A 56516-nucleotide genomic window follows, 5' to 3' on the forward strand; every position below is an offset into this window, starting at 1 on the left:
GCCGGCCATATGACCCGCCCGACGGATCACCGGCAGCCACGGTTCGACGAAAACCGGGGTGGCATGCGATTATCGTTGCCGTGCCTGGGCACAGCGGCGGGTGACCGATGATCCACCGGTGTGACAGTCCGCCGTGGTGTAATGGCAGCACCTCTGATTTTGGTTCAGATAGTTCAGGTTCGAGTCCTGGCGGCGGAGCAAATACGGGTTCGACCGGGGAAACAACTATTTCCTGACGCACACCGGCGCTCCCGGATCCCGTCAAAATCCCTGCATTCGCAGAAGCTGGTCGATGGCGTCGCGTGTCGAGTGGCCCTCCGCCGGGCGATAGGTGCATATTCATGTCCGCCGACAACCTGCGATCGTGGACGAGGAGTATCGGCCTCGCCGCAACGCCACCGTCTTCCGCCTAGGAATGCCATGTCCAAGACATCGAAGGCACTTCCCTTGATCGCCGCCGCCCTCACCACTGCCGCCCTCGCCACCGGACAGGCCTCGGCACAGTCCGCTGTGGACCCGGGCTCTGCCGGGTCGGGCTCTGCCGGGTCGGGCTCTGCCGGGTCGGGCTCTGCGGAGTCGGGCTCCGCGTGGCCGGGCTCTGCGGGTTCGGGCTCATCACTGGTGGCCGTGGGGCCGGGCTCGACACTCGGTCTGTGTTCGATCACCGCGACCGGGTACGCGGACGGACAGCCTGTCGCACTCACCGCCGGTCACTGCACACTCGGGCTGTTCGGGGTGATCCGGCTGCCCGACGTCGACTGGGCCATGATCCCCCTGCTTCCTGGTACCCCGACCCACAACACCCTCCCGAGTGGTGAGCGGCTGACCGGCCTCGGCGCACCCGACGGGGTCCTGTGCAGGTGGGGGCAGCGGAGCGGGACGCGCTGTGACGGATACACAGGTATCCGAGTGGGCGACTCCGGCGGACCGGTGTACCGGCCGAACAGCGACGGCACCGCAACCCTCGTCGGGATCACCAGTTCGAACATCCAGTACTCCAGCCTGCCACCGGGGTTTTCTCTGTCGTGACCGCACGCGTGCGCCCGAACTCTGCGGCGTCGTGATCGTCGGGCCCGGCCCCCGGCAAGGCTGATACGCTCAGCACCCGTGCAGCGCGACAAGGGGCCGTCATCGAGTGGGTAGTCCTTACCCATGGCGGCCTCTTCGTATGCCCGGGAATCCCTCGCTCGGTCCCGATCCGATCTGGGCAGGTTCGGGTCCTGGCAACGGAGCAGCTCGCGTGCACGACGACCATCGTCGGCCCGAGGGAGATTCATGCAGGAGCAGACCGCCGTCATCGTGCTAGCCGCAGGTGCCGGTACGAGAATGCGGTCGAAGAAGCCCAAGGTGCTGCATCCGCTGGCCGGGCGCAGCATGCTGGCGCACGCGCTGTACGCGGCGCACACCATCGACCCGCACCATCTGGTGACCGTTGTGGGGCACGACCGGGAACAGGTCGGCGCCGAGGCCGCGGGTGTGGCAAGCGAACTGGGCCGCACCGTCGTCCCGGTCGTCCAGGAACAGCAGCTCGGCACCGGCCACGCGGTACAGGTGGGTCTCACCGGGCTGCCCGCCGACTTCAGCGGTGATGTGATCGTCACCTCCGGAGATGTTCCGCTGCTGGACGGCCACACCCTTTCCGCGCTGCTCGACGAGCATCGCAGCTATCCCGACCGGCCCGCGGTCACCGTCCTCACCTTCGTCCCGGACGACCCGAACGGTTACGGGCGGATCGTGCGCGATGCCGACGGCGAGGTCGCCGAGATCGTCGAGCACGCCGATGCGACGCCCGAACAGGCCGCCATCACGGAGGTGAACTCCGGTGTGTACGCCTTCGATGTCGCGGTCCTGCGCACCATGCTCGGCCGGTTGTCCACCGCCAATGCGCAGCACGAGCTGTATCTGACCGATGTCCTGAAACTCGCCCGCGAAGCCGGCTACCCCGTACAGGGCGCCCGGCTGGTGGATTCGGCCAAGGTCACCGGTGTCAACGACCGGGTTCAACTGGCCGCCGCGGCGCGCACCCTCAATCGCTACATCGCGGAACGCCATATGCGCGCGGGTGTGACAATCGTCGACCCGGCGACCACCTGGATCGATACCGATGTCCGGATCGGCCGCGATACCGTCATCCGCCCCGGGGTCCAATTGCTGGGTACGACAGTGATCGGCGAGGACGCGGAAATCGGCCCGGACACCACGCTCACCAATTCGGACATCGGCGACGGCGCCCGGGTGATTCGCACGCACGGTGAAGGCGCAAAAGTCGACGCATATGCGACAGTCGGGCCGTTCAGTTATCTGCGGCCGGGCACCGTTCTGGGCGAATCGGGCAAAATCGGCGCCTTCGTCGAGACCAAGAATGTGGATATCGGCAGGCATACCAAGGTTCCGCATCTCACCTATATCGGTGACGCCACCGTCGGTGAGCACAGCAACATCGGAGCATCCAGCGTTTTCGTGAACTACGACGGGGTGGACAAGCACCGCACGGTCGTCGGGTCCCATGTGCGCACCGGCAGCGATACGATGTTCGTCGCACCGGTGACCGTGGGTGACGGTGCATATACCGGGGCAGGTACTGTGCTGCGGGAAGACGTCCCGCCGGGCGCGCTCGCCGTGTCCGGGGGTACGCAGCGCAATATCGAGAACTGGGTGCAGCGGAAACGTCCAGGTACCGCTGCAGCGAATGCGGCGGCGAAGGCACTCGCGGCCGATGAATTACCGGATCGGGCAACAGAGCTTAAGGATGGCAACCAGTAGTGACCGCGTCATGGATCGACAACCAGAAGAACCTGATGCTCTTCGCCGGACGGTCGCACCCAGAACTGGCCGAGCAGGTGGCCAAGGAATTGGACGTCGAGGTCACCCCGCAGACCGCGCGTGATTTCGCGAACGGGGAAATCTTCGTCCGTTTCGAAGAGTCGGTACGCGGTTCCGACGCCTTCGTATTGCAGAGCTTCCCGGCGCCGCTGAACCAGTGGCTGATGGAACAGCTGATCATGATCGACGCGCTCAAGCGCGGTTCGGCCAAGCGGATCACCGCCATCCTGCCGTTCTACCCCTACGCCCGCCAGGACAAGAAGCACCGCGGCCGCGAACCGATCTCCGCCCGGCTCGTCGCCGATCTGCTGAAAACCGCCGGCGCCGACCGCATCGTGACGGTCGATCTGCACACCGATCAGATCCAGGGCTTCTTCGACGGCCCGGTCGACCATATGCACGCCCAGCTGCAGCTCGCGGAGTACATCCGCAACAACTACAGCCTGGACAACATCAGCGTCGTCTCCCCCGATTCCGGCCGTGTCCGGGTAGCGGAGAAATGGGCGGATTCGCTGGGCGGGTCGCCGCTGGCGTTCATCCACAAGACCCGTGACCCGCTGGTTCCGAACCAGGTGAAGTCCAACCGGGTGGTCGGTGAGGTCGAGGGCCGCACCTGCATTCTGATCGACGATATGATCGACACCGGTGGCACCATTGCCGGCGCGGTGAACGTACTGAAGGAAGCCGGTGCCGGTGATGTGGTGATCGCCGCGACGCACGGCGTGCTGAGTGCGCCCGCCGCCGAGCGGCTGGCCTCCTGCGGCGCCAAAGAGGTCGTGGTGACCAATACGCTGCCGATCACCGAGGACAAGAAGTTCCCGCAGCTCACGGTGCTGTCCATCGCGCCGCTGCTGGCCCGCACGATCCGCGAGGTGTTCGAGAACGGTTCGGTGACCGGGCTGTTCAACGGCAACGCCTGAACACATTCGGCGGTAACCCTTCATATCTGTCGCATCAGCCCCGGACTTTCGGTCCGGGGCTGATGCATCTCCGGGACTGTGCGTCTCCGAGCCGTGCGGGATCAGGGCCGTGGAGGTGAGCGGCCGGCAAGCCACCTCGAGCCGGGGCCGGGCAGCCGTGCCCCGGAACAGTCGCTGTCATATCTCCTTCGGAACCGCCCCGGCCTTTCGGGGCGGGAACCACTCATGTGGCCACGGATCGGCTCGCGCCGAGCTCTACAGGATGGCTCGCCATAACTGGTCGCGGTCTCTCGACGTACCCCCGCAGCGGCGCATACTGGGTGGTATGGATCGCGAACCACGAGAGCCCGATATGGGCGACGACGACCAGTTGGACGAGGTCCGCGCCTATGAACGCACTATCGAGGACCCGCCGGACGACCTGCGAATCCGCAACCGGGAAAGCGACGACGACCGGCTGGGTATAACCGAAGAACTGGCCGAGGAATCGGACCGCCGCGACCGTTCCGGCGAGGACAACCGCCCCGCCGAGGCCGCCGCCATCCATATCGAGGACGAGCCCGAAAGCTGACCCTCCCCACCGCGGTACCCGACTACGAGCCCTCGACGATCCGACCGAGGAGACGTGATGAGCACACCGCAGGACCCACGCAACCCCGACGAGACGCCGCGCGACGCCGGCGAGACGCCGCAACAGCACAACCGGCCACCACAGTCCGAGGGCGGGCCGGCACAACATCACGCTGAGCCACCGGTGGACAGGGACTCCGGGACCGGCGGTCACCGTCCCGGCGAGCAAGCGTCGGGCGGTCGGACCCGCGAAACTCCGGACGAACCGTTCGTCACACCCGCTGCCCCGCAACCGCCGGACCATACGCAGACCCCCGGGCACAGCCCTCAGCCACCGGACGAACCTGCCGCCGCGGCCGGCGCCCCGCAGCCCCCTTCGCAGTCCGGTGATCAGCCCGGCTCAGGTACTGAACCGGGCCGTGCCGGAGAGGATCGGCCGGTCGGTGGCGAGACGCCGAGATCTTCCGAGGACCCACCCACCGAATACCTCCCGAAGATCCTGCACCGTGAGTCGTCCGGTTCGAGCCGGGCCGCCGCCGGACCGGAGAGCCACGAGCCCGGCGTGAGCAGCCCCGCGGACGACCATCCGACACAAATGTTGCCCAAACAGTCCGAGCAACCGGGTGCACCCGGCGCCGAGGCGCCGCGAATGGACAAGGGGACCGCGGCCTACACCCACGGGTGGCAGCCGGGTTCGTCCGAACAACAGCCGGGGCAACAGCCGATGGGCGAGGTCCCACCGCAGGCGTGGTCCGCGCGGCCGGAGGAGCAGGAACCGGGGCAGGCCTGGCAACCCCAGTCACCCGGTCAGCCCGGCTACTCCCAGTCCGGTGGCACTCCGTATCCGCCGCCCGGCGCATACGGCAGTCGACCCGGACAGCCCGGAGATCAATCCGGTTGGGGCGCCGACCAGCCAGGACAGCAGGGCTGGGGTGGTGGGCAGCCCGGATGGGGAGCCGATCGACCCGGGCAACAGGGCTGGGGTAATGAACAACCCGGACAGCAGGGCTGGGGTCACGAACAACCCGGGCAGCCCGGATGGGGCGGGCAGCAAGGGTGGAGCGGCGCCCAGCCCCCGCAGCAAGGCTGGGGCGGCGGCCGACAACCCGGCGGCTATCCCGCCTACCCGCAGCAGCCGTACCAGCCCTATGGCGCCACCCAGGAACCGGAACGCTCCGGACCACAGGTCCTGTCGATCATCGGTTTCGTCTGCGCCGCAGTCTCACTGCTGTTCTGCCCACTCCTGTTCGGTATCGCCGGTATCGCACTCGGCGTCATCGGGCATATCCGCGGCGAATCCCTCGGAAAATGGGCAGCCATCGCGGCCGGCGTATGCCTGATCATCGGAGTGATCCTGGCCTTGGCGCTCTCCGGAATGGACATGGTCCCCATCGAGTCAGTGAGTTAGGGCCCGGGCCGACCGGCGCTCCCCGGTTCCGGTGGGTGCATCGCCGGGCGGTTTCTCGAGCAACATCGAGACGCCGCGTCGAACGAGCTCGGTCCTACTCACTCCCGTGGCCGCGGCCTCCTGATCCAACCGGATCAGCAACTCCGCCGGCGGGCACACCCTGGTCTTGTGCATGCCGTAAAAGGTATCGGTGCCTGAGCTGTGGGCCGGATAGGGTCCACCTATGCCTATCAAGGACCATCACCGGCCGGCGACCGGGAAGCGGAGCGCGTAGATGTCGCAGCGGGAGCTGGTGGTTCTGGGTACCGCCAGTCAAGTGCCGACCGCGCACCGTAACCACAACGGGTATGTGCTGCGGTGGGGCGGCGAGGCGGTCCTGTTCGACCCCGGTGAGGGCACGCAGCGGCAGATGATCCACGCCGGGATTTCCGCGACCGGCCTGACCCGGATAGCGATAACCCACTTCCACGGCGACCACAGTCTCGGGCTGGCCGGGGTGATGCAGCGCATCAATCTGGACCGTGTCCCGCACCCGATCGACGCCTACTATCCGGCGTCGGGTCAGCGGTATTTCGACAACCTGTGCGATGCCACCGCCTACCATCGCACCGTCGAACTGCGGTCGCACCCGATCAACGAACCGGGCCTACTATCGGCTCCCGGTGCGCCTTTCCACCTCACAGCCGCCCGGCTCGACCATCCGGTGGAGGCCTTCGGCTACCGGATCACCGAACCCGATTACCACGCCATCCTGCCCGACCGGCTCGCCGAGCTCGGTCTGTCCGGTCCGCTCGTCGGCCGGTTGCAGCGGGAGGGCACGATCACCTGGCAGGGCCGCACGGTTCAGCTGACGGAGGTCAGTACGATCCGGCGCGGTCAGAGCTTCGCGTTCGTCATGGACACCCGGATCTGCCCGGCGGCCCGCGAACTCGCCGCCGATGTCGACATGCTGGTCATCGAGGCAACTTTCCGCGACGCCGATGCCCACCTCGCTGCCGAGCACGGCCATCTCACCGCGGGCCAGGCGGCCCGCATCGCGGCCGAAGCCGGGGCACGAACCCTGGTGCTGACCCATTTCTCCCAGCGCTACCGCACGCTGGACGACCACCTCGTCGAAGCGCGCCGGGAATTCGCCGGGGAAATCGTGATCGCCACCGACCTCACCCGCATCCCCCTGCCACCTCGCCGCTGACCAACCGCCGACGGGCCGGCCATCGAGGATCCACCGGAACCGGCCTGGGATCCCGATGCGGAGACCGAGGAATCGGAGATCCACGCGACCATCTGCCGAGCCCTGCGGGAGCTGCACCCGCCCCGGTAACGACCCCGCGACGGGCGGTGGCTCCACAGCCGCCCAGCCAGATGCGACAGCTATAGCTATCGCAGTGCTGTGGCGACAAGGCGGCGCGGCCGATGCACGCTACACCGCCGCGTCTGCGAGTTCGGTGGATTCGCTGTCGAACCGCGTGCGGTGGTCTTGGACTTCGTCCATGTGGGCTTGGGCCCAGACCTTGATACCGCGGATCACTTCGTGCAGGGACAGGCCCAGGTCGGTCAGTTCGTAGGTGACCGTGACGGGCACGGTAGGGGTGACCGTGCGGGTGACCAGGCCGTCGCGTTCGAGGGAGCGCAATGTCTGGGTGAGCATCTTCTGGCTGACTCCGGCCAGCCGCCGGGCCAGTTCGGAGTAGCGCATGGCCCGAGGTTCGCCGGCGCACTGTCCTGCCGGGTGGGGACCGTCGCTGCCGAGTGCCGCGAGCACCAGCGCCACCCATTTGCCGGAGATCCGTTCGAGCAGCTGCCGGCTGGGGCAGTCCGCGAAGAACGCGTCGTAATCGGCCTTTTGCTGGGCCCGCTGCTGCGCCGCCGTCATCGTCGCCATGACCGCACCTTCCTACTTTCGGGTGAGTTACGCACTTCTGAGTGCCTACTTCCCGTTGGAGAGTTACCTATCCATTCTGGAGTAACAACACCGATTACTCCAGAGGAGACGCAATGTCCACCACATTCCGTACCGCAGTCATCCGCATCCCGGGAGGTCCCGATTCGATCGAGTTCATCGATGTGCCGGTCGTAGAACCCGGACCCGGCCAGGTCCGGGTCGCGATCGCCGGTACCTCCGTCAACCCCGTCGACCTGGCTCTCACCGCCGGTGTCTTCCATCAGATGGGGGTGATCAACCAGCCCGACCACACCGGCCTGGGCACCGATTTCGCGGGCATCGTCGAGGCCGTCGGCCCGGATGTGGATATAGCGGTCGGCAGCCGGGTCGCGGGTACGGTCGACGGATTCGATCGCGATTTCGGTACCTACGCCGAGCAACTCGTCGTACCGGCAAGCGATATCGCGGTGGTGCCCGACGAGCTCGAATTGACCGCGGCGGCCACGGTCCCGCTCAACGGCCTGACCGCGGCGCAGCTGGTGGATCTGCTCGGCGAAGGCGGCGGGCGCAGCCTGCTGGTGACCGGGGCGGCGGGTGCGGTCGGCGGGTATGTCGTCACGCTGGCCCAGGACCGGGGTTGGAAGGTCACCGGACTGGCCCGGACGCAGGATGAGGAGTTCGTCCGCAGTCTCGGAGCCGATTTCACGACCGCGGCGATATCGGGCTGGGACGCGGTGGCCGATACCGCTGTTTTCCAGGAGAAAGCCCTTCCGCTGGTCCGCGACGGCGGTGTGTTGGTCGGTGTCCGGCCGGGCGGCGAACCACCCGCCGAACGCGGTATCACCGTGCGCGCAGTGTCGGTACGTCCCGACGGCGACCGGTTGGCCGCGTTGTTGAAGGACACGGTGACCGGCCGGCTCCCGGCGCGGGTCCATGCTGTCGTCCCGCTGGACCGAGTCGCCGAGGCCCACCGGACGGTCGCGGAGGGCGGTATTCGCGGTAGGTACGTCCTTCAGCCCTGAGCTGGGTACCGGTCCCGGCACCACGCCGGGACCGACCGGCCCACTCGACTGTCAGGTGGTGAAGGTCGCGAAGGACGACCACAGCAGCGGTGAGTGTTCGACGGCACCGGTCGAGCGCCAGCGATCCAACCGTTCGCGCTGCCAGGCGGTGAGCGTGGGGACCGGGTCGTCTGTGTCGTGGGCGGCGTCCACGGCACAGATCGTGTCCTGGAGCGGGGCAGCATCGGGAGCGGCGCCGAAGCGCTGGAAGGCGAGGTCGGTCGGGAGGGGCCAGCGGGTGGCGGTGACCAGTTCCGCACCGCCGGTGACCATGGCGGCGATCAACCCGAGCGCTTCGGTGAATCGCAGATCGCCGCCACTTTCGCAGGCGATCAGCGCGACCCGGGCGGGTATCGGCCAGAGTTCGTTACCGGCAACGGGTTCCGATTCCAGAGTGTAGGTGCCGAGCAGGAGGTCTTTCGCGGAAAGCGGGCGGTGGTCGCGTTGCGGTTCGGCGAACCCCACGGTGTCCGCGGTGCAGGCCAGATGCAGTTCGGTGTTCTCGCTCTGCCCCGATTCCGGGGAGGCCGCGGTGACATGCCCGACATAGATCAACCGGGACGCGCCGGCGCGCAGGGTTTCGGAAAGCCAGTGGCGATCGAGGTCGGTGCGGCGGAAAACAGCCTGCGGCTCCGGGACAACGGGGCGCAGCCGACCGGCGGCGAGGTGGCCGGCCATGCGCGCGGTAAGCGGTGTCGGCCGGTCCATCCGGCCCAGGACCGAACCGAGCGCGGAATCGGCACGGAATCCGGGCACCCGGGGGTCGAGGACCGCGACCACCGGCAGGTCACGCGAGGCGGGCCACGAGCGCGGAACCCGCACCGGTGCGTGCACGATCCCGGCCGGAACCAGCAGGCTGATATCGGCGATATCGATCAGGCGTACGTCGGGGGCCGGGGCGAGGATCTCCCACGGCACCTGCGCGACCCGCGGCGAGGGCTGCAACCGGATATGCGGGCGCACACCACGCTGATACAGCTCGTACAACTGGCCGGCCAGGTCGTAGGGCAGTAGCGCGCGGGACAGGTCGCGGGCGAGCTCGTATTCGGTGCCGGGCGCGGCGAATGCCCCGGTGGTGAGCGCTTTCTCGAGGCCACCGGCCACTTCCGGGACGGGTAGCGCCGCGGACAGGTTGCCGATGACCGCGTCGATATCGTCGCCGGGCAACACGGTCACACCCGGCAGCGCGGACCCGTCGGTCCACTGCCAGGACATGTAGAGATCGCCGGCATCGGCCATCCGGACCACTACGGTCGGCCGGTCACCCATCAGCCCCTCCGCCGGTCGAGCGGTCATCTCGGCCGCCACCCCGCTGTAGTGCATCACCGCGATCGCCGTGCTGTGCTCGGCAATCGCCGCCGCGGGGCTCATAGTGCCGGCCGTGTCCTCGTTTCATGCCGGGATCACCCGATCCTCCCGGAATTTTCCGCCGTAGCGGTGTTCGGCCGCCTCGATGTAATCGGCGAGCGCGATCCGGGCGCCGGGTTCGACCGCGAGACGCGGCGGCGGCGCGACGGGCAGACCTGCGGAGGCAGCGACCTGGGCCAGTGCGGCGCCCAACTGCAGGGGTCCGGGCAGCTCGGTGACGGCGGGCGGATTCGGGGTGTCCAGCGGGAACTGCGGACGTTCGGGCGGTTGCACGCGGTCGATATCCAAGGTGGTTCCCGCGCACCGGGTTTCGATCAGATCGGCGAGCAACGCACCGTCCTGGCAGAGATGGGCGAAACGGAACGCCAGACGCATCGCGGGTTCCGCTATTTCCCGGTGCCATTGTTCGCGCCGGCTCCCGCTCGGCATGGTGTAGCGGACGGCGTCGATGGCGATCGTGGCCGTAACCGACAGTGCCCGCCCGAGAGCCACCAGTTCCGGGGCGGGCTCTTCCAGATCATCGATGACCATCTCCAGCAGCACCGCATGCCAGTAGTCGAGTTTGGCGCATTCGGTACCCAGTCCGCGCTCCGCATAGATGATGAACGAACCGTCCAGGAGCTGCTGGCCGGCACCGACCCTGCCGTACGCGAATTCGATGGTCGCAAGCCGGCATTGCAGCGCCGCAACGTCGAGCAGCGCACCGGAAGCCTGGAAATGGTCGAGGCTGCGCCGATACCATTCCTGCGCGCGATCGAGGTCACCTCGGCGTTCGGCGAGAAAACCGCGGATCTTCCAGCCGATTCCGGTCCGGTGGGAGAGCCCGGCCGGCTCGTGATACAGCTGGGCTGCCTCGACGAGTTCCTCGGCCTCGTCGAGCCGGTCCAGGCGCATGAATATCTGGGCCAGGTTCTGCTGGGTGTCGGCGAGGGCGCTGTGGTTGCCGGCCTCGGTGAACGCCGTCAGCGCCTGCCGCGCGAAATCCACGCCGAGGTCGCGGCGGCCGGTTTCGAAGTAGGCGACGGCCAGATTCATCAACGAATAGCCGGCCAGTTCCGGGGCGAACCGCAGTGCGGTGTTCAGGGATTCGGTGGCGATCTCGATCGCGCGGTTCCACTGCGCGCGATAGCTCGCGACGGCGGTCAGCGAGAGCAGGCACGATACGCGCAGGACACCGAGCTCGTCGGCGTCGGCGAGCAGCGCGCGGGCCTGTTCCAGCGCGTCCTGCGCCTCGTCCAGCGCACCGAGGTGCTGCAGGGCCTGCGAATAGTTGATCAGGGCGGAAGCCCGTTTTTCGACGGCATCGCCGGGGATCTCGCCGAGCACGGCCCGGTACCGGGTCACGGCGCCCTCGTGATCGCCGAGTTCGTCGTACACACTGGCGGCGTTGACGAGGGCACTGGTCCGGACACCGTCGGTGGTGGTCTCCGCGGCGTGCTCGAAAATACGCAGCGCCTCGGTGAGATCGCCACGGTTGTGCGCGGCGGCGCCCTCGTGCAGGAGTTCCACGCCGGGCGGTTGATTCTCGGTTCGGCTCATCTCAGAAATCCGAGTCCTCCATCGCCGCAGTTACCTCCGACCGAAGTGGTGCGATATCGGCAAGTGAGTTGCCGGCGGAGTCCGCGAACTCGCCGGTTCCGAAAGGTTCGGCGGGGTTGACCTCAGCAGACCGGGCCGCGGCCAGTCGGAGCCTGTTCCGCGCCAGTTCGCGTACCGCCCGCCGCCGCTCGGCATCGACCGATGTACCCGTAATCCCCTGTGCAACAGTATTATCGATTTCCTCATCCACGCCAGAGGTCGGTCGCTCGACAGCCGAGGAGGGTTGCGGCGGCTCGACCGGATCAACGCCGTGCGGGCGACCCACCGGCTCCGGCTGCGCGTCGGGATCGGCCACATTCCGGGCGACCCGCGAGTCCGCATGCGCGCCCGAATCGGCGGCGTCAGGACGGTCGTCGGCTGACGCCCTGGGCGACGAACCAGGTGGGCGATTGGACGCCCGGGAGTGGCCCAGCGGCGTACCCGTCCCCGCCGGTGCGCTGCGTCCCACACCCGGCACATAGATCTCCACACCCAGCACCGCGTCCGTCGGTTCCGCGGTCTCGCCCGTCCAGGCGTCACCGTTCAGTTCCAAGGCGACGTCTAAGAATCCGTCCCGAGTGCGGATCAGGGCGTGTGGCCGCAGATAGCCGGGCAGTTCCGCGGGGACTCCGGGGGCGGCGACCGCATGTACCCGGGCAACCGTGCGGCCCGCTGCCCGGAACAACTCCCACGACACGGCACGCTCGGAAGCATCGACAACGCCGGCCGGACAGTACCGCCAATCCCAGCCGGCGGTACCGCGACCGAGCACCAGATCCGCGCCCCGCGATGGGTTCGGCCCTGCGGCGAGTGCGTACTCGTCGGCACGCGCGGTGGTCCACTCGCGTGCTCCCGTGTCCCGGCCGATGTCTCGATCGCCGGTGGGTCCGGCCGAGACCTCGTCGACGCCGGCGGCAGGCGGCGAATCCGCACCGTCGACCACGCTTTCGCAGAACTCCGTCAGCTCGCCGATTTCGCTGTCCAGCAGTTCCGGGTCCAGCGCGGCGATATCGTCGATGGTCGAGGCGGGCCACCAGCGCGCCGCCCAGTGGGCGTAGGCGAGACGACGGACCGCTGTCGCGAGATCGGGGTTGCCGGGCCGGACGGGGAGGTCCACCGGCTCGGTGTACGCGTCGGCAGCGAGTGCGACGTCGGCGCCGTAGAGCGCCCACAGCCATTCCTGTGCGGTCTCGAGATCGTGCAGGGCTGCCGCCGCGACTCGCTGCCCGGCCGTCAGACTCCAGGTGAGATAGCCACCCGACACTTCGAGGACTGCCGTATCCACGCCCGGGTCGGGGTCGGCCGCGGTCGGAGCACCGGGTGGGCCGATGAGCCACAGATCCGGTCGTAATCGCCGGATACGCACCGTATCGGCCATCAGACCGCCCTCGATTCGGCCATCGCCGAGCCGGGTCCGGACGCCTGCGTGCTCAAAACCTTGCGGACGCGGGTGCGGTGATCGAGGACCACCGACCGGGCGATTCCATCCAGCAGGTCCCAGAGTTCGTCCGGTTCGGCGACCGGCACTTCGCGCACATCGCGCCCGTGTAACCGCACCCACAACCTGCGCAGATACGGCCGCCACGGGGTACGCAGTTCGGCCGCGATCCCGGCGAGCGGATTACCGTCGCCGGAGACGGGATGGATCGCCAGCCGCCGCGCCTGCAGAACGTAGGCCTCCCGCTGCCACCGGCTGTTGACCAGGCGGTGGGCAGCCGTTTCCGGTACACCGTCCGCAGCGGTTTCCGAACGTGCCGATGTCGTGATCGGTACCAGCCCGAGCGCCAACTCCACGCCCGCCGCGGCGGTGACCCGCAGCGATTCGTCGAGTAGTGCCCAGGGGGCGCAGCTTCGGGTGATCTCGGTGGTCACCAAATCCGGGATCGGTGGCAGGTCGGCGCGTTCGGTGGACACCTGGAGGACGGTGAAAACCCGTTCGTAAACGGTGCGGTCGAACGGCAGGCCCAGAGCCGCGGTCGACGCCGACGCACCCAGCGCAGGCCGGCGCGGAGCGGGCTTTTCGGTGAGACCGAGCAGATTCGCGTCGTACCGCGCACAGGACCCGATCGCCGACCGGCGCCCCCGCACCGCCCGGCCCGACTCACGCACGCCCGACTCACGCACGCCCGACTCACGCAGGCCGACGCGCTGCACGGGCGCAGCGGCTGGCTCGGCAGCGGGGCCGGTCCGAACGTGTTCGCAGGTTGCGACCGTGACAGCCGCCGGGCGATCACCGCTGTCCGCCCACAGCGCGATACCCGTATGCATCCCGATGTTCGCGTCGATCAACCGCCGCAACAGCTGCCGGCCGGGTGCCGTATCCGCCTCCGACCGGGTCGCGACAGCAAGCTCCAGCAGTTGCCGTAGTTCGCCGCTACATTCGGGCGCGACCGGAGGCGGCGACGGCCTGCCCGCCCAGGTCGCTTCCAGCAGCCGTTCCAGTTCGGCGGCCCGCGCGGGATCGGTGAGATGGTCCTTCAATGCCTGGGTGGTCCGGCCGGCGGCGAATCCGTGGATCTCGCGCAGCACGGCCTCGGCACGTAACCGGTCGCGCTGCGGATCGGGGTGGCCGCGGGTGGCAGCCAGTTCGAAACAGCGCTGGAAGTACAGGTCCTGAGCGTTGCCCTCGGTGATCCGCAGCTCACGCCGGACCTGTTTGAGAAGCGTGAACCAGGCGGCGGTCGCCCGTAGTGCCTCGGCGTGGTCGTGGATCCGGGCCGCCAGCAGGGTCGCTCCGTCGGCGGAAAGGACCGCGCCCGCGCAGCTCGGATACTGGACCGGCCGGATGACCAGCGGGTCGAGGATCAGTTTCACGGTCCGGCGCAGCGGCCCGCCTTGGGGCCCGCTCAACGCCTGCACACCCTCGAGACCGCGCCACACCTCATCGAGCACCATGGCCCGCGGTCGTCGCATGAGCCCAGGTTATCGGAGTTCAGGACGGTTCGCGGCGGCGAAAGTTGGGATCGGTAGGTGCGCGCGAGTTCCTAACTTTCTTCTCAACGGCCGATCGAGCCGCGACACCGAGAGAACAGGATCCACCATGAACACCACGCTCTTCCGTATCGGCGCCGCCGTCCTCGCCGCCTCCACCATCGCCCTGACCTCGGCCTGCGGTGACGATGCCGCGAGCAGCACGGCCACCCCGGCCGCCGACGCCCCGGCCACGGAGTCCGCCGCCCCGGCAGGCGAAGCCGGCGGAGATTCGAAGGTTCTGGTCGACGGGAAAGAACTCACCGCCGACTTCGACACCACCTGCGCGAAAGAAGGCAACACGCTGGCGCTGGCGCTCACCGATCTCGCCCACGAGCAGTACGGCCAGTTGAGTGTCAGTGCCAGCATCGTCGACGACAACACAGTGCAGGCAGTGGCGATCGCCGGCAGCCAGGGCGGATCCGACGGGATGCCGTACGCGGTCGGCTACGGCAACGGTCAGCCGGGCGGTTCCGCGCAGGTCAGCAAGGATGGCGACACCTACACCGTCACCGGTGAAGGGATCGGCGCGCCCGATATGAGCAACCCGATGGCCGGCCCCGCGACCGCGAAATTCGACATCACCTTCGCGTGCTCCGAGATCATCGGCTGACATGGTCCGGACACCCGGCTCCCCGTCGCCCCCGCACCCACAGGGTGTCCGGGCGCGACGGGGTGGCCCGGTTTCCGGACCACGCTCTGGCTCGTTCCAACCCAGAACTCCCCGTACGCCCATTGCTCGGGGCTCCCCGGGCGCACATCAGGGACACATCAACCACTATTTGCATATAGGATTGATCCTATATAAGATCGATGCTATTCGCTTTATGCGGTCGAGATCGAGCCGGAAGTCGCCGACTGGCTCCGCTCCTACCGGACCGGGATTTCGGTCGCGTCGATGCATATGTCGGCATGCTGGCAGAGCGAGCGGAAACTCTCGGCGAACCTTGGTCACGAAACCTTGGCGACAAACTGCGGGAACTGCGCTTCCACCTGCACCCACTCGAAATGCGTGTGACATATTGGCTTGCGCCGGGCCGCCGAGTGATCTTGCTGACGGTGTTTCGCAAAACCAGAATGCGAGAGACAGCCGAGGTCGACAGGGCGAAGCTGCTCCGCAAAGTATGCGAAGCGGAACATACCGACGCCCGATCCAGTTTCGACAGAGAGGTGAACGGCGATGGCTGAACACGAATCCATGGACGATATTCGGCGGGAGCGGTTCGCTCGCCGGGATTTCAACGCTGCGGAGTACGAGGCAGGTCGAGAAGAAGCCCGGCTCGCCATTGAGTTCGCAAACGCGATACGTGAGCGACGCCTGGAACTCGGATTGACCCAGAATGACGTCGCCGAGCGCGCGGGACTGCGCCAACCGGACGTCTCACGCCTCGAATCCGGCGGCGGCACCCCGACCATCGGCATGCTCGAGCGTTTGGCACATGCCCTGGAGCTACGCTTCGTCGCACGGTTCGAAAAACCGGACGCGGCCTGACCGAATTGGCACTCATCACTGGGTCCGAGCCCGGGCTCGGTGGGCGGCCTGCAGCCGGGTGCGGAGTTGCTGCAGGATTTCCTCGGACGGGCCCGGGGTAACGGTGAAATCGTCGGCGCTGTGGTTGTGGAGTAGATAGCGGCCGTCGTCCGGGTAGTCGAGCCAGACGAAGGCGTAGCCGTCGTCGGTGGGCCGGGTGTCGACGGCGTATCCGGGGTAGACCGTGATTTCGCCGGTGCCGGCGCGGGGGCGGCGGAAGAAACGCTGCATATCCTCGACGGGTGAAAGCTGCGTCGGGTGACGGGAGTACACGGGGGCGTTCAGGTCGGCGCGGCGGGCACGGATCGGCTGGTGCCGCCCGGCCGCGACCCGCGGCAGACCGGCCACCAGGCGTGGGGCCAACTCGTTGCTGCGGACCTGGGTGAGGACGATGTCGCCGCCGGACTTCGGTTCCGCTCCGGGAAACTGCGTGGCCAGCACAGCGGTTCGGCCGACGACACCGGCATGCATCCGTATCGCGGTGTTCTGCCGCGGGCCGTGCACTCCGTAGACCTCTACCCGGATCTCCGGTTCGATGAGCACGGTGAGCGCTTGGTAGAGCGGCTCGCCGAACACCGGCTGCAAGCGGCGTGCGCACTGCTGCCGGAAACGCTGGAAATCGTCGTCGTGCTCCATCCGGGGCGGCAGGTATTCCAGCGGATACGGCAACCGGTCGCGACCCATCGCCTCGAGTGCGAGCGTGAACTCGTAACCGCCCAGCTGCCAGCGTGATTCGCTCATGTGGCACCCATTGCGTATGACAGCGACCCGTGGTCGCGCTGCGCTCCCAGCCTCGGCCGTGACTCGCTCATCCGCCGATGACCCCGCCCGGCGGAAGCACCCGGGGCTGATCACCGAGCAGTTCGGAGGAGCGATCCTGGACGAGATAATCGGGGATCTTGTGATCGTCGTCGTCTTCCCCGCGACCACGTTGCCCACCGGCACCCATCATGCCCGGCATCCCGGACATTCCACGAGTGGCTCCGGCCGGGCTACCGGCACGGCCCGCGGGCCCTCCGGCTTGATTCGGGGTGCCGGGTGAACCACTTACCGTGCGGCCCGGGACTCCCGGAGGCTGTTGCCCACCCGGGGCGCCGAGCATCGGGGCGCCGGAGGTGGTACTCGGTGATCCGGGCGTGGTGCTCGGGCGGCCCACCGGCTCTTCGAGCGGCACAGTGTTCGCCGGGGTCGTGGAGGTGGACGGGGTGGTCGATGCCGGAGTTTCGGTACCGGCGGGGCTGGTCTCCTGCGGTGTCTCCTGGCCGGGAGCAGCCGGTTCCTGCGGATTCGTTCCGGGCGGGTTCGTCCCGGCCGGGTCGGTGCCATTCGGGTTGGTACCGGCGGGGTTCTGCGTTCCCCCGGGCCCGACCGGCTGCTGTGTTCCGGGGCCCCCACCGATTGGACTTTTCGTCACAGGCAGCACAGGGGTTTTGGTGTCGACCGCCGTGACACCGGGCTGATAGAACTCGATCATCAGATCCTGGGCCTGCGCCTGCGCTTCGTTGGCGCGATGTTTGGCGGCCTTGAGCAGACCGTTGCCCGGGACATGGCCCACGAATTCATCGAACCCGGACACCTCGACCGGCGGGACGATCGACATCTTCGCCTGCGCGAGATAGCCCTGCATCAGGTCGATACCGTTGGCGACCATTTCGAAGCTCCGGACCAGCCTCTGCGCGTCGGTGACAAAAGCGCGAGTGCCCTCCATGGCGACGTTCGCTGCCTGTCCACCCCAGAGGTTTGCGATATCGGATTCGACACCTTTCCCGAAGCCGTCCAGGGCCAGAGATAGGTCTTCGGTGGCTCGTCGCCAGCCGTCAGCCCCTGCATTGATATCGCCAGATGCCACTGCCGGATGCTGAGCACTACCGTTGAGCGCTTCCCAGATCTGCTGATGCGTCCACGTTTTGAACGCTTCCTTGGTAGCCGTAGCCGGTGCGTACTCGCCGTCGAAGCCCTGACTCACCCGGGCCAGTTCGTTGTTGATATGGGTCCGGTCGCCGCTCCACTCCTGCTCGGCGGTACCGGCGGCATCGGATGCGTTATTCCGGTTACCCTCAGATTCGTCGTAGTTGCCGGTGACTTCATCGACTACGTATTTGACAGAGCCAACGGCAGCGACGGCGACGGCAGCGATCGCAAATGGGAACGGCATCAGCGAAGTCCTTCTCCGGCGGCGGTGGTTTGGGAGGAGTTCTGCTGATCGGTCTCCTGTAGCTGGCCGATCGCAGCGGCGTAGGTGTCGCGCATGAGAGTCACAACCTGGATCATCTCGTCGAGCCGTGATTCCGCCGAATCACCGTTCTCCGCACCGCTGGCTTTGAGTTCGAACTTCTTCTTGATGTCCAGCGCAGATGGCAAGCCACCGTAACCGGCGAGGTGGGCAAGCCCCTTGGTTTCCTTCCGGATCTGGTCGAGCTGAGTACGCAACGTGTCGCAGCGGCCTCGCAGCGCTTCACCGATCCCTGTATCCATCCGCAGTTCGCCGTCGATCGCTTGCTGCTTCAGGTTCTGCCAATGCTGTAATTGGTCGCTCATGCTCTGGATCTTCCTGGGAGGGACCTGGGTGCCTGCGACAGTTGTTCCTGCGGATACTCAGTCCGGAAGGTGTGGTTCGAGCGCTGTGGCGTATTGGATGGCCACTTCACAGATGTCACGGTTACGCTCAGCGTCGATTGTCCATGCGGCATTGATTTCGAACATGCCTTGCGCAGCAGGAATGGCCGCATAACATGATTCTCCGTCGGCATCTGTCTTATCCATGAATGTCAGGCCATGCCGGCCTGCAATGGGCGTCTCGGAGATATTGACCAACTCTTGGTTCGCGCGCGCCTCGTCCAGTGTGTGGGATGTGGAGAATATCGAAACGAAGAATTCGTTGCCGTCCGAGCGCCAGAGGCATACACGCCACGTCGATGGCCCGCTCGGTGGGTCGACCGTTACATCTTTCGACTCAGGGTCCAGTCCCGCCGCCGTAACTGCACTCTCAGGCAATTGTGTGCACGGATTAAACACTTCGACTGGAGCAGCGGTTTTCGGCGCCGCCGTTTCGGTCGCTACCCCCTCAGTGCTCGATGTGCACCCAGTGGCCAGGACCGCTGTAGCCGCCGTGGCGAGTAGGACACGGACAAAGTCGGCGGTTCGCATGGATCTCCCCTGTGTTGGTGCGGTGGGTTACCCCGTCTTTACTATAGGACGCACCCGCGGGCTCGGCGGTTCCACCCGATTCCGGCGACCTCGTCGCGATCCTGGCAACGCCCCGACCATGGAGCAGCCGACCGCCCGACTACGTCAATGGGCTTACGCCTCGGCCGTTGCGCTGACCCGCTGCGCTGTCACCAGAAGATCCGGTTTTATGTCCGGCCCCCGCCAGCGGAGGGCCGGACCGATCACGGTCGGCCGATCCGCACCGAGGCCAGGAACTCATCCCACGCGGTGGCATCAAAAAGCAACGCCGCCCCGCCCCGGAATTTGCTGTCCCGGACACCGACAACTCCACCGGCAAAGTGAGCAACCTCGACGCAGTCTCTATCCGGCCCACTGTACGAACTCTTGAACCACAGGTCTTGGGCCGGATCGATGCTCACCCCGCGAACTCCTTCACCACACCCGAGACCAACTCCCTGGTCTCGTCTTCGTTCAAAGCTACACGTTCGATCTCACGGAGAGCACCCTGATACAGCGAGATCTCTCCTGCACGTTCGAGGTAGAGACTGCCAGCGAATCCCTCCACATACACGACCGGTGGCTCCGCGATCTTCGTATTCGAAGGAACCGGGAATCGGAAGAGTACGAATGATCGGGCAATCAGACCCATCAGGCTACGCGCCATAAAGGGCACGACGCGGAGGGAAAAGGCCGGCAATTCGGTCATCGCCCGCAGATGCAGAAGTTGCTCTGCCATGATTCCGGCGCCTCCGACACCGTGGCGCAGCACAGCCTCCGAGAGCAGCACTGTCATCCGACATCCGGTGCCTACCAACTGCTCCTGGCGCGCGGCCGCAAGTTCGATCCTGCGCTCGACATCATCAGTGGACCAGTCGGGATGAGCCGCCCAGAGCAGTGCGCGACGGTACCCGGGGGTCTGCAACAAGCCTGGGAGAAGCGTCACCTGCCATGAAGTGATGTGGCAGGCTGCGGATTCCAGCGCAAGGTAGTGGTTGAAATCCGCAGGGATCTGGTCGGCGTAAGCCCTCCACCAGCCGGCTCCGCTCTGCTTCGCCGTCCGCGAATCCTGCAGCAAATCCAGCAGGAACCGGCGTTCTTCGTCCGAGGCACCGTACCGGTCGCACAGCCCGTTGATCTGCAGCGTTGTCGGCCGGGATGCGTGCCCGTCCTCCAGGCGGCCGATCGTCTGCGGACTCACCTCGATCGCGCGGGCCGCGGCGGCCTGGTTGGTGCCGCTGCGTTCGCGCAGCCGGCGCAGTTCGCGGCCGAGTGCTCGTTTCGGGAGTGTGGATCCACCCGCCATCTTATTACCTTTCCTAATTATCGAATTCCCCTGTGGAACACTCCGGCCCGGAACACAATGCCGGAAGCGGCCCGGCACGGTCGCCGGGCTTATCTGGGCAGGAATCTCCACCGAGGCGGTTCCACATAGCGCACTGTTCCGGTCTACTGATTTCGCGCCCGGCGCAGGAAATCCCCCGAAACCCATTGGGTAACACCGGTTCCACAACCTGGAGCGTTGTGAAACCGGTGGTCCGATCGCGGCCGCTACTCCCCATCGGACCCTGCGCCGGGCTGCATCCCATCGCCTCTTCATCGAAAGGCGGAGCCATGCCCGTCGCGATCGTATACCTGAACAAAAGCCTTTGTGGCGCAATACAACAGCATCTCGAAACCGAATGCCGTGATTTCGCCCGCGCCCACGGATACGCCGTCGCCCGGGTGGTGCTGGAATCCGGCGTGGATGTGCTGCCGTGGACATTAAGCAAATCGGATTTACTCGGCGGCGACGCAATTGTGACACCGACCGTGGAACATATCGGCTTCCGCGCTCCGGTCGTGCTCGAACGATGCGGGCTGATGATCGTCCATCCCTATGGGTGGTACCGCCGCGGCGACGTGGACGGGTGGATACCGGAGACGCCCGAGGTGTACCGGTGAACGACCAGGCACCCACCTCGCATCCGGGCGTCACGCTGCCCGCAAAACAGCCGACGGCCATCGGGTACCTGCGCACCGACCTGTGCGCACACACCGGTTTCGCCACCGCCCGCCTGCGGTTGGCCGCCATCGCCCACGGCTACCGGCTCCGCCGGCTGGTCGAACTCCCGGCCGACCCGGACCATCTCACGAGCCTGCGCACCACCCTGGCCCGGACCGGCGCCGACGCGGTGATCATCGTATCGGCGGCACACCTACCCGGCAGGCAGCTTCCCGCTCTGCGGGCCCTGACACCGGTGATCGTGGACACCACCGTGCTCCCGAAGATCTCCGGCTTCTCCGCACGCCTGCACCTTCTCTTCGACAGAGCCGCGACAACGCTCGGACGACGACATCGATGAGCCGTTGACCTCGCCGCGGCAGGTCGTCAGATGAGCGTCTCTTCGATGGAGGTCGCGGTCAGGACCCGTGTCGCCCACACATTGATCCGGTCGGCGTCGGCCGACCGGACACGGCGCAGTACCGCCTCGGGCAACGGTCCGAACTTGACCGTCATCTGTCCGATCAGCACCTCGGCACGACCACGGGCCTCGCCTCGGGCTTCACCTCGGGCTTCACCTCGGGCCTCACCTCGGGCCTCACCACGGGCTTCGATGGCTTCTGCTGTTGTCACGAAAGCCTCCTTGGCTCGGGGGTCGATCTGCTCGGCGACTGCGGCCAAGTCGGCCTCGGTGGTTTCACCCACCTTCAGCAGGTAGTGAAAACCATTCGGTAGACACCTACCGGGTCCGGGCCTTCGCCGAGGGCGCGCAGGTCGTCGAGCCAATCAAGCATAGCGCGGTCCAGGCCGGTATTGCCGGTGGCGATTTTCTGCAGCACCAGCAGCAGCCGGGCGGCCGAGGTCAGCTCGCGGCGGCGCAGTGCGTCGAGATCTATCGTCGAGACGTCGTCGAGCAGGAATCGCAGGCTCGGTAGGTAGGGCCCCAGAGCGGTGCGGGTGTCGGGGTCGACATCGATGAGTTCGGCCAGCTCGGTGGGTGCGGTCCAGCGGCGGCCGCGCGGGCTGTTGTGGACCACCAGCGGGATGATCGGCGGGAGCCGACCGCCGTGCTCGTGGGCGTGCTTGTTGTCGGCAAGGTATTGCCGCCAGATACCGACCATGTAGTCCAGGACCCGGAACGCCATGAACGTATCCGAGGACGACTGATGCTCCATCAGGACATAGATGAAGGCCGGGTGGTTGTCGAGGCGGGTGCGGTAGAGCAGGTCGCTGTAGCGGTCGCGTAGATCGGGGTGGATGTAATCGGTGGGCATCCGCTCCAGCTCCTGCCAGTGGATGCGGGCGCTGAACTGTTCGCCGATCTCCTCGGTGAACTTCACGCGGATCTCGCTGGCGGCGTTGTCTCGATTTGCCATGATCCCCCGGAAGAACGCGTCGTGCGGGCCACCCCGCTGCTCGCTCATGACCGGCGACGGTACTCCGCGCCATCAGCAAAATCCCAATCGGACAACCACACTCGCGCACCCACCTCGGAAGGAGCAGCGCGCCCGGAGCGGTCGCGTGATACGTCGAGTTCTACCTCGTCGGCCTCGGCGGCCAGCACGTCGTAGAGGGTGGTGGGCGGTCCATTCGGGTGCGGTGGCGCCACTACAACGCCGAGACGACGGCGAGGAAACGGTCCAGCTCCGGACGGTCGACGAAGCAGTGCGGGGAGGCTCGGACCACCGAACCCAGACCGCGAGACGACATATCGAGCAGTGTCGAACTCGCATGACTGACCGTCACAGTGATGTCGGCGTCCAGCAGCCGGTCCCGGACCTCCACCGGTTCCACACCGGCAACCGTGAACGACACGATTCCGCTGTGCTCGACACCCAGATCCCGCACCATCACCCCCGGCAACTCGCCGAGCGCGCCCCTCAGATAATCGGCGCGCTCGGCGATCGCGGCATAGACCTGATCGGGTCCGAGATCGAGAAGGTAGCGCACGGCTGCGCCCAGCCCGAGCCGGGCCGCCACATCGTGCTCCCAGAACTCGAAACGGGAAGCGTCGGGCGCCATCCGGTAGTCGTCCGGGCCGATCCAAGCGGCGCTGTGCAGGTCGAGACGGCCGGGTTCCAGCGAGGCCGCCAATTCCGGTCGCAGATAGAGGAATCCGGTGCCGCGCGGGCCACGCAACCATTTCCGGCCCGTAGCGGACAGAGCATCTACGCCCAGTTCGGCGACATCCAGCGGGAGCTGCCCGGCGGACTGACAGGCGTCGAGTACGACCAGTGCGCCACCGGCTCGCGCGATCCGCGCGGCCGCGGCCACCGGATTCACCAGGCCACCGTTGGTGGGGACATGCAGCAGCGAGACCAGCCGGACCCGTTCGTCCATCATCGCGTCGAGGGCATCGATATCGATCCGGCCTTCGGCGTCGTCGGGGATCTGTTCCACCCGCGCGCCGGTGGCGCGTGCCCGTTGGAGCGCGGCGATGGCGTTACTGGCGTAGTCGGCGCCCGAGATGAGGATCCGGTCGCCGGGACGCAAGGGCACGGCGTAGAAGAAATCGGTCCAGGCGCGGGTGGCGCTGTCGCTGAGGGCGATCGTATCGGGGGTCGCGTTGATCAGCTCGGCGATTGCCGCCTTGACGCCGGCAAGGTCGTCGAGCCGCTCGTTGGCCGCCCGATAGCCGCCTATCTCCGCCTCCCGGCGCAGATGACCGATCACGGTTTCGGTGACCACCCGCGGCGGAAGCGAGGACCCCGCGCTGTCCAGGAAAACGGCGCCGTTCCCGACGCCGGGCGTATCGGCGCGTACTCGCTGCTCATCGACCATATCCCCGACATTAGTGCCGTTCCCGTGACAATTTCGCGCCGAAAACGTGTCTGTCCCCCTCGCTACGCTGGATTCCACGCAAGAGCCGCACCACCGAGAAGCCGCATGGAGGTTGGTATGGCGGTCACCCTCGAACATCCGGAATCGACCAGCGACTCATCCCCGCACCCGGCCCTCAGCAGCCGCGCGGCAGCCGAAGCATATCTGGGCGGCGTGTGTTTCAAACTGGGCCCGCCGGTACTCATCGGCGCCGAACTCGAATGGTTCACCGTCCACCGGCCCGGCACCGCGACAGGCCACCACTCCGCGCACGGTTCGTTCACCGGCCGCCGCCCCACCCCCGCTCTCCTCGCGCAGGCCCTCGGCCCGCACGCACCCCACTCCATCGCCCCCGATTCCCCTGCCGAGCCGCTGTCCGGCGGCAGCCGGGTCACCGTCGAACCCGGCGGGCAGATCGAACTCTCCAGCATCGCCGTCGGCGACCCTGCCGACCTGTGCGCGCGCCTCAGCGCCGACCACCGGCGCCTGCACGAACTGCTCTCCTCCCGGTCGATCGGGATGGTCTCCGCCGCCGCCGACCCCGCCCGCGCACCCCGCTGCCAGTTACGGCAGCCGCGTTATCAGGCCATGGAGGACTATTTCGGCCGGATCGGCCCGTTCGGCCGGCTGATGATGAGCAATACCGCGGCCGTGCAGATCAGCGTGGATATCGGCGCCGACCGCGAGGAACTCACCGCCCGCTGGACAGCCCTGCACGCCCTGGGCCCGGCGCTGGTGGCCGCTTTCGCGTGCTCGCCCGTTCTGCGCGGTGCCCCCTCCGGCGAGTGGGCCTCGCAACGTATGCGCACCTGGTTGCATCTGGACCCCGCCCGCGCCTGCCCCCCGATCGCCGAATGGACCGATCCCGTCACCGGCTACGCCCGCTGGGCGCTGGACGCGCCGCTGCTGTGCGTGCGCCGCTCCGAGGAAGGTCCGGCCCGGCCCGGGGTCGCTTGGCGCGCGCCCGATGGGGCCACGTTCGACGATTGGCTCTCGGGCGGCCTGGACGCCGAAATCGGCCGCCGGCCGGATATCGACGATCTGCGATACCACCTCACCACCCTGTTCCCACCGGTCCGCCCGGCCGGGTACTTCGAGGTTCGCTACCTCGACGCCCAACCCGGTGAGAGCTGGAAGGTACCGATCGCGGTGCTGCACGCCCTGCTGTCCACCCCGGCCGCCGTCGCCGATGCCACCACCGCCGCAGCGGATACCGCGGACCGCTGGCTGGATGCCGCGCGTTACGGTCTCGCCGATCCGCAACTCCGTGCGGCCGCGGTCGCGCTCCTGGAAGCAGCGCTAGCGCACAGCCGGGCACCTGCGCCGGAGCTGCAGGAAGCGCTACGCCGTTGCTCCGCCGGCACACAACCGGCGGAAGTCTCATGAACCGCAGTGGACCGGTCCGTGCGGTTCCACCGCCGCGGTCGCCGGATCCGCGCAGCAAATCCGCACACGGCCGCTGCCCTGCTACCGACACCGGAGCGGCGCGGCAGCGTGGGCACCGCACCGGTTGCGGTCGGCGACTGTTCAGCCGGTCCGCCACCGAGAGCCGCGGGCCGGGCCCTGCCGTCCCCGCACCGGGTACACCTCGGGCGTGCGGGTCAGGGGTTCGATTCCCCCCGGCCCCCACGGGTACTCGGCGCGGTACCGCCCAACTGTTGCCGCACCTGCGGCTGTCGAGCAGGGCGTCTACCGGTATCCCCGGGAGGCGCCGATCCATGCTGTCGAGCGGAGTGATCACGTGACCATCCAGCACACCGACCGATCCGGAACCGAGCGCTTGCGCGAACATATCGCGTCGACACTGCAGCGGGCCCGGCAGCGGACAGCCGCGCTCACCGACTGTGTGGACGAGGCCGAACTCGTCGCCCAGCATTCCCGGTTGATGAGCCCACTGGTGTGGGATCTGGCCCATATCGGCAATCAGGAGGAGTTGTGGCTGGTCCGCGATGTCGGCGGCCGTGACCCGGTACGTGCCGATATCGACGAACTGTACGACGCGTTCAAACATGCCCGGCCCGACCGTCCGCAACTGCCGCTGCTGAATCCCGGCGAGGCCCGCGGGTATGTCGGCACCGTGCGGGAAAAAGTGTGGGATGTGCTCGAACGCAGCCCCTTGCAGGGCGGCGAGCTGGTCGACGGCGGGTTCGCGTTCGGCATGATCGCCCAGCACGAACAGCAGCACGACGAAACCATGCTGGCCACTCATCAGCTGCGCGCCGGCACCCCGGTACTGTCCGCCCCCGCACCACCGGCCGCCGGCACCGCGGTCCGCGGAGAGATCGTGATACCGGCGGGCGAATTCACCATGGGCACGTCCACCGACCCGTGGGCCCTCGACAACGAGCGCCCGGCCCATCCCGTGCACGTACCCGCGTACGCGATCGATGCCGCCCCGATCAGCAACGGGCAGTATCTCGAATTCGTCGCCGACGGCGGGTACGACCGGCGGGAACTGTGGTCCGAACGCGGCTGGGAACACCGGCAGCAGGCCGGGCTCACGGCGCCCCGATTCTGGGAACGGGATTCCGCGGGGCAATGGTGGCGACGCATATTCGGGGTACGCCGCCCGCTGCGGCCGCAACAGCCGGTGGTGCACGTGTGCTGGTTCGAAGCACAGGCCTACGCCACCTGGGCAGGTAAACGCCTGCCGACCGAAGCGGAATGGGAGAAGGCCGCCCGCTACGACCCCGCCACCGGCCGCACCCGCGCCTACCCGTGGGGCGATACCGAGCCCGGTCCGGCCACCGCCAACCTGGCGCAGCGTCATCTGGAACCGGCCGATATCGGCGCCTATCCGGCGGGTGCGTCGGCGGCGGGTGTGCATCAGCTCATCGGCGATGTCTGGGAATGGACCTCCTCGGGATTCCACCCGTATCCCGGCTTCCGGGCATTCCCCTACCGCGAGTACTCGGAGGTCTTCTTCGGCGGCGACTACCGGGTGCTGCGAGGGGGTTCGTTCGGCACCGACCCCGTCGCCTGCCGCGGCACCTTCCGCAACTGGGATCATCCGATCCGCCGGCAGATCTTCTCCGGATTCCGGCTGGCCCGCACCCTCGACCCGCGGGAGGCATGATGTGCCGTCATCTGGGTTATGTGGGCCCACCGGCGTCGGTGGGCGAACTCCTGCTGCGCGGGCCGCATTCGCTGCGCACCCAGTCGTGGGCGCCGCGGGATATGCGCGGCGGCGGCACCATCAATGCCGACGGGTTCGGGGTCGCCTGGTGGGGTCCGGACCCGGCGGCGGTGACCCGCTACCGCAACCCCGACCCGATCTGGACCGACCCCGCAGTGGAGGAAGTACTGCCGCAACTCACCTCCCGTGCGGTCCTCGGAAGTGTCCGTTCGGCCACCGTCGGAATGCCGGTGCAGCGTTCGTCGTGCGCGCCGTTCCTGTGGGATCGCTGGGCGTTCAGCCATAACGGGGTGATTCCGCAGTGGCGGACGGCGCTCACCGCCGTCCTGTCCGATCTCGATGTGGCCGCCACCCGCGCGGGAATGACCCGCCGCTACGAGACGAGCCACCTACTCGAAGCCGAAGCGCTCACCGATTCCGCCGCACTGTGGGTACTACTGCGCCGCCTGCTCGACCCCGATACCCCGGCCGGTCTCGCCGAAGACCCCGGCACCGCGCTGCGCCTGCTGGTGACCACGGTGCTGCACCATGCGCCCGACGCCCGGTTGAACCTGCTGATCGGCGACGGCCGGGCGCTCTGGGCGAGTACGTGCTACCACTCGCTGTCCGCGCTGGTCACCGATGATTTCGCGATCCTGTCCTCCGAACCGTACGACGACGATCCGCGGTGGCAGTCGCTACCCGACCGGGTGGTCGTCCATGCCGAACCCGGCCGGCTGAACGTCGAACCACTGGAACCCGCCGTATCCACCACAGGAGGTCGAGATGCGTAAACACACTGCGCCCGCGGCGCACACGGTTTCCGTCCCCCGGGACCGACAGGGCATCCCGGCAGGGGTCGGCCGGTGAACGAACCCACAGTCGAAGTCCACCTCACCGACGCCGACCTGACGACCGCCCTACGCGCCGACGCCCGTCGCGGTCTCACCGACAGCCCGAAATGGCTGCCCCCCAAATGGTTCTACGATGCCCACGGAAGTGAACTGTTCGAGCAGATCACCGCCCTGCCCGAGTACTATCCCACCCGCACCGAAAGAGCACTGCTGGCGACCGTCGCGGGGGCGATCGCACGGACGGCGCAGGCGGAGGTACTGGTCGAACTGGGATCGGGTTCGGCCAGTAAGACCCGCCTGCTACTCACCGCCCTCACCACCGAGGGACCGTTGAAGACCTATGTCCCGCAGGATGTTTCGGAATCCGCACTGCGGGCTTCCGCGGCCGAGATTGCGCTGGAGTTCCCCGGACTGGCCGTACACGGGGTGGTCAGCGATTTCACCGACACCCTGGCAACCCTGCCGCGCGGCGGGCGGCGGATGATCGCTTTCCTCGGCGGCACACTCGGCAATATGGTGCCGACGGAACGCGCCGAATTCCTCGGCGGTATCCACGATGTGCTCGAACCCGGCGAACAACTGCTGCTCGGTACGGGATCGGTGGTGGACCCGTCGATCCTGATCCCCGCCTACGACGACGCCGCCGGTATCACCGCCGAATTCAACCGGAATGTCCTGCGCGTCCTCAACACCCGGCTGGGAGCCGATTTCGTCCCCGAGGCGTTCGACCATATCGCGCATTGGGACGCGGACAACGAGTGGATCGAAATGCGGTTGGCGGCCACCGCGGATATGGAAGTCACCGTCGCCGATCTGGACCTCACAGTGCACTTCGCCCGCGGTGAACAGCTACGCACCGAGATCTCCGCGAAATTCCGCCCCACCGGCCTGGACACCGAACTCCGCGCCGCGGGCTTCGTATCGGAGCACACCTGGACCGACCCCGACAATCGTTTCGCCCTGACCCTCGCTGCCCGCGTCTGAACGTCAGTGCAGCTGGTTCTGCGCGGTTTCCAGACCCACCCGAAGCAGCAGCTCTACTGCGTCGGCCGCCTGCTCGACGACCACCGGCAGCTCTTTACGCTCGGCCGACGCGAACGGTTTGAGAACGAAATCGGCGGGATCCTGGCGGCCGGGTGGGCGGCCGATACCGATCCGGGTGCGCAGATAGTCCTTGGTGGTCAAGGCGCCGGAAATCGAGCGCAACCCGTTGTGTCCGCCCTCACCGCCACCGCGCTTCAACCGGACCGCGCCGAACGGCAGATCCAGTTCGTCGTGGACGACGATCACCTCGGTGGGCGGTACGGAGAAGAAACGGGCCAGCGCCGCCACCGGCCGCCCGGACAGGTTCATATACGACCGCGGTTTCGCGACCAGGATCTGCCGCCCGTCCAGCCGGGCCTGCAACAGATCGGTACCCGACTTCTTGTGGACGGTGAAACGGCCGCCGATCCGCTCGGCGAGCGAATCGGCGACCAGAAAGCCCACGTTGTGCCGGGTGCGTTCGTACTCGGGACCCGGATTGCCCAGACCGACGACGAGCGCCGGTGCGGTATCGGCCATCGCGGAAGGTGACCCGTCCTATTCGGCGGTTTCGCCCTCGGCGCCTTCGCCCTCGGCAGCCGGCTCGGCGGCGGCGCGGGCCTCGACGATGTTGACCAGCAGCGACTCGGGATCGCCGACCAGGCTGACACCCTTGGGCAGCTCGATCGCACCGGCGGTGATCTGGGTGCCCGCCTCGGCATTGAAGATCGAGACGTCGATCGACTCAGGAATGTTCAGGGCGTCGGCGGAGACGGAAACAGTAGTGGCCTCCTGGGTCACCAGGGTGCCCGCGGCGGCCTCACCGGTCAGGTTGATCGGCACATCGGCGGTGACCGCTTCACCGCGCTGCACGATCAGCAGGTCGGCGTGTTCGATGTAGCGGTGGATCGGGTGCACGACGACCGACTTCGTCAGCGCCAGCTGCTTCTTACCCTCGATCTCCAGGTTGAGCACCGCGTTGGTGCCGTGCTGGCGCAGGATGGCGGCGAACGACAGGGCATCCAGCGAAAGATGCTGCGGATCGGACTGGTGTCCGTACAGGACCGCCGGAACGTTGCCCGCGCGGCGGGTGCGGCGCGCGGCACCCTTGCCGAACTCGGTGCGGATCTTCGCTTCGAGAAGGTTGACGTCGGACATGACTGGATAACTCCTACGGCTCTACCGGGCTTATGGGCGGTTGCCAGGGATATCGCGCCCCTGGTCAGGTGGTCTGCTCGTCAGGCGAAGACCGAACGCCAGCGGCCGGAAGCCGCGCCGCGTCGATCACGGTGCCGCAAATTTGCGAACCCTCGCCGAGACAACCCGAATACTGTAACCCAGCAGCCCTGAAAGTCCGGAATCGGGAGGTGCTGTGCTTATTGGCGCGCCTTCGGCGCGCGGGTTTCGGCCCCCCTTGGCGTGGTCGTTCAGCCCTCGACACTCGCGGCTGCGCCGCATCGCATCGAGGGCTGAACGACCACGCGGGCCGAAACCTCACAGGGCCTCGCTGAACTCGGCACCGGGCAGTGCTTACGTGCGGTTCGAATCGGACCCGCGCTTCGAATCGAACCCCGGAGGGTAGTACCGAGCCGGCGCCGGTCCAGGTACGGCGGTCACGTAGCCTGAACGGTTGTTCCCGATCTCACCGCCGAAAGGTTTTCTCCGTTGACCGCCTCCACCGAGGGCACCGCGCCCGCCGCGCGCGGACTGGCCGGCGAGGTGTCGCGGCGCCGCACCTTCGCCGTGATCTCGCATCCCGACGCAGGTAAATCGACGCTCACCGAAGCGCTCGCGCTGCATGCCCGCAAGATCTCCGAGGCCGGTGCCATCCACGGCAAGGCGGGCCGCAAATCCACCGTCTCGGACTGGATGGAGATGGAGAAGGCGCGCGGTATCTCGGTGAGCTCCACCGCGTTGCAGTTCAACTACCGGGCCGCGGGCTCCGATATCGACAATGTGATCAATCTCGTCGATACTCCGGGCCACTCCGATTTCTCCGAGGACACCTACCGGGTGCTCACGGCGGTGGATGCCGCGGTGATGCTGATCGACGCCGCGAAGGGTCTCGAACCGCAGACCTTGAAACTGTTCCAGGTATGCCGTCACCGGGGTATCCCGGTGATCACCGTCATCAACAAATGGGACCGTCCCGGGCGGGCCCCGCTGGAGCTGCTCGACGAGATCGAGGAACGGATCGGCCTCACCCCGACCCCGCTGTTCCTGCCGGTCGGTATCGCGGGTGATTTCCGTGGTCTGCTGCGCCGCGGCCCCGAGGGCGCGGCTGCCGAGTACATCCATTTCACCCGGACCGCCGGCGGCGCCACCATCGCGCCCGAAGAAGCGCTCACGGCGGAATCCGCCGAGGCCCGGGAGGGCGCGGCGTGGACCACCGCGGCGGAGGAGAGCGAACTGCTGTCGGCCACCGGGCAGGACCACGACCAGGAGATGTTCCTGGCCGGGCAGACCTCCCCGGTGATCTACGCCTCGGCCATGCTCAACTTCGGTGTCCGGCAACTGCTGGAAACACTGGTCGAGCTGGCCCCCGCGCCGGGTTCGCGCGCCGATATCGGCGGTAGCCCGCGTAACCCGCAGGACCCGTTCAGCGCGGTCGTGTTCAAGGTGCAGGCGGGTATGGACACCGCCCACCGCGACCGGCTCGCGTTCATGCGCATCGTTTCGGGCGAGTTCGAACGCGGCATGGTGGTCACCCACGCGCAGACCGGCCGGCCGTTCGCGACCAAATACGCGTTGACCATCTTCGGCCGGGAACGCGAAACCGTCGATACCGCCTACCCCGGCGATGTGGTGGGCCTGGTCAACGCGACCGCGCTCGCACCCGGGCACACCCTGTTCGTCGACAAGAAGGTCGAATTCCCGCCGATTCCGTCGTTCGCCCCGGAACATTTCGCCGCCCTGCGAGCCCGCAGCGCCGGCAAGTACAAGCAGTTCCGGAAGGCGATCGATCAGCTCGATTCCGAGGGCGTGGTGCAGGTGCTGCGCAACGATGCCCGCGGTGACGCCTCCCCGGTGCTCGCCGCGGTGGGCCCGATGCAGTTCGAGGTGGTGACTGCGCGGATGCAAGGCGAATTCGGGGTGGAGACCCAGCTCGACAATCTCGCCTACACGATTGCCCGCCGCACCGACGCGGCCTCGGCCCCTGAACTGGACCGTCAGCGCGGGGTGGAGGTGTTCACGCGCAGCGACGGCGCGATCCTCGCGGTGTTCAGCGATAAATGGCGGCTGCAGTACATCCAGAAGGAAATGCCGAAACTCACCTTGGAACCGCTGGTCGCCGCCGCCGACTGAGGCCGGCGGCGGTGCGCGGGGTGACCGATCAGCCCGCTGCCCGGTGCTCGGGACCCGGATATTCCTGGTCGCTGCCGCCGATGGCCTGCTCCGGCGGCTCGTCGCGCGTCGCGGTCTCCCGGGGGTCGCGTTCGACGGATTCGACGCCGTCCGAATGCTGGGTCAGCCCCCACCGGTTGGCGGTCAGCCGCAGACTGGGCAGATCGCTGAGCGATAGCACCACCTCGTAGGTGCGTTCGTAGCCCGTATGCGCGATCCGCCAGCGGCTGTCGTCGCAGCGGACGTACTCGTCGGTGTAGAAGGCGGCGCCGCGCAGCAGCATATTGTTCTCGGGAATCAGCACCGTATCGGAGAGGTACCAGATTCCGGTGGCCCGATCACCGTTCACATCGATCTCCGGGTGGTCGCAGCGGTGCTCGGTGATGACATGCGGGCCCAGGGTGTTGCGCAGGAAAGTCAAATAGGCTTCCCGGGACTCGAACTGCAGGTATTCGCTGTAGGTGGCCGTCGCTTCCGGGATCATCGTTTCGGCGAAGTCATCCCAGAGTTTGCTGTCCAAGGTCCGGACATAGCGGAATTTGAGGCGATGGATCTCCAGGACATCCTCCGATGCGGCGGATGCAGGCGGGCGTGACGGGTTCGGTCGTGCGGGTCCCATGGTCAGCGGCACATCCGTTTCGGGTTCGAGCCGCGGCGGGAGCGATATATCGAGTCCGGCGCCCAGCGCCGCCGCGAGCGCGGCGCCGGAGAAGGCCATGGTTTCACTGCTCTGACCCGGCCGCCGGGAAAAACCACCCGGGTGCGGCCCCGGATCGTTGCGCTCCTCGCCCTGGTCCATAACTCCACCATCCCACCTGAAATGGACAAATTGGGAGGCTATTCAGATCTGTATCGGATTGCTATCCAGCGTCGGCGTTATTACGGGAGTCGAATCCGGGCCGGTCAGCGGGGCTTTCCGGCCGGGTGCGCGTGGCGTTCCGTGACCCTGGCGGGGCGGTTGTCAGGGCCGCTGACCGTTGCCGATGGTGAAACAGGTACGGCAGAAATCCTCGCCGAACTCCGTCAGGCGCAGACTTTTGCGCACGATTTTCGGGGCCCGGCCCGCCTTTTTCAAAGCGTCCTCCACGATCGGCTGGACCTCGAGCACCATATAGCGGCTCAGCACCACGGGATCGTCGGAATTATGGGTCAAGCCCAGCCGGCTGAGGTTGATCAGATACGACCGGGCCCGGTCGATGTAGCGCACACCGGCCTGCTCCGGTACCGAGGTCAGCCCACCGGAGATCAACTCGGAGCCGATACCCAGCGGGCGGTTGGTGCGGACGTCGACCGTCGGCTGCGGGCCGTTGAGGGCCATATAGCGCAGGATGCGGGCCTCGTCGGGGGCCAGTTCGTCGAGAATCCGGTCGTAGGCGGGATGCACCTCTTCGGTGAAGTAGACATCGGCCGAACGGGCCAGCAGCGCATCCCCGCGTTTACGGAGTTCGGCGACGGTGGCCGAACGCATATACGAGCCCACCGCCACCGTCTGCGGACCGGAGGCCTGCCCGGTCGGCACATAGCTGACGATTTCGCGCACCGAACCCTCGGTGACCCCGAGCGCACTGCGCGCGATCGACCGTAGCGCGTTACCGGTGCGCTCGGCGATCTCGGCCGAGGACTCCCCGTCCAAGGCCGCCTGGGTGATCTCCCGGGTGACCTCGAAGGACGTGTTCGCCGCCCACTGGCCACCGCGCACCACACTGCCCGCCGCGACCCCGGCAGCACGGAAAACGCCGCGGATGAGACGGGCCTCGTTGCTGATCTGCCGCTGCTCGACATCGGCGCTGCGTTCGACACTCGACGGCGGACGCCGGACGACATCGGCCGGGTCGGGACTCGTCTTCGGCGCCGGACCCGGGCCGTTACCGGCCGGTGGACTCCATTGCACGGGCCGGGAACCGGTCCGGGTGAACTCCTGTCCGGTCCTGTCGTCTGCCACGTCTACTCCGATATCGCCAGATGAACGAATCCCGCTCACCGATTATTGCCCATCGACGGTGATAGCCCCGCGCCGGACCATGGATCCGGCTCACGTCTGAGACACTAATGTGTCGCGGCCGGTCGCGCTGCCGGTGGGATGGCCGCCGCAGCGCGGTTACGGTCCGGTTGTGGTGCTAATTTGAAATCCCGGTGAGGCGGCGATCACCGGGAGCAGGAGGGTGTGTCGTGTTGGAGAGTGTGTTCGGGGTGCACCCGACGATCCTCCTGGAATTACTGACCATTCCGCTGTTCACCGGCGTCATCGGTTACATCACCAACTGGACCGGCGTGCTGATGCTGTTCCGGCCGATCGCCTTTCACGGTATCCGGATCCCGGGCCTGCGGTACCTGTACCCGTATCTGCCCAAGCGGATCCAGATACTGCCGCTGCTGAGCCACGACGGCCGCTTCGGCTGGCAGGGCATCGTGCCGTCACGGGCCGACAAAATGGCCAGTATCGCGGTGGACAAAGGACTTTCGAAACTCGGCAGCGTCGCCGATTTCTATCGCGAACTGGAACCCGACGCGCTCGCCGAGCATCTCGCGCTCACCGCCGAAACCCAGATCCGCGATATCGTCGAGAACATCCTGCGCCGCGACCATCCGCAGCTCTGGTACAACCTGCCGTCCCAGCTCCGGGAGATGGTGCATGCGCGGGTCCGCCAGCAACTACCGGATATTCTGCGCGAACTCACCGACGAACTCGGCGCGAACATCGATCAGCTGCTCGACGTCAAACAAATGGTGATCCGGTATTTCCAGGCCCGGCCGCAACTGCTCAACCAGCTGTTCCAGGTGCTGGGCGCCAAAGAATTACGGTTCATGCAGAATTTCGGTCTCTATTTCGGCGCCCCCATGGGTGTGGTGCTGGTGGCGATCCTGCACACGACCGGATGGCCGACCTTGGCGGTCCTGCCGATCGGCGGGGTGATCATCGGCTGGGTGGTCAACTGGGTGGGCCTGAATATGATCTTCGCGCCCGCCGAGCCGAAATGGTGGTGCCCGTGGCGGCAGGGTCTGCTGATCAAACGGCAGAACGAAATCACCGACGGTTACGCCGAACTCGTCTCCACCCAGGTGATGACGGTCGCCAATATCGGTGACGAACTGCTCAACGGACCCAAATCGGATCGCACCCTGCAGATGCTGGAGGACACCCTGCGACCGGCCGCCGATCGTGCCCTCGGCCCGGCGCGCGGCGCGGTGAAACTGGTCCTCGGCAACCGCGACTACGAGACACTGACCCAGACCCTGACCTCCGAGGCGATGGCCATCGCGCCACTGGCGTTCGCCGACGCCGACTTCAACGAACGCCAGGGCAAACAGATCGGCGCCTATATCGCCAAGCAGATGTCGGAGCTCTCACCGAACGATTTCGTCGATATGTTGCGTTCGGCCATCAAACAGGACGAATGGCTGCTGTTCGTGCACGGCGGCGTTCTCGGGCTGTTCGCGGGATACGCGCATATCCTGGTGTTCGGAACGGGGGTGGCGACCACATGGCTGTGAACGAGGAATCCCGGGACACCGGTGAGCCGGGCCGGACAGGTCCCGGCGAACACCGCGATCCGGCGGGGCCCATCGGTCCCGTCGCGGCGGTGCGCGCCGTGAGCGGGGTCGCGCGGGTCGCAGCGTCGGTGGTGTCCGGTACCGCGCGGTGGGGAGTGCATACCGCGCTGGATGTCACCGAGACCGTGGTACGCGGCAGTATGGCCGGGCAGCCGCCCGCCGAGATCCGCACCGATGCGACCCGGCAGATCCGGGAGGCGCTGCGCCTGGCGCTCGGGGTCACCGCCACGGAATCGTCGGCCACCACCTCCCCGACCGAACGATCGCTGCGGGAACAGGGCGCGGCACTGCTACGCCTGGCCGCCAGCACGCGGGCACCCGACGAGGGACATCCGGCGTTCGCCCGGATCCTGGCCGAACTCACCTCCGACGAAGCCCGCATCCTGCGGCTGCTGCGCCTCGAGGGACCACAGCCGACCGTGACCGTCCGCGGCGGCCGGGCGTCACGGCGCGCCCGCCGATCCGGGGAAGCACGATCCGGAGCGGACGATCTCGGTGTGAGCATGATCGGTGAGCACGCCGGGCTCCGGCATCCGGAACGGATCCAGCGTTATTTGAACAACCTGCGGCGGGTGGGCCTGATCGACACACTGCCCGAACCGGTCGGCACCCCCGAGCGCTACCAGCTCCTGGAAGCCCAGACAGCGGTGGCCGACCTGCTGAAACAGGCCGGCGGCCGAGGGAAGCTCCAGCACCGGGGCATCGCCCTCACCACCTTCGGCGCCGAATTCGTGCAGACCAGCCTGCCCATTGCCGGTGAGGAAGGTCCTGCCACCGGCACACCCTGATACGGCAGCACCTGGTGCGGCGGTGCCGGGCGGGCGCAGGCGGTTCATCGGCCGATCGGCAACGGTGGCCCCCGGTATGCTGAGCTGCGCCACTCGCCGCCGGTTCACGAGGACCCGTGGCGGCGCAGACAGCTGTTCCGGGCGGGTCCCTGCCGGGGCGCGGGGTCGTCCGCGGTCATTGCCGACGCGGCGCTGCGCCCGGCGCGATGTACCGACCGGCCGGTGGCCCGTGACCGCTCAGACCTGGTCGGCGAGCTCCATCCAGCGTTCCTCGGCGGTTTCCTTCTCCGCCTGCACCTCTTTGAGCTCGGCGCCGAGGGTGACCAGTTTCTCGGGCTCCGTCGCCGCGGCGGCGAGCGCGGTATGCAGCTTCGCCTCGCGTTCGCCGAGTTTGTCGATGGCGCGTTCCAGGCGGGAGAGTTCCTTACGGGCCGCGCGGTAGGCCGCCGAATCGGTTTGCGACGCCTCCGCCCGGCTCGCGGACGCGGACGCCGCCTGCCGGGCCGTATCCCCGGCCTCGAGTTCGGCCCGCCGGGCCAGATACTGAGTGATCCCGCCGGGCAGGTTGGTGAGCTTACCGTCGCCGAACAGCGCCCAGGTGCTGTCGCAGATCCGCTCGATCAGGTAGCGGTCGTGGCTGATCACCACCAGCGTTCCGGCCCAGTTGTCGAGCAGATCCTCCAACTGCTGCAAGGTGTCGATATCGAGGTCGTTGGTGGGTTCGTCGAGCAGCAGCACATTCGGCTCCGCCATGAGGATGCGGGTGAGCTGCAGCCGGCGGCGTTCACCACCCGACAGATCCCGGACCGGAGTGCGCTGCCGGGCCGGAGTGAACCCGAGTCGTTCTGCCAGCTGACCGGCGGACAGTTCCAGCGCCTTGCTGCCCTCGCCGAGCGTGATCCGCATGGCGATCTCCTGGACCGCCTCGAGCACCCGCATCTCGGTCGGGAGATCGTCGAGTTCCTGCCGCAGCCAGCCGATCCGCACGGTCTGCCCCTGCACCCGTTTCCCCGCGACCGGTTCGACATCGCCGGCCAGTGCCCGCAGCAGAGTGGTCTTACCCGAACCGTTCACCCCCACCAGGCCGACCCGCTCGCCGGGAGCCAGCCGCCAGGTCAGGTCCCGGACCAGTTCGCGGCCGTCGGGTGTGGTGAGGGTGGTGTCCTCGAGCTCCACCACCACCCGGCCCAGCCGCTTCTTGGCGAACGAAGCCAGCGACACACTGTCCCGCGGCGGCGGGACATCGGCGATCAGCGCCTCGGCGGCCTCCACCCGGTAGCGCGGTTTGGAAGTACGGGCCTGCGGGCCCCGCCGCAACCAGGCCAGTTCCTTACGCGCCAGGTTCCGCCGCCGGGCCTCGGTGGCATCGGCCTGCCGGGCGCGTTCGGCGCGCGCGAAGATCCAGTCGCCGTATCCACCCTCGTAGGTTTCGACCCGGCCACCCACTACTTCCCAGGTTCGGGTCGCGACGGTGTCGAGGAACCAGCGATCGTGTGTGACCACGACCAGCGCGCTGCGCCGGGCCAGCAGATGTTCGGCCAGCCACTGCACACCCTCGACGTCGAGATGGTTGGTCGGTTCGTCGAGCACCAGCAGGTCCAGGTCGCGCACCAGGGCGGCGGCCAGCGCGACCCGGCGGCGTTCCCCGCCGGACAGATTCGTGACGGTGGTGTCCAGGCCCAGCCCGGCGATCCCGATGCCGTCGAGCACCGACCGGATCCGCGGATCCGCGGCCCATTCGTGTTCGGCGATATCGCCCGTCGGCGCGTCGTCGGCCAACCCGGCGAGCACGACCTCGCCGATGGTCGCGCCCTCGGGTAGCACCCCACGCTGGGTGACCACGGCCATCCGCAGTCCACCGAGCCGGCTGACCCGGCCGCCGTCGGGCTCCTCGATCCCGGTCAGCACCTCGAGCAGCGTGGTCTTACCGCCGCCGTTGAGACCGACCACCCCGATCCGCTCGCCCGCATGCACACCGAGCGAGACCCCGTCGAGCAGTGGTTTGATCCCGAAACTCTTGCTGACCTGTTCGAGATTGATCAGGTTGGCCATGAATCCTTCCGCCTCCGCTGCCGGCCACGCCGATACGCGACCCCGGCCAGCCTATCGAGGCCTCCGCACCGGTCGACCGCCGCCGGGGTCGAGCACCACCCGGCCGACGGAACCGTGGCTACCGAGGCGCGCGGCGAGCTCCGGAATCAGGCCGGCTCGATGCCGAACCGGCAGGGATCACCCCCGGCGCAGGCTGCGGCTGGGGCTCCCGCCCCCGAGCAGCCCGGGCATCCGCCCGGATTCGAACTGGATTCGAAGCCGGTGGCGGTCGATGCGCTCGATGCCGGGACGACCGAACGAGTTACGCCCGCCAGGGGCCGGGGGGCGGCGGTTCCGGGGACGGGTAATGCGGTTCTTCCTGGCCGGTTATCCGCGCCCCGGGTACCGGACCGGTCGCCGTCCGCACACTGCGGGCCACTCCGGCACCGGAGAGTTCTGCTGCCACGGCGACGGCGGATTCGGTGGTTTCACAGAGGAAAGCACAGGTCGGGCCGGAACCGGAGACGAGACCGGCCAGTGCTCCGGCCTCCACCCCGGCACGGAGTGTGCGGCGCAGGTCAGGGCGCAGGGAGACCGCCGCGGCCTGTAGATCGTTGCCGAGCAGCGGGGCGAGCTGGTGTGCGTCTCCGGAGGCCAGGGCCTGCATGAGGGCCTGGGGTTCGCCGAGGCGCGGTGGCTTGCCCTGGACGCGGAGCCGATCGAGCTCGGTGAAGACCTCCGGGGTGGACAGCCCGCCCTTCGCCAGGGCGAGCACCCAGTGGAATGAATTGCGCGAGAGCACCGGGAGCAACCGTTCCCCGCGTCCGGTGCCGAGCGCGGTCCCGCCGTGCAGGGCGAAAGGCACATCGCTGCCCAGTTCGGCGCCCACCGCGGCGAGTTCGTCCCGATGCAGGCCCAGTTCCCAGAGCTCGTTCAGGCCCACCAGGGTGGCGGCCGCGTCGGCGCTGCCGCCGGCCATTCCGCCGGCTACCGGAATACCTTTGTCGATGGTGATTTCCACCAGCGGTGCGCGGCCCGCCAGCTGGGCGAGCCGGACTGCTGCCTTCCAGACGAGATTGGTGCGGTCGGTGGGGACTTCCGCGGCGCCTTCCCCGGTGACCCGCAGGGTGAGCGAGTTGGCGGGGGCGATCTCCAGATCGTCGGCGAGGGACAGGGCCTGGAAAACGGTGGTGAGCTCGTGGTAGCCGTCGGCGCGCAGGTCACCTACTCCCAGATGGAGGTTGACCTTCGAGGGTGCCCGCACGGTGACGGGACTGGGCACAACGGACAGCACGGTGCCCAAGCCTAATAGGTGCTGTTGGGCGGGGACCATCCGAAGACCGTGCAGGGACCCGGACCACACCACCCTTGCGCCTATTACCCCCCGGGGGTATATTCGTGGCGTCCCGGCAGAGGACCGAGCACGAAGGAGACACCATGTCCACCACCAGCACTTACACCGTCAGCGGTATGACCTGCGACCACTGCGTCCAGGCGGTGAAAACGGAAATCGGCAAAATCGACGGCGTCACCAGCGTGGACGTCGATCTCGCCTCGGGCCGGGTCGTGGTCGACGCAGCCGCCGGAATCGCCGATACCGATATCGCGGCCGCAGTGGACGAAGCGGGCTACGAACTGGCGAGCTGATCGCCGGCCTGCGCGGCGAGGCGAACGAAGGCCGCGGTGTCGAGGGTTTCCCCGCGTGCGGTCGGCGCGATTCCCGCGGCGACCAGCCTTCGTTCCGCCTCCACCGGGCTACCCGCCCAGCCCGCCAGTGCGGCCCGCAATGTTTTCCGGCGCTGCGCGAATGCGAGATCGATCACCTCGAACACCCGCAACCGGTGCGATTCGTCCACCGGCCAGGGTGGTTCGGCGAACCGATCCACCCGCACCAGCCCCGATTCCACCTGCGGCACCGGCCAGAACACCTGCCGGCCCACCGCACCCGCCTTCGATACGGTGCCGTAGAAACCGGCCTTCACACTCGGTACGCCGTACACCCGGCCACCCGGCGGCGCGGCCAGCCGGTCCGCGACCTCGGCCTGCACCATCACCAAAGCCGTAGTGATACTCGGGAATTCGGCCAGCAGATGCAGGAGCACCGGAACAGCCACGTTGTAGGGAAGATTCGCCACCAAGGCGGTCGGCGCGGCCGGCAGCATTCCCGCACGGACCCGCAGTGCGTCACCGGGCACCACGGTCAGCCTGTCGGCCAGGGTTGCGGCCCGTTCCCGCACCGTATCGGGCAACTGCTCCGCCAGCACCGGGTCGATCTCGACGGCGAGCACCGAATCCACGACATCCAGCAGAGCCAGCGTCAGCGACCCCAGACCCGGCCCCACCTCGAGCACCGTATCCGCACGCCCGACACCGGCCGCGGTCACGATCCGCCGGACCGTATTACCGTCGTGCACGAAGTTCTGCCCGAGCTGTTTGGTCGGGCGGACACCGAGCCGCTCAGCCAGCTCCCGCACCTGTGCGGGCCCCAGCAGAGCCACCTCACCACGCGCCATCATCTCGGCATCCGACACCGGGCGAACTTACCAACTGGGGTTTCGGCGCCGTTTCCGGTGGTGCCGGCCGGCGTTTATGGTGCCGCCGCGGGCGGTGCGGATCGGAGTCCATGGCGATACCTCCGACAGCGGTGCCGGCCGGCGGTTACGGCAATACCTCCGGCGGTGTCGATCGGAGTCCATCGCGAAACCTCCGGCAGCGCCGCCGACCAGCGTTCACGGCGATAGCTCCCGGCGACGCGGATCGGCGGATGAACAGAATCGGGGTCGGGAGTGGACCGTCCGCGAAGGGGCGGGCTGTGATTTTGGAGACGCTCCGCGTCTCGAGGGGTGGGGCCCTTATGGGCCCGGTTCTTCACTCCTCCGCTCCTCCGCTTCGCTCCCCCGCTCCGTCGCTCCAGAACCGGGCGGGCCCCACCCCGGGGTCCGCCAAGGGGAGCGATCACGGTCGAATCGGAGGGTCGGTCGAGCTTCACGCTTACCGGTCGGCAGTCGCGGTGTGTACTGCTAGACGAGTGCGGGTTGGGGCACCGGCAGTTCGATGGCGTGACCGGCGGGGGCCGAATGCGCCCGGTCGCTGTGGGAACCGTTGGCGACGATGGCCGCGCCCGCACCGATGATCAAAGTCAGCAGTACGGCGGCGATCGCCACGTAGAGCATGAGCGAGCGTGAGGAGTTGATCCTCGCAAAGGGTGACACGGTCACGGGACGATAACGAAGGTCGGTGGTCCCGACAACCGCAACGAACCGACCCGCCGGTCCGGCGACACCATCCGCCCGCCGAGACCCTGCTAGACGAAACGACGCGGGAAAAACTGTGTCGTAAATCACTTTCCCGCCGACGGCGGTTTCAGGCAGTGAGTCCGTACACACGGCGCGCATTCGCCGTACTGATCTCCGCCAACTCCACCGGATCCTGCGCCCGCAATTCCGCCACCGACCGCACGGTGTACGGCAGGCAATACGGCTCGTTCGGCGCGCCCCGATACGGATGCGGAGTCAGATACGGCGCATCGGTTTCGACCAGCAACTGATCGTCCGGCACCACCTTCACCGCCTCACGCAGTTCGTGCGCGTTCTTGAAACTCGCGGTCCCCGAGAAACTCAAGATATAGCCCTCGGCCACGCAGGACAGCGCCATATTCGCGTCCGAGGAGAAACAGTGGAAGATCACCGTCTCCGGGGCGCCTTCGTCGAGCAGCACGGTCAGCAGATCGTGATCGGCTTCCCGGTTGTGGATCATCAGCGGTTTACCGATCCGTTTGGCCAGATCGATATGCCAGCGGAAACCCTCGATCTGCGTTTCGATATCGGCGCAGCCGTCGAGTTTGCCCGGCCAGTAGTAGTCGAGCCCCGTCTCCCCGACTGCCACCACGCGCGGATCGGCCGCCAGCTTCTCCAGCTCCGCCCGCGCCGCATCGTCGAGGGCGTTCGCCCGCGTCGGATGCAGGGCGACCGCCGCATACACCCGGTCGTCCCAATGCGCGGCCTGCACGGCCCAGCGGGCGGCGGCCAGATCGTCGGCGACGGTCACCACCCGGCCGACCCCCACTCCGGCCGCCCGGTCGACCATCTCCGCGACCGAAGCCGCATCGGTGGCCCCGCACGCGTCGAGATGGGTGTGGGCATCCACGAGCGGCGCCAGCGGTTCGGGCAGCGGCGGGGCGGGACGCCGGGCGCTCATCGGCGGGCCACCGATCGCCGGCCGGCCGAGTTCACAGCCGGGTGAGACTTTCGCACGGATTCACGAAGGGGCACGGTCCTCACAGTAGAGTCCGCCACCACCGGGCCGGACACCTGCCGGTGCGGATGCCACACACCTGCCGGTGCGATGCCACTGCGCCGACGCCCGGCAGCGGCGCGGACCACCGACGTCGCAGAGCCGGGGGCCGGAATGGATTCCCGCCCGCGCACCGGGACCAGTAACCTCTGATGCCATGAACACGCAGTCGAGTCGGGTTCACACCGGTCCGCATGATGGAATCAAGGCACCATGAGCGCAGCCGAACGCCCCGCCTTCTATATCACCACGGCCATCGCGTACCCGAACGGTGCGCCGCATATCGGGCATGCCTACGAGTACATCTCCACCGATGCACTCGCCCGGTTCAAGCGGCTCGACGGGTACAACGTGTTCTTCCTGACCGGCACCGATGAGCACGGCCAGAAGATGCAGCAGACCGCCGCCGCGGAGAACGTCGCGGTGGAAGAGCTGGCCGCGCGTAACTCCGATGTGTTCGAGCGGATGGACAAATCGCTCGATATCTCCTTCGACCGGTTCATCCGCACCACCGACGCCGACCATCAGCGTGCCAGTATCGCGATCTGGCAGCGGATGCTCGACAACGGCGATATCTACCTCGACAACTACTCCGGCTGGTACTCGGTACGCGACGAGGCGTTCTACACCGAGGAGGAGACGACGCTGCTCGACGACGGCAGCCGCATCTCCACCGAAACCAACACCCCGGTGACCTGGACCGAGGAATCCAATTTCTTCTTCCGGCTCTCGGCCTACCAGGACAAACTGCTGGCGCTCTACGCCGAGCATCCGGAATTCATCGCCCCGGCGACCCGGCGCAACGAGATCGTCAGCTACGTCAAGGCCGGCCTCAAGGATCTGTCGATCTCCCGGACCACCTTCGACTGGGGTATTCCGGTGCCCGGCCACCCCGATCACGTCATGTACGTATGGGTGGACGCGCTCACCAACTACCTCACCGGTATCGGCTTCCCGGAAACCGATTCCGCCGCGTTCGGCACGTTCTGGCCGGCCGATGTACACATCATCGGCAAGGACATCACCCGCTTCCACACCGTGTACTGGCCCGCCTTCCTGATGTCGGCCGGTGTCGAACTGCCGAAGCGCGTCTTCGTGCACGGGTTCCTGTACAACAAGGGCGAGAAGATGTCGAAATCGGTCGGCAATGTGGTCGACCCGCTGGAACTCGTCGACACCTACGGCCTCGATGCCGTCCGTTTCTTCCTGCTGCGCGAAATCTCCTACGGCCAGGACGGCAGCTACAGCCACGACGCCATCGTCTCCCGGATCAACGCCGATCTGGCCAACGAGTTCGGCAACCTGGTGCAGCGCAGCCTGACCATGGTCGCCAAGAACTGCGGCGCGGCGATACCCACTCCGGGTGAGTTCACCGCCGACGATCGCGTTCTGCTCGACCGCGCGAACGGCCTGCTGGAACGCTGCCGGGCCGAATTCGATGCGCAGCAGATGCACCTGGCGCTGGAACAGATCTGGCTCACCCTCGGTGAAACCAACCGCTACTTCACCGCCCAGGCGCCCTGGACGCTACGCAAATCCGGGACCGAGGAAGACCTCGCCCGGATGGCGACGGTCCTCTACGTCACCCTCGAGGTGATCCGGATCGTGGCGATCCTGGCCCAGCCGGCCATGCCGGGTTCGTCGGCCAAGATCCTGGACCTCCTCGCCCAGCCGGGCCGCGATTTCGCCGATATCGCGACACCGCTGGTCCCGGGCGTCCCGCTGCCCGCACCGGCACCGGTGTTCCCGCGCTACGTGGAACCCAAAACCGACGAGTGATCTCCGAGGCCGCCCTACTGTGGCCGGGGCCGGCCGGACTTCGAGTAGGTGGGTCGAATGCCGCATTCACCCGACCTGTCCCATGGGCGGCGTGAGACCGCGCCGTTTCACTCGACAGCGGCGCGGCGGGCGGCCAGGACGGCGTCGTAGAGTTCGCGGCGCGAAACTCCGGCTATCTCGGCGATCTCCGCGCTGGCATCCTTGAGTCGCAGCCCCGCGGCGGCGCGTTCCTCGACCTGCGCGACGAGGTCCTCCGGTTCGGCGACGGTCGCGCTCGCCCCCTCGAGGACCACCGTGATCTCCCCGCGCACACCGCCGGCCGCCCACTCCGCGAGCTCGGCCAGCGTGCCGCGTACCACCTCTTCGTAGGTCTTGGTGAGTTCCCGGCACACCGCGGCCCGGCGGTCGCCGCCCAGCACCTCGACAGCGTCGGCCAGGCATTCGGCCAAACGGTGCGGGGCCTCGAAGAACACACAGGCCCGCCGCTCGGAGACCAGGGTGCCCAGCCACTCCTTGCGCCGCCCCGATTTGCGCGGCGCGAACCCGTCGAAACAGAACCGGTCGACCGGCAACGCGGACAGCGCCAGCGCCGTCGTCACCGCCGAGGGGCCGGGGAGGCAGGTCACCGGCAGATCCCGTTCGGCGCAGGCCGCCACCAGCCGGTACCCGGGATCGCTCACCGAGGGCATCCCGGCATCGGTGACCAGCAGTACGGTCCGGCCGCCGGCGATCTCCTCCAGCAGTGCGGGAACCTTCGCCGACTCCACATGGTCGTAGAAGCTCATCACCCGGCCACGGATCTCGACACCCAGCGCGTCCGCCAGCGACCGGGTCCGCCTGGTGTCCTCCGCCGCGACGATATCGGCGGACCCCAGCGCTTCCCGCAATCGCGCGGAAGCATCCCCGATCTGCCCCAGCGGTGTCGCCGCCAGAACCAGTCCGCCCGTTGTCACCACAACTCCTTGTCTTTTGGCGCCGACTCCGTCGGCGCGGGTTTTGGCCCCCCTTGGTCCCTGCTGTCAGCACTCGATGCTCGCGGCTGCGCCGCATCGCATCGAGCACTGACAGCAGGGACGGGCCAAAACCTTTCAGGGCCTCGTAAGACTCGGCTCCACCGTTGGTTACGTCGGTCTTGCTGTGGGCTGCGGCCGCGATCTCGTGTGCACAGTCCGCTTCAGGCACCCCTGTTCCGTGGTTGTGCGCACCTTGTTCCGTGGTCGTGCGGCAGCCTGGTGCATCTCCGGGGCCACCGCGGGCCCCTGGTTTCGGCGGTCCGCAACTACCTGGAACGTATCAGGTGAGTGGTACGAGTTCCGCCTGCTACCGCCCAGCACGTCCCGGGCGGCGATGACCTGGGCGAAGTGCAGCAGATCGCAGCGCAGTTCGGCGGCGCGGGGCGAGCAAGATCAGCACACCGCAGATACCGGCGACACCCCAGCGCAGTTCGGCGGCGCGAGGTGGGCGGATTTGCTCCGGTCGACCGATATGTCCGCCTCGCCGCGTACCCGGCCGCGACCGGTTCGGGCGTGTGGCGTCACGCGGTGGGCACACCCATAGACTCGGTGCCGTGAATCAGCTGACCGACTCGCGCCCGAGCGCGTCCTGGCGGCCGCCGCGTACTTGGTCGAGCCCGGCACCGCTGCGGCCCGCACCGGATTTCGGTCCGACCGATACCGTGCGCGGCTGGGTGGTCAGCCTGTTCTTGACGGCGATCGCGGCCGTCACGCGGTTCACCATGCTCAGCTACCCCACCGACGCGGGTACCCCGGTTTTCGACGAGAAGCACTACGCCCCGCAGGGGTGGCAGATCCTGACCGGCCGTATCGAGGACAACCCCGGTTACGGACTGGTGGTGCATCCACCGGTGGGTAAGCAGATGATCGCGCTCGGTGAAGCGTTGTTCGGTTACAACGGCTGGGGGTGGCGGTTCACCGCGGCGCTGGCCGGCACCCTGCTGGTACTGCTGGTCATCCGGATCGTCCGGCGGATGACCCGGTCCACGCTGCTCGGCGCATTCGCCGGAATCCTGCTGATCGCCGACGGGGCGAGTTTCGTCTCGTCGCGCATCGGCATGCTCGACATCTTCATCACCTTCTTCGTCACCGCCGCCTTCGGTTGCCTGATCGTCGACCGCGACCAGGTCCGGGCGCGCCTGGCCCGCGCCGACGCCGAGGGCCGGATCGCGGAGACGCCGTGGGGTCCGCGGCTGGGTGTGCGCTGGTGGCGGTTCGGCGCCGGGGTCCTGCTCGGGCTCGCGTGCGGAACCAAATGGTCGGGCCTGTATTTCATCGCGGCATTCGGCCTGATGAGTGTGCTGTTCGATCTGTCCGCGCGCCGCGCCTACGGTGTGCGCAAACCCCTGTTCGGCACCGCGATCCGCGATATCGGCCCGGCACTGTACGCGCTGGTCGTGATACCGCTGGGCGTCTACCTGGCCTCTTATGCCGCGTGGTTCCGCGAAGAAACCGCGGTCTACCGCTATATGGCCGGTAACCCGTCGGCTCCCGAGGACGGTATCGGCACGGGTGGTTTCTGGTCGCACCTGTTCCCCGACGCTCTGCGTTCCCTGTGGTACTTCCACTCCCGCACCCTCGGCTTCCACTCCGAGCTCACCAACTCGGCCGGCAACCATCACCCGTGGGAATCCAAACCGTGGACGTGGCCGATGGGCCTGCGCCCGATGCTCTACTACTACGCCGACGACGGGGTCACCGGCTGCGGGCAGAGCGAATGCGTGAAAGCCGTCATGCTGATCGGCACCCCGGCGCTGTGGTGGGTCGCACTACCGGTGCTGGCCTGGGGGCTGTGGCGCTGGGTGGTGCGCCGCGACTGGCGTTACGCGGCCGTACTCACCGGATACGGCGCGGCGCTGCTGCCCTGGTTCCTCACGCTGGACCGGCAGATGTACTACTTCTACGCGGTCGCGCTGGCCCCGTTCCTGGTGATGGCGCTGGCTTTGGTCTTCGGCGATATCCTCGGCACCGCACGACGAGCAGCGGCCCGGAGTCCGGGCGGCGGCACCGCTCCCTTCCTCCCGCCCGAACCGAGCGAACGGCGCAGTCTGGGACTGCTCGCGGTATGCCTGTATCTCGCCCTGGTGATCGCGAATTTCATCTGGTTGTGGCCGATCCTGACGGCCCTGCCCATCACCACCGGCAGCTGGCAGGACCACCTCTGGCTACCCAGCTGGCGATGAGCAAGGGCGCCCGGGTCAAGCGATCAGGGCGGTTTCGACGTAGTGGAGGGCGGCTGTGCCGTCGAGCCCGAGCCGGCGGATCGTCGCTACGTATTCGGCGGCGGCTCGGCCGGCGGCATCGGCGGTGGGGTCGCCGGAGGAGGCGATGAAGGTGCCCCGCCGGCCGCGGGTTTCCAGGACGCCGTCCTGTTCCAGTTCCCGGTAGGCCCGGGCCACGGTATTGGGCGCCAGACCCAGTTGCGCCGCAAGCGCACGCACCGTCGGAATCTTGGTTCCCGCGAGGAGTTCACCTGCCCGCACGCGGGCGATAACGGCCAGACGTAGTTGTTCGTAGGGTGGGACGCCCGAATCGTGCGACACCGTGATCTCGAACATGCGTCCGTTCTTACCGCATCCGGCCGCTTCTCATACGCTATCCCGGGCAAGTGGGCAGGAAAGACAACGTGGACCGCCGCGGCCCGAGCCCAACTCCGAGCCGGGTATGCGCAGCACCTCGATACCGGAATCTTCGAGGCGGGCATTGGTCATCTCGTTACGTTCGTAGGCGACCACGACTCCGGGGCCCAGGGCGAGCGTGTTGTTCCCGTCGTCCCACTGTTCGCGTTCGGCGGTGACCCCGTCCGTTCCGGTATCGATCACCCGGAGTTTGCCGATCCCCATCGCTGCCGCGGCGGCGGGCAGGAACGGGTCGGGCCCGGTGACCACGCAGCTGTCGGTATCGGTGCGGCGGATCGTGTACGCGGTGAGGGTTTCGCGCACGCCCGGATACATCACCACCGCATCCGTATCGACCATGGTGCAGACGGTGTCGAGGTGCATGGTGGCACGGTTCTGCGCGATCGGTGCCACCAGCACGGTGTGTGCGAGCCCGTCGTCGAACAGGCTGCGGGCCAGGGCTTCCGCACCGGCCGGGGTGGTGCGTTCACCGACGCCCACGGCCACCACCCCGGGGGCCAGCAGCAGCACATCACCGCCTTCGATGGGCGCGGTATGCGATTCGTAGGCCCGCCGGACGCCGAGGAATCTCGGGTGGAAGGCGTAGATCAGATCGGTCAGCGAGGTTTCGCGCGCGCGGGCGGGCAGCGCCAGTGCGGTGATCGCGACCTTGGGGCCGACCCAGAACGAAGAGTCGCGGGTGAACAGGAGATTCGGCAGCGGGTCGATGACGAAATCGCCGCCGTGGTGCATACGGCGGACGAGGGAGGTGTCGTCGGCGGCGAAGGGCAGTTCGTCGAAGGTCATCCCCGCCATCAGGATTCGGGCGAGCTCCGGTGCGGGGACGCCACGCAGCTGGGCGGCCAGTTCGGCGGCGAGCGAATGGCCGAGGCGGCGTGCGTGCACGGCCGCGGAGATGCCCTGGATACGGGCGGCGCCGCTGACTGCGAGGGTTTCGGCGAGCAGGTCGGCGAGTAGCAGTACCTCTACCCCGCGGTCGCGCAGGGCCGTCGCGAAGGTGTCGTGTTCCTGCTGGGCGCGTTCCACCCAGGGAATGGCGTCGAAGAGCAGTTGATCGTTGTTGCGCGGGGTGAGCCGGCGCAGTTCGTCGCCGGGCCGGTGCAGCAGTACGGCGCGCAGGTTGCCGACTTCACTGGTCACCCCGTAGGTGGGGGCCGGGTGGGCGGTGTCCCGTTGCCGGGTATCGGATGCGGCATCTGATCCCATGTCCCGACAGTAATGCGCGCGGCGGCCGGCGGCATCCGTGCGGGCGCCGGGTTCGCGGCATATTTGCCCCGGATTCGGCCCACAACGCCAGCAACCCTGAAGTATGGTTGAGGATGACGGAGGAGGGCGGATGCCGACAACGGATTGGAAAACCAGAGAGCTGACCCCGGGTCAGCTCTCCGAGCGTAGCGGAGTCGCAGTGTCCGCGTTGCACTTCTACGAACGCGAAGGCCTTATCTCCAGCCGCCGGACCAGCGGGAATCAACGCCGCTACACCCGGGAGACGCTGCGCCGGGTCGCCTTCATCCGCATCTCCCAGCGGGTCGGAATCCCACTGAGCGAAATCCGCGACGCACTGGACCGTTTGCCGGAAGGTCGCACACCCACCCGGCGCGATTGGGAAACCCTGTCCACCGCCTGGCAGGCGGATCTGGACGAGCGGATAACTCAGCTGGTCCGGCTACGGGACAACCTCACCGGATGCATCGGCTGCGGCTGCCTGTCGCTGGGTAGCTGCAAACTGGTCAACGAACACGACCGGCTCGGCGCCGAAGGTCCCGGCGCCCGCGTCCTCGACGTTCACCTGAACTGCCCGGAGCCGGGCCTGTGCGACGACCCCGGCGACCCGCTCAGTGCGCTGCCGGAGAATCCGGATCCGGTGTGCTCGCTACCGCCCGATCCCGATTCACCGACTGTTTCAGCGTGCTGAACTGCCGGTTGGCCTGCCGCATCAGCAGTTCGTAGGGGAAGGCGAACTTCCGCTTCCACCAGTAACCGAAGCGGATATCGAAGGAGCTGTACACCAGGAAGCGGTTGCGTTCGATCCCCTTCAGGATCGCCGCGGCGACCTTCTCCGGCGGTACGGCGTGGCGGGTGAACAGCGAGGTCACCCGCTGCACTCGCGGATTCTCCTTGTCCACGCCGACCAGGTCGAAGGTCCGCACCAGCGGCGTCGCCACCGCGCCCGGCGTCACCAGATGCACCGTGATCCCGTGCTCGGCGAGCTCGAACCGCAGCACCTCCGACAAACCCCGGAGGCCGTATTTGCTCGCGCTGTAGGCGGCATGCCACGGCAGGGCCAGTAACCCCGCCGCCGAGGAGACATTCACCAGCGCGCCCGGCTGCCCGGACCGCACCATCGGCGGAACGAAACGTTCGATGACATTGATCGGCCCGAGCAGATTGATATCGACCATCCGGCGCCAATGCCGGATCTCCAGACTGTCGACGGTTCCCCAGACGGAAGTCCCGGCCACATTCATCACCACGTCCAGGCTGCCGAAAGCCTCGTGCACGGCGGCGGAGAACTCGGCGACGGCGTCGTAGTCGGAGATATCGAGCACCCGCGAGATGAGCACCGTCCCACCGGCGCGTTCGATCTCGGCGACCGTGGCGGCCAGCCCGTCGGCGTCGATATCGGTGAGTACCAGCCGCGCACCACGGGCCGCGGCCGCCAGCGCGGTCGCCTTCCCGATACCGCTGGCGGCGCCTGTGACCAGCGTTTTCGCGCCCTGTACCGATTTCCTGCGGTTGACCCGCCCCATGCCGACTCCCGATCTACGACTGCGCTGTCGGCAGCAGCGTACCGAGCCGAGGCCCCGGTGGCACGGTGGCACGGTGGATGGGCGGGCACCGGCTTCGGCAGCAGTCCGGGCGGCTACAGATCCCAGGGGTCGAGTCCGAGTTCGGGCAACGTGTGATCCAGATTGGTCAGTCGCTTCAGCGTGGCCGAGAGCTGGGCGAGATGCACGGCATTAGGCGCGTCGGAGTAGCTGCGGGCCTGGGCCAGATAATCGGTGGCCAGTTGGTGAGCGATGGCAGTACGTGTGTTCCGGCCGACCGTGTTCCATTCGTCCGGAGCGATATTCGCGCGCAATGCCCGGTCGGAATCCCAGTGTTGGCGGACGCGGGCGATGAATGCGTGGTCGAGCTGGGCACGGGGGTCGGGGGCGAGGGTGTGGCGGGCGAGGCTGTCGGCATCGCTGACGGCCTGAGCGGCGAATGCCATTTCGGCGTCCGTCCCGAGGTGGTTGAGCACCGCGTGGCCCGAGGCAACGGCCTTCTGCAACGGCGGGAACCCGTACGGGTTGCGGAAGCGTGTCTCGTTACGGGTCTGCCGTGCCCGCATATGGTGGTGGATCCGCTCGTGACTCGCCCCGGCATCCCGCAGTACCGCCGGCAGCATCTCGGCCGGCACCCGGTTGTTCTCGAGATACTTCAGCGCCCGGTTCAGACCGAGTTCGGTTTCGATACCGCCCCATGGCTCGGCTTCCTGCCGCGCCAGCAGGCGCCAGTTCTGCCGGCCCAGGGCGCGCCAACGATGTAATTCGAGCCGGTTTGCCGCCGTAGCGGCATTCACCCGCTCGTTGCGCATTTTGGCGGCAGCCAGCGGTTGCAGCGGACTCAGCGTGCGACCGAGCAGCCATGCAGTCAACGGTGAGGCGTTGACTGTGTTCAGTGCCGCCAGGCTCGCGATCACCCCCATCCCGGAACCGCCACCCGAACCCTTACCCCCACCGGCGCCGCCCATCCCGAGTGCGGACCCACCCGAGCCCGCGGGCGCACCCTGGACCGCGAGCGCAAACCGGTTGGCAGCCCACGCCGAACCACGTGTGAGGCTCTTCGACAAACGGCCCATCTGGAATATGGCGACGATTTCCACGACTGCGGCTATCACGATCACGGCGACCACTCGACCGTGGGCCTGCTGGAAAATATTGCCCAGTAGCAACAGGTAGATACCGACAAAGACGGTATATGCGCACATCCGGGCTGCCGCGATACCCGAATTCACCAGGTTCCGCACCAGGAAGGACTGGGTCGGACCGTAGACGAAACCACCGGCGGCGAATCCGAACACCGCCATGAACGCCTGGTAGATGGCATCGAGCGCCGCGCGCATCAGCCGAAGGGAGAGCACAACCGCGAACAACAGCAGCACGGCCGCCGAGACCAGGAGTATCAGTCCGGTACCTATCTGGCCCACTCGTGGATGAGCGGAAGTGACTGCAACCGTATCGCCACAGGAGCCGAGTTCGCGCTGGGTCTGCTCGGGATCACCGGCCGTCATCCCGGCCGACCACGCTGCGGCGCAGGCCTGCCGGTCATCGACGATATGCCCGAAGTTCCACACCTGGACCGGACGACGCGCGAAATTATCGGCCATCTCCCCCTGCAGGCTGCTCAGCACCAGGTCCGGATTCCGCGAGTCCGCCCCGTTGAGACCGGCGGCGACCGATATACCCAGATCACGCCCCCGGGCCAGCAGGCCGTCCGACCCCAGGGCATCGGCCAGCGGGGATACCAGGAAAAGCGGCCCCAGCACGGCGACGATCAGCATCGTCAGTGTCTGGGCGATGGCCCTGCTGTGATAGCCGCGCACCGTGAACCAGGCCACAAAGAATGCCCCGATACTCGTGGCCGTAATCAAGACCGCGGGAGTGGCGAGCCGGTCGGCGAACGTGTTCACTGCGCCCTGCAGCGCAGCGGCGAACAGGTCGAGCCAGGCGAAACTGAGCGCATAACCGATGAACCAGATCGCCGTGGTCACAATAACCATATAGCCGACGAATTCCAGGCCTATCAGAGTCCAGACCACCGTTGCGCCGGGGTCGAGGAGACCGCCGCGCTCGCTGACGAAGGTGTAATCGGCCAGCTCCACACCGGCGGAATCCCGGATATTCATCCAGGCGACACCGTCCATCCGGCTCGGCGCCGAACCACCCGCCCCGTCCTGGGCCGTGGCGACTGCACCCAGCCCGCCCGGAAAAACGGTGAGGATCGCTACCAGGAGGAGGCCGCGGAAGAGACGGCGCCGGCGCGGCCCCGTCCATGACGCCGGGAGTCCGCGGCCACCGAGAATACGCACTGCGGCCGGCCGTCAGAGCGCCGCGGCTGTCGCGCGTCCGGATATCGCGGGTAGCGCCCGCGGATCTGTGCTGCCGGTCATGTCGGCATTGATAATCACGCGGAATGAAGTTCAGCTGAACTGATAGTGGCGGATTGTGCCGACCAGGGTGAATTACGAAATAATATCGAGTGATATAACCAGCATTGAGAATACCGCTAGAATGCGCAAATAAAAGCTCCGGTGCTACGGGTTTTCCGAATTGATCCGGGGATTTACCCGGCAATTGCCGGACAACCGTCCAGTTTGCATATTTCGGTACACACTGACGGGTTTACACCGCACCGTCCCGGCAATCCACCGAAATCCGGCAGCCGCGCGGGCCGCCCGCACCGCCACCGGTTGATAGCATGGCGGATCCGGCCGACCACCCGGTCGGCTTGCCCACCAGGAGACATCTCGAAAGAGCCCTTCCATGCAGTTTGAAATCGTCGAGCGGGACGAGACGTGGGTGGCCGGACTTCCGGTACGCAGCCCCAAGCGCGCGCTCGGTGAACTACGCGACCGCGACCTCGAGGGCGCCTGGTCGTCGGTGCTGCATCACGAACTCGGCGGGCCACTGGCCACCGCGTACACGGACTACTCATCCGAGCTGGGGACCTACAACACCCAGATCGTCGGCTACGAGTGCCACTCCTTCGACGAGGTCACCCGCGGTCATATGGTGGCGCGCCTGCCGCGCGGTACCTATGCGAAGTTCTCCTCGGTGGGCAACTTCCCGCAGATCATGACCGGCCTGTGGACCCAGATCGCCTACGCCGAGGAACACAACCGGATAAACCGCACCTTCACCGGGGATTTCGAGTTCTATCCACACGCATACAAGATCGATCTGTACCTGGCGGTCGAGCCCCGATGACCTACACGATCGTGGTGCGCGACGAGTCGGTGTACGCCGGCCTGGTGGTGCCGAAGGTGCGCCCCAGCTTCAAGGTCAGCAACAGTGAACTCATCGAGTTCCTCAAGGACAGGCTCAGCGAACGGGCGGCCGAATTCGCCGGCTCGGCCGAGGCGGAGCGCCCGATGTACACCGTGTACGTGCGCACGCCCACGGGCACCTACAACGCCCTGGTGTGCTTCGAATATGCCGACCCGGGCGATTCCACCGTCGGCGATGTTCTCGTCCGCGTCCCGCGGGGCGTCTACGCACGATTCGTACCCAACGGCGACTACCACGATCCCGTCGAGGACGTATGGGCGCAGGTCGACGATGCCACGGCCTCGGCCGAGATAACTCGCGCCTACCGCGAGGAGATCGAACTCTGGCACGGCTCGGAATCAGTGGAGCTGTTCATTTCCATCGCCACGTGACAGCGGCTCGAACAATTCGTTGCCAAGCGTTAACCAACTCCGAACCAACCGGTCTCCTGGTAACCGAGCATTCTCGAACCACCTGGCCTGACCTGCGATAACAGCAGCATCTCGCAAGAGTTTTCGGAAGAGTAACCAGAGTTCTGGTCAATTGTGTTTCGATGACGGATACTGCACTGGGCACGTCGGCGAGCCGGGGCGTCGGACGAGCTGCTGGACAACATATCCCGTACCCCCACACGGGTGTACGGCGAAAGAGTAGGAACTGCCATGACTGTCGAAACGATCGCAGTCGGCCAGGAAGACCACCCGCGCCACGGCCTCGCAGCGGGATTTCGCGACAACGTCTCCGGCTACCGAATCTGCGCCACCACCCCCGAGCACTCCCCCGATCTCTGGCACCGCTACCTGGCCGGTGCACAGGACACCTATCGCCGCTTCGGCAACGAACAGGTACTGGATTACGACGCCGTCGCCGACGGCTCGTCGACGGCGTTGTTCTTCGCCGCTACCGACGCCGCCGGCACGGTGGTCGGCGGCGTACGGGTCCAAGGTCCTTACACCTGGGTTTCGGAGGTCGCCTCGCTCACCCCATGGGCCGGCCGGCCGGGCGCCGCGGACCTGAGCCTGATGATGGCCCGGCGCATTCCCCGGGGCGTAGTCGAATCGCGCGCGGCCTGGGTCGACCGCGATGCCGCCCGCCGCAGCGATCTGGCCGCCGCGATCTCGCGCTGTATAGCGCACGCGCCGCGGCTGCTGGGCGTGCGCTACGGCTTCGCGACCGTCGCCGACTTCACCACAGAACGACACCGCGCCACCGGGGCCGTCGTCGCGCAGGCGATCCCGCCCGTGCCGTACCCGGACGAGCGTTACCGAACAGTGCCGATCTGGTGGGATACCGGTAGCTATCACCTGTTTGCTGACAGGTTGCAGTATTTGATGATGCGTGGTGAACTTCGCGCTATGGGAGTAGCTGAACCGAGGTCTTCGCGGTCCATCCGGGCGCTGCGCCGCGGTGGGGAGGAATGCCGGTCACATGCTCGGTGAAGCAGATCTCGGGGTGGAATACCGCCCGCTGATCCTGAACCCGGGCGATCCCGACGACGAACGGGCACTGGCCGGGTTGCGCAGCACACCGCATATCGAATTCAACGATCTGCGCGGTTTGCTCGCCGCCGAGTTCGGCAGACTCAACGACCCCCCGGAAACCATGGAGGGCCCGGCGGACGACCGCTGGGTGTACTACCCGTGGCGGCGCAGCGTACTGGTCCTGCCGGGGCCACGGACCTTTCGCGCTATCCGGCTCGACCGCAATCGCAACAAACTCACCCGCGCCGAACAGGAACGGCTCCGCACCCTCACGGTCGGGGTCGTCGGGCAGAGCGTGGGGCATGGCATCGCCTACACCCTGGCCCAGGAGGGCGCGTGCGGGGCGCTGCGCCTCGCCGACTACGACGAACTCGAACTGTCCAACCTGAACCGGGTACCCGCCACCTTGTTCGATATCGGCGTGAACAAGGCCATCGTCACGGCCCGCCGGATCGCCGAACTGGATCCCTACATACCGGTGGATGTACGCG

The 56516-nt window shown here is 67.3% G+C and carries 56 protein-coding genes and 1 tRNA gene (1 of these 57 only partly in view); 28 read left to right on the top strand and 29 right to left on the bottom strand.

Annotated features, from left to right (window positions below; genetic code table 11):
• Positions 1-127 precede the first annotated feature (127 nt).
• The 6 genes from ON22_RS21950 (at position 128) to ON22_RS21975 (ending at position 5721) form a co-directional block, all read left to right on the top strand.
• A tRNA-Gln gene (locus ON22_RS21950) sits at positions 128-198 on the top strand.
• 222 nt (positions 199-420) lie between these two features.
• Positions 421-1029, top strand: a complete 609-nt coding sequence (locus ON22_RS36820) for a chymotrypsin family serine protease (RefSeq protein WP_156052260.1) — start codon at positions 421-423, stop codon at positions 1027-1029.
• Positions 1030-1275: 246 nt separating this feature from the next.
• On the top strand, positions 1276-2763 hold the full coding sequence (gene glmU, locus ON22_RS21960; protein WP_033243457.1) for a bifunctional UDP-N-acetylglucosamine diphosphorylase/glucosamine-1-phosphate N-acetyltransferase GlmU: 1488 nt from the start codon (positions 1276-1278) through the stop codon (positions 2761-2763).
• The gene (locus ON22_RS21965) at positions 2763-3743 is read left to right on the top strand and encodes a ribose-phosphate diphosphokinase (RefSeq protein ID WP_033243458.1); all 981 of its coding nucleotides are present in this window, start codon (positions 2763-2765) and stop codon (positions 3741-3743) included. The genes glmU and ON22_RS21965 overlap by 1 nt, the downstream gene beginning before the upstream one ends.
• 325 nt (positions 3744-4068) lie before the next feature.
• Positions 4069-4314 (top strand): hypothetical protein, encoded by a 246-nt coding sequence (locus ON22_RS21970; protein ID WP_033243459.1) that lies wholly within the window; start codon positions 4069-4071, stop codon positions 4312-4314.
• A gap of 57 nt (positions 4315-4371) precedes the next feature.
• Positions 4372-5721 carry a phage holin family protein gene (locus ON22_RS21975; RefSeq protein ID WP_033243460.1) on the top strand — a complete coding sequence of 450 codons (1350 nt, stop codon included), beginning with the start codon at positions 4372-4374 and terminating at the stop codon, positions 5719-5721.
• Here the strand turns inward: ON22_RS21975 and ON22_RS38580 are convergent.
• Positions 5710-5895 (bottom strand): ribbon-helix-helix protein, CopG family, encoded by a 186-nt coding sequence (locus ON22_RS38580; protein WP_033243461.1) that lies wholly within the window; start codon positions 5893-5895, stop codon positions 5710-5712. The genes ON22_RS21975 and ON22_RS38580 overlap by 12 nt on opposite strands.
• Positions 5896-5995: 100 nt before the next feature.
• Between ON22_RS38580 and ON22_RS21985 the strand changes: the two genes are divergently transcribed.
• Positions 5996-6913, top strand: coding sequence for a ribonuclease Z (locus ON22_RS21985; protein ID WP_033243462.1), 918 nt, complete (start codon positions 5996-5998; stop codon positions 6911-6913).
• A 228-nt stretch (positions 6914-7141) separates the two neighbouring features.
• Here ON22_RS21985 and ON22_RS21990 read toward each other — a convergent pair whose 3' ends face one another.
• Positions 7142-7603, bottom strand: coding sequence for a winged helix-turn-helix transcriptional regulator (locus ON22_RS21990; RefSeq protein ID WP_033243463.1), 462 nt, complete (start codon positions 7601-7603; stop codon positions 7142-7144).
• Between the two features lie 113 nt (positions 7604-7716).
• Here ON22_RS21990 and ON22_RS21995 point away from each other — a divergent pair, with 113 nt between their 5' ends.
• A complete protein-coding gene (locus tag ON22_RS21995) occupies positions 7717-8625 on the top strand; it encodes an NADP-dependent oxidoreductase (protein ID WP_033243464.1) in 909 nt (302 codons plus the stop codon).
• Between the two features lie 51 nt (positions 8626-8676).
• Here ON22_RS21995 and ON22_RS22000 read toward each other — a convergent pair whose 3' ends face one another.
• The 4 genes from ON22_RS22000 to ON22_RS35885 all read right to left on the bottom strand — a co-directional run bounded on the left by ON22_RS22000 (position 8677) and on the right by ON22_RS35885 (position 14523).
• Positions 8677-9933 (bottom strand): CHAT domain-containing protein, encoded by a 1257-nt coding sequence (locus ON22_RS22000; RefSeq protein ID WP_033243717.1) that lies wholly within the window; start codon positions 9931-9933, stop codon positions 8677-8679.
• A 123-nt stretch (positions 9934-10056) separates the two neighbouring features.
• Positions 10057-11571 carry a tetratricopeptide repeat protein gene (locus tag ON22_RS22005; RefSeq protein ID WP_033243465.1) on the bottom strand — a complete coding sequence of 505 codons (1515 nt, stop codon included), beginning with the start codon at positions 11569-11571 and terminating at the stop codon, positions 10057-10059.
• Between the two features lies 1 nt (position 11572).
• On the bottom strand, positions 11573-12988 hold the full coding sequence (locus ON22_RS22010; protein WP_063820633.1) for a hypothetical protein: 1416 nt from the start codon (positions 12986-12988) through the stop codon (positions 11573-11575).
• Positions 12988-14523, bottom strand: a complete 1536-nt coding sequence (locus ON22_RS35885) for a hypothetical protein (RefSeq protein WP_033243466.1) — start codon at positions 14521-14523, stop codon at positions 12988-12990. Before ON22_RS35885 ends, ON22_RS22010 begins: the two co-directional genes overlap by 1 nt.
• Before the next feature lie 127 nt (positions 14524-14650).
• Between ON22_RS35885 and ON22_RS22020 the strand changes: the two genes are divergently transcribed.
• The 3 genes from ON22_RS22020 (at position 14651) to ON22_RS22030 (ending at position 16072) form a co-directional block, all read left to right on the top strand.
• Positions 14651-15193 carry a lipoprotein LpqH gene (locus ON22_RS22020; RefSeq protein ID WP_033243467.1) on the top strand — a complete coding sequence of 181 codons (543 nt, stop codon included), beginning with the start codon at positions 14651-14653 and terminating at the stop codon, positions 15191-15193.
• Between the two features lie 299 nt (positions 15194-15492).
• The gene (locus tag ON22_RS38585) at positions 15493-15768 is read left to right on the top strand and encodes a type II toxin-antitoxin system RelE/ParE family toxin (protein WP_373280885.1); all 276 of its coding nucleotides are present in this window, start codon (positions 15493-15495) and stop codon (positions 15766-15768) included.
• A complete protein-coding gene (locus ON22_RS22030) occupies positions 15761-16072 on the top strand; it encodes a helix-turn-helix domain-containing protein (RefSeq protein WP_033243468.1) in 312 nt (103 codons plus the stop codon). The genes ON22_RS38585 and ON22_RS22030 overlap by 8 nt, the downstream gene beginning before the upstream one ends.
• A gap of 15 nt (positions 16073-16087) precedes the next feature.
• Here ON22_RS22030 and ON22_RS22035 read toward each other — a convergent pair whose 3' ends face one another.
• The 6 genes from ON22_RS22035 to ON22_RS22055 all read right to left on the bottom strand — a co-directional run bounded on the left by ON22_RS22035 (position 16088) and on the right by ON22_RS22055 (position 20693).
• On the bottom strand, positions 16088-16852 hold the full coding sequence (locus tag ON22_RS22035; protein WP_033243469.1) for an ESX secretion-associated protein EspG: 765 nt from the start codon (positions 16850-16852) through the stop codon (positions 16088-16090).
• Positions 16853-16919: 67 nt separating this feature from the next.
• Complete coding sequence (locus ON22_RS22040; RefSeq protein ID WP_051157934.1) at positions 16920-18266, bottom strand: hypothetical protein; 1347 nt, start codon at positions 18264-18266, stop codon at positions 16920-16922.
• Positions 18266-18649 carry a hypothetical protein gene (locus ON22_RS22045; RefSeq protein ID WP_033243470.1) on the bottom strand — a complete coding sequence of 128 codons (384 nt, stop codon included), beginning with the start codon at positions 18647-18649 and terminating at the stop codon, positions 18266-18268. The genes ON22_RS22040 and ON22_RS22045 overlap by 1 nt, the downstream gene beginning before the upstream one ends.
• A gap of 57 nt (positions 18650-18706) precedes the next feature.
• Positions 18707-19258, bottom strand: coding sequence for a DUF3558 domain-containing protein (locus ON22_RS35890; protein ID WP_081595753.1), 552 nt, complete (start codon positions 19256-19258; stop codon positions 18707-18709).
• Between the two features lie 242 nt (positions 19259-19500).
• Positions 19501-19698, bottom strand: a complete 198-nt coding sequence (locus ON22_RS22050) for a DUF397 domain-containing protein (RefSeq protein ID WP_033243471.1) — start codon at positions 19696-19698, stop codon at positions 19501-19503.
• Positions 19695-20693, bottom strand: coding sequence for a helix-turn-helix domain-containing protein (locus tag ON22_RS22055; protein WP_255218546.1), 999 nt, complete (start codon positions 20691-20693; stop codon positions 19695-19697). Before ON22_RS22055 ends, ON22_RS22050 begins: the two co-directional genes overlap by 4 nt.
• A 197-nt stretch (positions 20694-20890) precedes the next feature.
• Between ON22_RS22055 and ON22_RS22060 the strand changes: the two genes are divergently transcribed.
• Positions 20891-21220, top strand: a complete 330-nt coding sequence (locus tag ON22_RS22060) for a hypothetical protein (RefSeq protein ID WP_033243473.1) — start codon at positions 20891-20893, stop codon at positions 21218-21220.
• Positions 21217-21621, top strand: a complete 405-nt coding sequence (locus ON22_RS22065; RefSeq protein WP_033243474.1) for a hypothetical protein — start codon at positions 21217-21219, stop codon at positions 21619-21621. The genes ON22_RS22060 and ON22_RS22065 overlap by 4 nt, the downstream gene beginning before the upstream one ends.
• Before the next feature lie 26 nt (positions 21622-21647).
• On the opposite strand, the gene ON22_RS34835 is transcribed toward ON22_RS22065, so the two are convergent.
• The 3 genes from ON22_RS34835 to ON22_RS22080 form a co-directional block, all read right to left on the bottom strand.
• Positions 21648-21893: a transposase gene (locus ON22_RS34835; protein WP_156052261.1), complete on the bottom strand. Its 246-nt coding sequence runs from the start codon at positions 21891-21893 to the stop codon at positions 21648-21650.
• 74 nt (positions 21894-21967) lie between these two features.
• On the bottom strand, positions 21968-22684 hold the full coding sequence (locus ON22_RS22075; protein ID WP_033243475.1) for an Rpn family recombination-promoting nuclease/putative transposase: 717 nt from the start codon (positions 22682-22684) through the stop codon (positions 21968-21970).
• A gap of 184 nt (positions 22685-22868) precedes the next feature.
• Positions 22869-24041: an aminotransferase class V-fold PLP-dependent enzyme gene (locus tag ON22_RS22080; protein WP_033243476.1), complete on the bottom strand. Its 1173-nt coding sequence runs from the start codon at positions 24039-24041 to the stop codon at positions 22869-22871.
• A 117-nt stretch (positions 24042-24158) separates the two neighbouring features.
• Between ON22_RS22080 and egtA the strand changes: the two genes are divergently transcribed.
• From egtA to egtD, 4 genes are all read left to right on the top strand, one after another.
• Complete coding sequence (gene egtA / locus ON22_RS22085; RefSeq protein WP_033243477.1) at positions 24159-25466, top strand: ergothioneine biosynthesis glutamate--cysteine ligase EgtA; 1308 nt, start codon at positions 24159-24161, stop codon at positions 25464-25466.
• Positions 25467-25821: 355 nt separating this feature from the next.
• Positions 25822-27156: an ergothioneine biosynthesis protein EgtB gene (gene egtB / locus ON22_RS22090; protein WP_033243478.1), complete on the top strand. Its 1335-nt coding sequence runs from the start codon at positions 25822-25824 to the stop codon at positions 27154-27156.
• On the top strand, positions 27156-27989 hold the full coding sequence (gene egtC / locus ON22_RS22095) for an ergothioneine biosynthesis protein EgtC (RefSeq protein WP_033243479.1): 834 nt from the start codon (positions 27156-27158) through the stop codon (positions 27987-27989). The genes egtB and egtC overlap by 1 nt, the downstream gene beginning before the upstream one ends.
• Before the next feature lie 72 nt (positions 27990-28061).
• Positions 28062-29033 carry an L-histidine N(alpha)-methyltransferase gene (egtD, locus tag ON22_RS22100; protein ID WP_033243480.1) on the top strand — a complete coding sequence of 324 codons (972 nt, stop codon included), beginning with the start codon at positions 28062-28064 and terminating at the stop codon, positions 29031-29033.
• A 3-nt stretch (positions 29034-29036) separates the two neighbouring features.
• On the opposite strand, the gene pth is transcribed toward egtD, so the two are convergent.
• Positions 29037-29612: an aminoacyl-tRNA hydrolase gene (gene pth / locus ON22_RS22105; RefSeq protein WP_033243481.1), complete on the bottom strand. Its 576-nt coding sequence runs from the start codon at positions 29610-29612 to the stop codon at positions 29037-29039.
• A gap of 18 nt (positions 29613-29630) precedes the next feature.
• Positions 29631-30230, bottom strand: a complete 600-nt coding sequence (locus tag ON22_RS22110; RefSeq protein ID WP_033243482.1) for a 50S ribosomal protein L25/general stress protein Ctc — start codon at positions 30228-30230, stop codon at positions 29631-29633.
• Positions 30231-30737: 507 nt separating this feature from the next.
• Here ON22_RS22110 and ON22_RS22115 point away from each other — a divergent pair.
• On the top strand, positions 30738-32378 hold the full coding sequence (locus ON22_RS22115) for a peptide chain release factor 3 (protein WP_033243483.1): 1641 nt from the start codon (positions 30738-30740) through the stop codon (positions 32376-32378).
• 28 nt (positions 32379-32406) lie between these two features.
• Here ON22_RS22115 and ON22_RS22120 read toward each other — a convergent pair whose 3' ends face one another.
• Both ON22_RS22120 and ON22_RS37415 read right to left on the bottom strand, forming a co-directional pair.
• Positions 32407-33036, bottom strand: coding sequence for a nuclear transport factor 2 family protein (locus ON22_RS22120; protein WP_081595763.1), 630 nt, complete (start codon positions 33034-33036; stop codon positions 32407-32409).
• 342 nt (positions 33037-33378) lie between these two features.
• Complete coding sequence (locus ON22_RS37415; RefSeq protein ID WP_231508505.1) at positions 33379-34359, bottom strand: Abi-alpha family protein; 981 nt, start codon at positions 34357-34359, stop codon at positions 33379-33381.
• 227 nt (positions 34360-34586) lie between these two features.
• Between ON22_RS37415 and ON22_RS22130 the strand changes: the two genes are divergently transcribed.
• Positions 34587-35909, top strand: coding sequence for a DUF445 domain-containing protein (locus tag ON22_RS22130; RefSeq protein WP_051157936.1), 1323 nt, complete (start codon positions 34587-34589; stop codon positions 35907-35909).
• Positions 35900-36757, top strand: a complete 858-nt coding sequence (locus ON22_RS22135; RefSeq protein ID WP_033243484.1) for an Abi-alpha family protein — start codon at positions 35900-35902, stop codon at positions 36755-36757. Before ON22_RS22130 ends, ON22_RS22135 begins: the two co-directional genes overlap by 10 nt.
• 237 nt (positions 36758-36994) lie before the next feature.
• Here the strand turns inward: ON22_RS22135 and ON22_RS22140 are convergent, their stop codons facing one another.
• Both ON22_RS22140 and ON22_RS22145 read right to left on the bottom strand, forming a co-directional pair.
• Positions 36995-38809: an ABC-F family ATP-binding cassette domain-containing protein gene (locus ON22_RS22140; protein ID WP_033243485.1), complete on the bottom strand. Its 1815-nt coding sequence runs from the start codon at positions 38807-38809 to the stop codon at positions 36995-36997.
• A gap of 301 nt (positions 38810-39110) precedes the next feature.
• Complete coding sequence (locus ON22_RS22145) at positions 39111-40082, bottom strand: 4-(cytidine 5'-diphospho)-2-C-methyl-D-erythritol kinase (RefSeq protein WP_081595765.1); 972 nt, start codon at positions 40080-40082, stop codon at positions 39111-39113.
• A gap of 143 nt (positions 40083-40225) precedes the next feature.
• Between ON22_RS22145 and ON22_RS22150 the strand changes: the two genes are divergently transcribed.
• Entirely contained in the window at positions 40226-40435 is a 210-nt protein-coding gene (locus ON22_RS22150) for a heavy-metal-associated domain-containing protein (protein WP_033243486.1), read from the top strand.
• Here the strand turns inward: ON22_RS22150 and rsmA are convergent.
• From rsmA to ON22_RS22160, 3 genes are all read right to left on the bottom strand, one after another.
• Positions 40417-41304 carry a 16S rRNA (adenine(1518)-N(6)/adenine(1519)-N(6))-dimethyltransferase RsmA gene (gene rsmA / locus ON22_RS22155; protein ID WP_373280886.1) on the bottom strand — a complete coding sequence of 296 codons (888 nt, stop codon included), beginning with the start codon at positions 41302-41304 and terminating at the stop codon, positions 40417-40419. The two genes, ON22_RS22150 and rsmA, sit on opposite strands and share 19 nt — an antisense overlap.
• Before the next feature lie 504 nt (positions 41305-41808).
• Positions 41809-42000: a hypothetical protein gene (locus ON22_RS36825; RefSeq protein WP_156052262.1), complete on the bottom strand. Its 192-nt coding sequence runs from the start codon at positions 41998-42000 to the stop codon at positions 41809-41811.
• A 151-nt stretch (positions 42001-42151) separates the two neighbouring features.
• On the bottom strand, positions 42152-42985 hold the full coding sequence (locus ON22_RS22160; protein WP_033243488.1) for a TatD family hydrolase: 834 nt from the start codon (positions 42983-42985) through the stop codon (positions 42152-42154).
• Between the two features lie 309 nt (positions 42986-43294).
• Between ON22_RS22160 and metG the strand changes: the two genes are divergently transcribed.
• Positions 43295-44860 (top strand): methionine--tRNA ligase, encoded by a 1566-nt coding sequence (gene metG / locus ON22_RS22165; protein WP_033243489.1) that lies wholly within the window; start codon positions 43295-43297, stop codon positions 44858-44860.
• A 107-nt stretch (positions 44861-44967) separates the two neighbouring features.
• Here the strand turns inward: metG and rsmI are convergent, their stop codons facing one another.
• A complete protein-coding gene (gene rsmI, locus ON22_RS22170; protein ID WP_231508506.1) occupies positions 44968-45813 on the bottom strand; it encodes a 16S rRNA (cytidine(1402)-2'-O)-methyltransferase in 846 nt (281 codons plus the stop codon).
• Between the two features lie 614 nt (positions 45814-46427).
• Here rsmI and ON22_RS22175 point away from each other — a divergent pair.
• Positions 46428-48056: a dolichyl-phosphate-mannose--protein mannosyltransferase gene (locus tag ON22_RS22175; RefSeq protein ID WP_033243491.1), complete on the top strand. Its 1629-nt coding sequence runs from the start codon at positions 46428-46430 to the stop codon at positions 48054-48056.
• 15 nt (positions 48057-48071) lie between these two features.
• Here ON22_RS22175 and ON22_RS22180 read toward each other — a convergent pair whose 3' ends face one another.
• Complete coding sequence (locus tag ON22_RS22180; RefSeq protein WP_033243492.1) at positions 48072-48431, bottom strand: GntR family transcriptional regulator; 360 nt, start codon at positions 48429-48431, stop codon at positions 48072-48074.
• Positions 48432-48461: 30 nt separating this feature from the next.
• Positions 48462-49718 (bottom strand): arginine deiminase, encoded by a 1257-nt coding sequence (arcA, locus tag ON22_RS22185; protein WP_051157938.1) that lies wholly within the window; start codon positions 49716-49718, stop codon positions 48462-48464.
• Between the two features lie 130 nt (positions 49719-49848).
• Here arcA and soxR point away from each other — a divergent pair, with 130 nt between their 5' ends.
• Positions 49849-50427 carry a redox-sensitive transcriptional activator SoxR gene (soxR, locus tag ON22_RS22190; protein WP_081595754.1) on the top strand — a complete coding sequence of 193 codons (579 nt, stop codon included), beginning with the start codon at positions 49849-49851 and terminating at the stop codon, positions 50425-50427.
• On the opposite strand, the gene ON22_RS22195 is transcribed toward soxR, so the two are convergent.
• Entirely contained in the window at positions 50348-51262 is a 915-nt protein-coding gene (locus ON22_RS22195; protein WP_051157939.1) for an SDR family oxidoreductase, read from the bottom strand. The two genes, soxR and ON22_RS22195, sit on opposite strands and share 80 nt — an antisense overlap.
• A gap of 113 nt (positions 51263-51375) precedes the next feature.
• Positions 51376-53586 (bottom strand): hypothetical protein, encoded by a 2211-nt coding sequence (locus ON22_RS22200; RefSeq protein WP_156052263.1) that lies wholly within the window; start codon positions 53584-53586, stop codon positions 51376-51378.
• 454 nt (positions 53587-54040) lie between these two features.
• On the opposite strand from ON22_RS22200, the gene ON22_RS22205 reads away from it, so the two are divergent.
• The 4 genes from ON22_RS22205 to ON22_RS22220 all read left to right on the top strand — a co-directional run.
• Complete coding sequence (locus ON22_RS22205; RefSeq protein ID WP_033243495.1) at positions 54041-54484, top strand: GyrI-like domain-containing protein; 444 nt, start codon at positions 54041-54043, stop codon at positions 54482-54484.
• The gene (locus ON22_RS22210) at positions 54481-54936 is read left to right on the top strand and encodes an effector binding domain-containing protein (protein ID WP_033243496.1); all 456 of its coding nucleotides are present in this window, start codon (positions 54481-54483) and stop codon (positions 54934-54936) included. Before ON22_RS22205 ends, ON22_RS22210 begins: the two co-directional genes overlap by 4 nt.
• Before the next feature lie 270 nt (positions 54937-55206).
• Positions 55207-55983: a hypothetical protein gene (locus ON22_RS22215; RefSeq protein ID WP_033243497.1), complete on the top strand. Its 777-nt coding sequence runs from the start codon at positions 55207-55209 to the stop codon at positions 55981-55983.
• A protein-coding gene (locus tag ON22_RS22220) for an Rv1355c family protein (RefSeq protein WP_051157940.1) crosses the window boundary here: on the top strand, positions 55973-56516 show its 5' end (the start). The gene runs 1601 nt beyond the window's last position; only the first 544 of its 2145 coding nucleotides appear in the window; its start codon is at positions 55973-55975; its stop codon lies off the right edge, out of view. The genes ON22_RS22215 and ON22_RS22220 overlap by 11 nt, the downstream gene beginning before the upstream one ends.

This window comes from Nocardia carnea NBRC 14403, assembly GCF_000308515.1.
Classification (GTDB): Bacteria; Actinomycetota; Actinomycetes; order Mycobacteriales; family Mycobacteriaceae; genus Nocardia; species Nocardia carnea.

Excerpts from the sequence above, each read along its gene's own strand:
- ON22_RS22045 (WP_033243470.1), bottom strand. The coding sequence starts at position 18,649 with ATGAGCGACCAATTACAGCATTGGCAGAACCTGAAGCAGCAAGCGATC.
- ON22_RS22020 (WP_033243467.1), top strand. The coding sequence starts at position 14,651 with ATGAACACCACGCTCTTCCGTATCGGCGCCGCCGTCCTCGCCGCCTCC.
- ON22_RS22205 (WP_033243495.1), top strand. The coding sequence starts at position 54,041 with ATGCAGTTTGAAATCGTCGAGCGGGACGAGACGTGGGTGGCCGGACTT.
- soxR (WP_081595754.1), top strand. The coding sequence starts at position 49,849 with ATGCCGACAACGGATTGGAAAACCAGAGAGCTGACCCCGGGTCAGCTC.
- arcA (WP_051157938.1), bottom strand. The coding sequence starts at position 49,718 with ATGGGATCAGATGCCGCATCCGATACCCGGCAACGGGACACCGCCCAC.
- pth (WP_033243481.1), bottom strand. The coding sequence starts at position 29,612 with ATGGCCGATACCGCACCGGCGCTCGTCGTCGGTCTGGGCAATCCGGGT.
- ON22_RS22120 (WP_081595763.1), bottom strand. The coding sequence starts at position 33,036 with ATGGGACCCGCACGACCGAACCCGTCACGCCCGCCTGCATCCGCCGCA.
- ON22_RS35885 (WP_033243466.1), bottom strand. The coding sequence starts at position 14,523 with ATGCGACGACCGCGGGCCATGGTGCTCGATGAGGTGTGGCGCGGTCTC.
- glmU (WP_033243457.1), top strand. The coding sequence starts at position 1,276 with ATGCAGGAGCAGACCGCCGTCATCGTGCTAGCCGCAGGTGCCGGTACG.
- ON22_RS22135 (WP_033243484.1), top strand. The coding sequence starts at position 35,900 with ATGGCTGTGAACGAGGAATCCCGGGACACCGGTGAGCCGGGCCGGACA.
- rsmA (WP_373280886.1), bottom strand. The coding sequence starts at position 41,304 with ATGATGGCGCGTGGTGAGGTGGCTCTGCTGGGGCCCGCACAGGTGCGG.
- ON22_RS22060 (WP_033243473.1), top strand. The coding sequence starts at position 20,891 with ATGCCCGTCGCGATCGTATACCTGAACAAAAGCCTTTGTGGCGCAATA.
- ON22_RS35890 (WP_081595753.1), bottom strand. The coding sequence starts at position 19,258 with ATGCGAACCGCCGACTTTGTCCGTGTCCTACTCGCCACGGCGGCTACA.
- egtA (WP_033243477.1), top strand. The coding sequence starts at position 24,159 with ATGGCGGTCACCCTCGAACATCCGGAATCGACCAGCGACTCATCCCCG.
- ON22_RS38580 (WP_033243461.1), bottom strand. The coding sequence starts at position 5,895 with ATGCACAAGACCAGGGTGTGCCCGCCGGCGGAGTTGCTGATCCGGTTG.
- ON22_RS21985 (WP_033243462.1), top strand. The coding sequence starts at position 5,996 with ATGTCGCAGCGGGAGCTGGTGGTTCTGGGTACCGCCAGTCAAGTGCCG.
- ON22_RS22150 (WP_033243486.1), top strand. The coding sequence starts at position 40,226 with ATGTCCACCACCAGCACTTACACCGTCAGCGGTATGACCTGCGACCAC.
- ON22_RS22040 (WP_051157934.1), bottom strand. The coding sequence starts at position 18,266 with ATGCCGTTCCCATTTGCGATCGCTGCCGTCGCCGTCGCTGCCGTTGGC.
- ON22_RS22035 (WP_033243469.1), bottom strand. The coding sequence starts at position 16,852 with ATGAGCGAATCACGCTGGCAGCTGGGCGGTTACGAGTTCACGCTCGCA.
- ON22_RS22140 (WP_033243485.1), bottom strand. The coding sequence starts at position 38,809 with ATGGCCAACCTGATCAATCTCGAACAGGTCAGCAAGAGTTTCGGGATC.
- ON22_RS38585 (WP_373280885.1), top strand. The coding sequence starts at position 15,493 with ATGCTGGCAGAGCGAGCGGAAACTCTCGGCGAACCTTGGTCACGAAAC.
- ON22_RS22160 (WP_033243488.1), bottom strand. The coding sequence starts at position 42,985 with ATGAGCGCCCGGCGTCCCGCCCCGCCGCTGCCCGAACCGCTGGCGCCG.
- ON22_RS22030 (WP_033243468.1), top strand. The coding sequence starts at position 15,761 with ATGGCTGAACACGAATCCATGGACGATATTCGGCGGGAGCGGTTCGCT.
- ON22_RS22000 (WP_033243717.1), bottom strand. The coding sequence starts at position 9,933 with ATGGGTGACCGGCCGACCGTAGTGGTCCGGATGGCCGATGCCGGCGAT.
- ON22_RS22110 (WP_033243482.1), bottom strand. The coding sequence starts at position 30,230 with ATGTCCGACGTCAACCTTCTCGAAGCGAAGATCCGCACCGAGTTCGGC.
- ON22_RS22080 (WP_033243476.1), bottom strand. The coding sequence starts at position 24,041 with ATGGTCGATGAGCAGCGAGTACGCGCCGATACGCCCGGCGTCGGGAAC.
- ON22_RS22010 (WP_063820633.1), bottom strand. The coding sequence starts at position 12,988 with ATGGCCGATACGGTGCGTATCCGGCGATTACGACCGGATCTGTGGCTC.
- ON22_RS22180 (WP_033243492.1), bottom strand. The coding sequence starts at position 48,431 with ATGTTCGAGATCACGGTGTCGCACGATTCGGGCGTCCCACCCTACGAA.
- ON22_RS22210 (WP_033243496.1), top strand. The coding sequence starts at position 54,481 with ATGACCTACACGATCGTGGTGCGCGACGAGTCGGTGTACGCCGGCCTG.
- ON22_RS22195 (WP_051157939.1), bottom strand. The coding sequence starts at position 51,262 with ATGGGGCGGGTCAACCGCAGGAAATCGGTACAGGGCGCGAAAACGCTG.
- ON22_RS22215 (WP_033243497.1), top strand. The coding sequence starts at position 55,207 with ATGACTGTCGAAACGATCGCAGTCGGCCAGGAAGACCACCCGCGCCAC.
- metG (WP_033243489.1), top strand. The coding sequence starts at position 43,295 with ATGAGCGCAGCCGAACGCCCCGCCTTCTATATCACCACGGCCATCGCG.
- egtC (WP_033243479.1), top strand. The coding sequence starts at position 27,156 with ATGTGCCGTCATCTGGGTTATGTGGGCCCACCGGCGTCGGTGGGCGAA.
- ON22_RS21975 (WP_033243460.1), top strand. The coding sequence starts at position 4,372 with ATGAGCACACCGCAGGACCCACGCAACCCCGACGAGACGCCGCGCGAC.
- ON22_RS21970 (WP_033243459.1), top strand. The coding sequence starts at position 4,069 with ATGGATCGCGAACCACGAGAGCCCGATATGGGCGACGACGACCAGTTG.
- ON22_RS22075 (WP_033243475.1), bottom strand. The coding sequence starts at position 22,684 with ATGAGCGAGCAGCGGGGTGGCCCGCACGACGCGTTCTTCCGGGGGATC.
- ON22_RS21990 (WP_033243463.1), bottom strand. The coding sequence starts at position 7,603 with ATGGCGACGATGACGGCGGCGCAGCAGCGGGCCCAGCAAAAGGCCGAT.
- ON22_RS21995 (WP_033243464.1), top strand. The coding sequence starts at position 7,717 with ATGTCCACCACATTCCGTACCGCAGTCATCCGCATCCCGGGAGGTCCC.
- ON22_RS22005 (WP_033243465.1), bottom strand. The coding sequence starts at position 11,571 with ATGAGCCGAACCGAGAATCAACCGCCCGGCGTGGAACTCCTGCACGAG.
- ON22_RS36820 (WP_156052260.1), top strand. The coding sequence starts at position 421 with ATGTCCAAGACATCGAAGGCACTTCCCTTGATCGCCGCCGCCCTCACC.